General features: G+C 67.2%; 54 protein-coding genes and 1 tRNA gene (2 of these 55 cut by a window edge). 21 read left to right on the top strand and 34 right to left on the bottom strand.

The genetic code is table 11. The features are described 5' to 3' along the window. On the top strand, positions 1–666 hold the 3' portion of the coding sequence (locus ABCN56_RS10260) for a DNA polymerase IV (protein WP_343080707.1). It extends 588 nt beyond the left edge of the window; only the last 666 of its 1,254 coding nucleotides appear in the window; its start codon lies beyond the left edge, outside the window; its stop codon occupies positions 664–666. Between the two features lie 71 nt (positions 667–737). Here the strand turns inward: ABCN56_RS10260 and ABCN56_RS10255 are convergent, their stop codons facing one another. Beyond that, positions 738–1,598, bottom strand: coding sequence for an N-formylglutamate amidohydrolase (locus tag ABCN56_RS10255; protein ID WP_343080706.1), 861 nt, complete (start codon positions 1,596–1,598; stop codon positions 738–740). Positions 1,599–1,747: 149 nt separating this feature from the next. Between ABCN56_RS10255 and ABCN56_RS10250 the strand changes: the two genes are divergently transcribed. After that, positions 1,748–1,822 (top strand) — tRNA-Val (locus tag ABCN56_RS10250). Between the two features lie 79 nt (positions 1,823–1,901). Continuing rightward, a complete protein-coding gene (gene ykgO / locus ABCN56_RS10245; protein WP_343080705.1) occupies positions 1,902–2,027 on the top strand; it encodes a type B 50S ribosomal protein L36 in 126 nt (41 codons plus the stop codon). A 69-nt stretch (positions 2,028–2,096) separates the two neighbouring features. On the opposite strand, the gene ABCN56_RS10240 is transcribed toward ykgO, so the two are convergent. The 10 genes from ABCN56_RS10240 to ABCN56_RS10195 form a co-directional block, all read right to left on the bottom strand. After that, complete coding sequence (locus tag ABCN56_RS10240; RefSeq protein WP_343080704.1) at positions 2,097–3,746, bottom strand: peptidoglycan-binding domain-containing protein; 1,650 nt, start codon at positions 3,744–3,746, stop codon at positions 2,097–2,099. A gap of 28 nt (positions 3,747–3,774) precedes the next feature. Further along, positions 3,775–4,995 (bottom strand): phenylacetate--CoA ligase family protein, encoded by a 1,221-nt coding sequence (locus ABCN56_RS10235; protein WP_343081473.1) that lies wholly within the window; start codon positions 4,993–4,995, stop codon positions 3,775–3,777. Between the two features lie 13 nt (positions 4,996–5,008). Next, positions 5,009–5,833: an ABC transporter ATP-binding protein gene (locus ABCN56_RS10230; RefSeq protein WP_343080703.1), complete on the bottom strand. Its 825-nt coding sequence runs from the start codon at positions 5,831–5,833 to the stop codon at positions 5,009–5,011. A gap of 70 nt (positions 5,834–5,903) precedes the next feature. Beyond that, positions 5,904–7,187, bottom strand: coding sequence for an ABC transporter substrate-binding protein (locus tag ABCN56_RS10225; protein WP_343080702.1), 1,284 nt, complete (start codon positions 7,185–7,187; stop codon positions 5,904–5,906). Positions 7,188–7,258: 71 nt separating this feature from the next. Continuing rightward, positions 7,259–8,335 carry a branched-chain amino acid ABC transporter permease gene (locus ABCN56_RS10220; protein WP_343080701.1) on the bottom strand — a complete coding sequence of 359 codons (1,077 nt, stop codon included), beginning with the start codon at positions 8,333–8,335 and terminating at the stop codon, positions 7,259–7,261. Then, positions 8,332–8,709 carry a VOC family protein gene (locus tag ABCN56_RS10215; RefSeq protein ID WP_343080700.1) on the bottom strand — a complete coding sequence of 126 codons (378 nt, stop codon included), beginning with the start codon at positions 8,707–8,709 and terminating at the stop codon, positions 8,332–8,334. Before ABCN56_RS10215 ends, ABCN56_RS10220 begins: the two co-directional genes overlap by 4 nt. After that, positions 8,706–8,957: a hypothetical protein gene (locus ABCN56_RS10210; RefSeq protein WP_343080699.1), complete on the bottom strand. Its 252-nt coding sequence runs from the start codon at positions 8,955–8,957 to the stop codon at positions 8,706–8,708. Before ABCN56_RS10210 ends, ABCN56_RS10215 begins: the two co-directional genes overlap by 4 nt. 3 nt (positions 8,958–8,960) lie before the next feature. Next, positions 8,961–9,947: a branched-chain amino acid ABC transporter permease gene (locus ABCN56_RS10205; protein ID WP_343080698.1), complete on the bottom strand. Its 987-nt coding sequence runs from the start codon at positions 9,945–9,947 to the stop codon at positions 8,961–8,963. Between the two features lie 8 nt (positions 9,948–9,955). After that, a complete protein-coding gene (locus ABCN56_RS10200; protein WP_343080697.1) occupies positions 9,956–10,774 on the bottom strand; it encodes an ABC transporter ATP-binding protein in 819 nt (272 codons plus the stop codon). Beyond that, positions 10,771–12,738 (bottom strand): AMP-binding protein, encoded by a 1,968-nt coding sequence (locus ABCN56_RS10195; protein ID WP_343080696.1) that lies wholly within the window; start codon positions 12,736–12,738, stop codon positions 10,771–10,773. The genes ABCN56_RS10200 and ABCN56_RS10195 overlap by 4 nt, the downstream gene beginning before the upstream one ends. A gap of 165 nt (positions 12,739–12,903) precedes the next feature. On the opposite strand from ABCN56_RS10195, the gene ABCN56_RS10190 reads away from it, so the two are divergent. Further along, a complete protein-coding gene (locus ABCN56_RS10190) occupies positions 12,904–14,829 on the top strand; it encodes a hybrid sensor histidine kinase/response regulator (protein WP_343080695.1) in 1,926 nt (641 codons plus the stop codon). Next, positions 14,826–15,539: a response regulator transcription factor gene (locus ABCN56_RS10185; RefSeq protein WP_343080694.1), complete on the top strand. Its 714-nt coding sequence runs from the start codon at positions 14,826–14,828 to the stop codon at positions 15,537–15,539. Before ABCN56_RS10190 ends, ABCN56_RS10185 begins: the two co-directional genes overlap by 4 nt. 3 nt (positions 15,540–15,542) lie before the next feature. Here the strand turns inward: ABCN56_RS10185 and ABCN56_RS10180 are convergent, their stop codons facing one another. The 6 genes from ABCN56_RS10180 to ABCN56_RS10155 are packed head-to-tail and all read right to left on the bottom strand — an operon-like array spanning position 15,543 to position 20,583. After that, complete coding sequence (locus ABCN56_RS10180; RefSeq protein WP_343080693.1) at positions 15,543–15,935, bottom strand: DUF3775 domain-containing protein; 393 nt, start codon at positions 15,933–15,935, stop codon at positions 15,543–15,545. A gap of 58 nt (positions 15,936–15,993) precedes the next feature. Further along, a complete protein-coding gene (locus tag ABCN56_RS10175; protein ID WP_343080692.1) occupies positions 15,994–16,725 on the bottom strand; it encodes an SDR family NAD(P)-dependent oxidoreductase in 732 nt (243 codons plus the stop codon). Beyond that, complete coding sequence (locus tag ABCN56_RS10170; protein ID WP_343080691.1) at positions 16,722–17,282, bottom strand: DUF3833 domain-containing protein; 561 nt, start codon at positions 17,280–17,282, stop codon at positions 16,722–16,724. The genes ABCN56_RS10175 and ABCN56_RS10170 overlap by 4 nt, the downstream gene beginning before the upstream one ends. 3 nt (positions 17,283–17,285) lie before the next feature. Continuing rightward, on the bottom strand, positions 17,286–18,524 hold the full coding sequence (locus tag ABCN56_RS10165) for an MFS transporter (protein WP_343080690.1): 1,239 nt from the start codon (positions 18,522–18,524) through the stop codon (positions 17,286–17,288). Next, the gene (locus tag ABCN56_RS10160) at positions 18,521–19,279 is read right to left on the bottom strand and encodes a DUF1365 domain-containing protein (protein ID WP_343080689.1); all 759 of its coding nucleotides are present in this window, start codon (positions 19,277–19,279) and stop codon (positions 18,521–18,523) included. The genes ABCN56_RS10165 and ABCN56_RS10160 overlap by 4 nt, the downstream gene beginning before the upstream one ends. Next, a complete protein-coding gene (locus ABCN56_RS10155; RefSeq protein ID WP_343080688.1) occupies positions 19,276–20,583 on the bottom strand; it encodes an NAD(P)/FAD-dependent oxidoreductase in 1,308 nt (435 codons plus the stop codon). The genes ABCN56_RS10160 and ABCN56_RS10155 overlap by 4 nt, the downstream gene beginning before the upstream one ends. Before the next feature lie 248 nt (positions 20,584–20,831). Here ABCN56_RS10155 and ABCN56_RS10150 point away from each other — a divergent pair, with 248 nt between their 5' ends. Together ABCN56_RS10150 and ABCN56_RS10145 are read left to right on the top strand one after the other, a co-directional pair. Then, positions 20,832–21,338 (top strand): sigma-70 family RNA polymerase sigma factor, encoded by a 507-nt coding sequence (locus tag ABCN56_RS10150; RefSeq protein WP_343080687.1) that lies wholly within the window; start codon positions 20,832–20,834, stop codon positions 21,336–21,338. Then, a complete protein-coding gene (locus tag ABCN56_RS10145) occupies positions 21,338–21,994 on the top strand; it encodes a ChrR family anti-sigma-E factor (protein WP_343080686.1) in 657 nt (218 codons plus the stop codon). The genes ABCN56_RS10150 and ABCN56_RS10145 overlap by 1 nt, the downstream gene beginning before the upstream one ends. 8 nt (positions 21,995–22,002) lie before the next feature. Here ABCN56_RS10145 and ABCN56_RS10140 read toward each other — a convergent pair whose 3' ends face one another. The 9 genes from ABCN56_RS10140 to ABCN56_RS10100 form a co-directional block, all read right to left on the bottom strand. Beyond that, positions 22,003–23,178 carry a DNA recombination protein RmuC gene (locus ABCN56_RS10140; protein ID WP_343080685.1) on the bottom strand — a complete coding sequence of 392 codons (1,176 nt, stop codon included), beginning with the start codon at positions 23,176–23,178 and terminating at the stop codon, positions 22,003–22,005. Continuing rightward, the gene (mutL, locus tag ABCN56_RS10135) at positions 23,175–25,031 is read right to left on the bottom strand and encodes a DNA mismatch repair endonuclease MutL (protein ID WP_343080684.1); all 1,857 of its coding nucleotides are present in this window, start codon (positions 25,029–25,031) and stop codon (positions 23,175–23,177) included. The genes ABCN56_RS10140 and mutL overlap by 4 nt, the downstream gene beginning before the upstream one ends. 153 nt (positions 25,032–25,184) lie before the next feature. Beyond that, positions 25,185–26,492: a M16 family metallopeptidase gene (locus tag ABCN56_RS10130; RefSeq protein ID WP_343080683.1), complete on the bottom strand. Its 1,308-nt coding sequence runs from the start codon at positions 26,490–26,492 to the stop codon at positions 25,185–25,187. After that, positions 26,489–27,829, bottom strand: coding sequence for a M16 family metallopeptidase (locus ABCN56_RS10125; RefSeq protein WP_343080682.1), 1,341 nt, complete (start codon positions 27,827–27,829; stop codon positions 26,489–26,491). Before ABCN56_RS10125 ends, ABCN56_RS10130 begins: the two co-directional genes overlap by 4 nt. 82 nt (positions 27,830–27,911) lie before the next feature. After that, positions 27,912–28,454, bottom strand: a complete 543-nt coding sequence (locus tag ABCN56_RS10120) for a DUF3035 domain-containing protein (RefSeq protein WP_343080681.1) — start codon at positions 28,452–28,454, stop codon at positions 27,912–27,914. A gap of 62 nt (positions 28,455–28,516) precedes the next feature. Next, on the bottom strand, positions 28,517–28,987 hold the full coding sequence (lspA, locus tag ABCN56_RS10115; protein WP_343080680.1) for a signal peptidase II: 471 nt from the start codon (positions 28,985–28,987) through the stop codon (positions 28,517–28,519). 9 nt (positions 28,988–28,996) lie between these two features. Further along, complete coding sequence (gene purH, locus ABCN56_RS10110; RefSeq protein WP_343080679.1) at positions 28,997–30,586, bottom strand: bifunctional phosphoribosylaminoimidazolecarboxamide formyltransferase/IMP cyclohydrolase; 1,590 nt, start codon at positions 30,584–30,586, stop codon at positions 28,997–28,999. Between the two features lie 23 nt (positions 30,587–30,609). Continuing rightward, a complete protein-coding gene (locus ABCN56_RS10105) occupies positions 30,610–32,379 on the bottom strand; it encodes a heparinase II/III family protein (RefSeq protein ID WP_343080678.1) in 1,770 nt (589 codons plus the stop codon). A 64-nt stretch (positions 32,380–32,443) separates the two neighbouring features. Further along, positions 32,444–33,751 (bottom strand): RsmB/NOP family class I SAM-dependent RNA methyltransferase, encoded by a 1,308-nt coding sequence (locus ABCN56_RS10100; RefSeq protein ID WP_343080677.1) that lies wholly within the window; start codon positions 33,749–33,751, stop codon positions 32,444–32,446. A gap of 78 nt (positions 33,752–33,829) precedes the next feature. Between ABCN56_RS10100 and ABCN56_RS10095 the strand changes: the two genes are divergently transcribed. Continuing rightward, complete coding sequence (locus ABCN56_RS10095) at positions 33,830–34,009, top strand: DUF1674 domain-containing protein (RefSeq protein ID WP_343080676.1); 180 nt, start codon at positions 33,830–33,832, stop codon at positions 34,007–34,009. A 5-nt stretch (positions 34,010–34,014) separates the two neighbouring features. Here the strand turns inward: ABCN56_RS10095 and ABCN56_RS10090 are convergent, their stop codons facing one another. Together ABCN56_RS10090 and dapB are read right to left on the bottom strand one after the other, a co-directional pair. Further along, complete coding sequence (locus ABCN56_RS10090; protein ID WP_343080675.1) at positions 34,015–34,377, bottom strand: dihydrodipicolinate reductase; 363 nt, start codon at positions 34,375–34,377, stop codon at positions 34,015–34,017. A 56-nt stretch (positions 34,378–34,433) separates the two neighbouring features. After that, on the bottom strand, positions 34,434–35,246 hold the full coding sequence (gene dapB / locus ABCN56_RS10085; protein ID WP_343080674.1) for a 4-hydroxy-tetrahydrodipicolinate reductase: 813 nt from the start codon (positions 35,244–35,246) through the stop codon (positions 34,434–34,436). A 97-nt stretch (positions 35,247–35,343) separates the two neighbouring features. Here dapB and rbfA point away from each other — a divergent pair, with 97 nt between their 5' ends. The 7 genes from rbfA to pnp all read left to right on the top strand — a co-directional run bounded on the left by rbfA (position 35,344) and on the right by pnp (position 41,869). After that, positions 35,344–35,766 (top strand): 30S ribosome-binding factor RbfA, encoded by a 423-nt coding sequence (rbfA, locus tag ABCN56_RS10080; RefSeq protein WP_343080673.1) that lies wholly within the window; start codon positions 35,344–35,346, stop codon positions 35,764–35,766. Then, positions 35,747–36,490, top strand: coding sequence for a phosphodiester glycosidase family protein (locus ABCN56_RS10075; protein WP_343080672.1), 744 nt, complete (start codon positions 35,747–35,749; stop codon positions 36,488–36,490). The genes rbfA and ABCN56_RS10075 overlap by 20 nt, the downstream gene beginning before the upstream one ends. Positions 36,491–36,543: 53 nt before the next feature. Continuing rightward, a complete protein-coding gene (gene truB, locus ABCN56_RS10070) occupies positions 36,544–37,446 on the top strand; it encodes a tRNA pseudouridine(55) synthase TruB (RefSeq protein ID WP_343080671.1) in 903 nt (300 codons plus the stop codon). A gap of 48 nt (positions 37,447–37,494) precedes the next feature. Next, positions 37,495–38,004, top strand: a complete 510-nt coding sequence (locus ABCN56_RS10065) for a DUF1643 domain-containing protein (protein WP_343080670.1) — start codon at positions 37,495–37,497, stop codon at positions 38,002–38,004. A gap of 77 nt (positions 38,005–38,081) precedes the next feature. Then, positions 38,082–39,077: a calcium-binding protein gene (locus ABCN56_RS10060; RefSeq protein WP_343080669.1), complete on the top strand. Its 996-nt coding sequence runs from the start codon at positions 38,082–38,084 to the stop codon at positions 39,075–39,077. A 181-nt stretch (positions 39,078–39,258) separates the two neighbouring features. After that, positions 39,259–39,528: a 30S ribosomal protein S15 gene (gene rpsO / locus ABCN56_RS10055; RefSeq protein WP_343080668.1), complete on the top strand. Its 270-nt coding sequence runs from the start codon at positions 39,259–39,261 to the stop codon at positions 39,526–39,528. A gap of 193 nt (positions 39,529–39,721) precedes the next feature. Continuing rightward, the gene (gene pnp / locus ABCN56_RS10050; RefSeq protein ID WP_343080667.1) at positions 39,722–41,869 is read left to right on the top strand and encodes a polyribonucleotide nucleotidyltransferase; all 2,148 of its coding nucleotides are present in this window, start codon (positions 39,722–39,724) and stop codon (positions 41,867–41,869) included. A gap of 96 nt (positions 41,870–41,965) precedes the next feature. On the opposite strand, the gene ABCN56_RS10045 is transcribed toward pnp, so the two are convergent. From ABCN56_RS10045 to ABCN56_RS10030, 4 genes are all read right to left on the bottom strand, one after another. Next, the gene (locus ABCN56_RS10045) at positions 41,966–42,292 is read right to left on the bottom strand and encodes a nuclear transport factor 2 family protein (RefSeq protein ID WP_343080666.1); all 327 of its coding nucleotides are present in this window, start codon (positions 42,290–42,292) and stop codon (positions 41,966–41,968) included. Positions 42,293–42,380: 88 nt separating this feature from the next. Then, complete coding sequence (locus ABCN56_RS10040) at positions 42,381–42,974, bottom strand: hypothetical protein (RefSeq protein ID WP_343080665.1); 594 nt, start codon at positions 42,972–42,974, stop codon at positions 42,381–42,383. 109 nt (positions 42,975–43,083) lie between these two features. After that, complete coding sequence (locus tag ABCN56_RS10035; RefSeq protein ID WP_343080664.1) at positions 43,084–43,299, bottom strand: hypothetical protein; 216 nt, start codon at positions 43,297–43,299, stop codon at positions 43,084–43,086. Positions 43,300–43,545: 246 nt separating this feature from the next. Continuing rightward, positions 43,546–44,199 carry a peroxiredoxin gene (locus tag ABCN56_RS10030; RefSeq protein WP_343080663.1) on the bottom strand — a complete coding sequence of 218 codons (654 nt, stop codon included), beginning with the start codon at positions 44,197–44,199 and terminating at the stop codon, positions 43,546–43,548. A 198-nt stretch (positions 44,200–44,397) separates the two neighbouring features. Here ABCN56_RS10030 and ABCN56_RS10025 point away from each other — a divergent pair, with 198 nt between their 5' ends. The 3 genes from ABCN56_RS10025 to ABCN56_RS10015 all read left to right on the top strand — a co-directional run bounded on the left by ABCN56_RS10025 (position 44,398) and on the right by ABCN56_RS10015 (position 49,617). Beyond that, entirely contained in the window at positions 44,398–45,837 is a 1,440-nt protein-coding gene (locus ABCN56_RS10025; protein WP_343080662.1) for an aldehyde dehydrogenase family protein, read from the top strand. 168 nt (positions 45,838–46,005) lie between these two features. Further along, complete coding sequence (locus ABCN56_RS10020; protein WP_343080661.1) at positions 46,006–47,562, top strand: trimethylamine methyltransferase family protein; 1,557 nt, start codon at positions 46,006–46,008, stop codon at positions 47,560–47,562. Positions 47,563–47,640: 78 nt separating this feature from the next. Beyond that, positions 47,641–49,617: an oxidoreductase gene (locus ABCN56_RS10015; RefSeq protein ID WP_343080660.1), complete on the top strand. Its 1,977-nt coding sequence runs from the start codon at positions 47,641–47,643 to the stop codon at positions 49,615–49,617. A 19-nt stretch (positions 49,618–49,636) separates the two neighbouring features. Here ABCN56_RS10015 and ABCN56_RS10010 read toward each other — a convergent pair whose 3' ends face one another. Continuing rightward, positions 49,637–50,680 carry an NAD(P)/FAD-dependent oxidoreductase gene (locus ABCN56_RS10010; protein ID WP_343080659.1) on the bottom strand — a complete coding sequence of 348 codons (1,044 nt, stop codon included), beginning with the start codon at positions 50,678–50,680 and terminating at the stop codon, positions 49,637–49,639. Positions 50,681–50,709: 29 nt separating this feature from the next. Between ABCN56_RS10010 and mnmC2 the strand changes: the two genes are divergently transcribed. Then, positions 50,710–51,411, top strand: a complete 702-nt coding sequence (gene mnmC2 / locus ABCN56_RS10005; protein WP_343080658.1) for a tRNA (5-methylaminomethyl-2-thiouridine)(34)-methyltransferase MnmC2 — start codon at positions 50,710–50,712, stop codon at positions 51,409–51,411. Then, positions 51,408–52,319 carry a DMT family transporter gene (locus ABCN56_RS10000; protein WP_343080657.1) on the top strand — a complete coding sequence of 304 codons (912 nt, stop codon included), beginning with the start codon at positions 51,408–51,410 and terminating at the stop codon, positions 52,317–52,319. Before mnmC2 ends, ABCN56_RS10000 begins: the two co-directional genes overlap by 4 nt. A gap of 10 nt (positions 52,320–52,329) precedes the next feature. Here ABCN56_RS10000 and ABCN56_RS09995 read toward each other — a convergent pair whose 3' ends face one another. Continuing rightward, positions 52,330–54,261: a lytic transglycosylase domain-containing protein gene (locus ABCN56_RS09995; protein WP_343080656.1), complete on the bottom strand. Its 1,932-nt coding sequence runs from the start codon at positions 54,259–54,261 to the stop codon at positions 52,330–52,332. 150 nt (positions 54,262–54,411) lie between these two features. On the opposite strand from ABCN56_RS09995, the gene dapA reads away from it, so the two are divergent. Beyond that, on the top strand, positions 54,412–55,064 hold the 5' portion of the coding sequence (gene dapA / locus ABCN56_RS09990) for a 4-hydroxy-tetrahydrodipicolinate synthase (RefSeq protein ID WP_343080655.1). It continues 223 nt past the right edge of the window; 653 of the gene's 876 nt are visible here — the first part of the coding sequence; it begins with the start codon at positions 54,412–54,414; its stop codon lies off the right edge, out of view.

Here is a 55,064-nt window from a genome sequence, read left to right as displayed (position 1 = left end):
GGCCGGGCCGATACAGCCACCTTCCTCAAGGGCAAACCCGTCCGCCTGATCTGGGGCGTCGGTGCCGCCACCCAGGCCGCGCTGGAGGGCGCCGGAATCCGGACCTTCGACGACCTCCTGCGCTGGGACCGCAAGGACCTCGGCCATCGCTTCGGAGCGATGGGCGACCGGCTCTACCACCTCGCCCGCGGCGAGGATCGCCGCCGCGTCTCGGCGCACGAGCCGATCAAGTCGATATCGAACGAGACGACCTTTGACGAAGACATATCCGACCGCGACCTTCTCGACGGTCACCTCTGGCGCCTGTCGGAGAAGGTGACCGACCGCGCCAAGGCCCGTGGCCTCGCGGGGCGCACGGTCACGCTTAAACTTCGTCGGGCGAATTTCGCGATCCTCACCCGCCGGGAAACGCTGCGCGAGCCGACGCAGATGGCGGGCACGCTCTACCGGGCGGCGCGCGAGCTTCTGGATCACGTGACGGAACCGGGGCCTTTCCGCCTGATCGGCGTCGGCCTGTCGGACATCGTGCCCGAGGCGGAAGCGGACCTGACCGGCGACCTTCTCGACCCCGGCGCGGCCAAGCGCGCCCGCGCTGAACGCGCGGCGGACCGGATACGGGCGCGGTTCGGCTCGGACGCGATCGTTAAGGGGCGATCACTGAGATAGCCACGCGAGCGGCATCCGGTGTCGGAGTGATTCGGGTCTGCGGCGCCTCGCACCCGGAACGGCGGAGGCCCCTACTCCGCGGCGAGCCGCAACTCGCCCCTGCCGATCTCGACGATCTCGGCGATGACCTGAGCCATCAGGCGTCGGAAGGCCGGGAACTGGCCGTTCGGCCGGATCAGCGCCTCGTTCATGTAGAGCGACCGGTCGATCTCGATCTGAACCGCGTGGCGGCGCTGCGACGGCCTGCCATAAGTCTGGGTCACGTAGGCCCCGGCAAAGGGGGCGTTGCGCGCAACGAGCAGCCCCGCGGCGGCGAAGGCGGCCTCGATTCGGTCCACGATCGCGGAACCGGCCGAGGCGCCGAACCTGTCACCGAGCACGATCTCCGGCCGCCGCCCGTCCATCGGCGCGATCGCCTCTAGCGACTCGTGGGGCATGGAGTGAACGTCGATCAGGATCGCCTCTCCAAACATTGCCACGGATTCGCTGACGAGGTTGCACAGGCAGGCATGATAGGGCTTCCAGACGCCTTCGATCCGGGCGTCGGCCTCCGCGAGCGAGATCTTTCCGCGATAGATTGCCCGGCCGCCAGCCACGACACGGGGAATGACCCCGAGGCCGGAACTGACACGCGGATTGTGCCCGTTCGGGCGGACGCCTTCGATGACGGCGGGGTCCAGTTCCTCCGCCGCGCGATTGAGGTCGATGTAGGCGCGCGGCGCATTTGCCACGAGCAATGGCGCGCCAAGCTCCGTCGCAGGCTTCAGGAGCGTGTCGATGAAGGCATCTTCCGAAGATCGGATCGTTCGCCGGTCGAGAACGCTGCGTGCAAGAAATTCGGCCGGATAGTCCCGCCCGCTATGGGGCGAGGCGAAGATCACGCTGGTCAGGCGTTCTTCGGGCAAGCTCAGATGATAGGGCGCGTCGGCCATGAAAGCTCCGTATTCCACTGAAAATATACTCGGAATGCGTGCCGTGCCAAAAGCCCTTGAAAGGCGCTTCGACTCCTTTTATAGACCCCGGGACCGACGCGGTTCCGACCGCGTTCATGCGAGTGAACGCGACGGGATCATCGGGACGTGGGCGGTTAGCTCAGCGGTAGAGCACTACGTTGACATCGTAGTGGCCACTGGTTCGATCCCAGTACCGCCCACCATCACCGCCCCTCGCGGTAAGAACCCGAGGGGCTTCGTTGTTTTCAAGGCGCTCGGCGCGCCGCGAATGGGAGAAGACCGATGAAGGTCCGCAACTCGCTCCGCTCGCTCAAGAGCCGGCACCGGGATTGCCAGATCGTGCGCCGCAAGGGCCGCATCTACGTGATCAACAAGACGCAGAAGCGCTACAAGGCCCGTCAGGGCTGAGCTGCTGCCGAAAGGTTGCCGAACGGGCCGCGCCGGGAAACCGCCGCGGCCCTTTCCTTTTCCGCAACCTCAGTCGCCGAAGCGGATGATCCCACCGGACAGCAGCTGCACGACCGTTTCCTGGTCGAGATACCCGGTCGCATTAAGCCCGCGCGACCGCTGGAAACGGCGGATGGCGCGGCGGGTGTCGTCGTCGAACACGCCGTCCACCCTGCCGGGCTTCAGCCCCAGCTGGTCGAGCCTGAGCTCCGCCATGTTCTTCGCCACCGCCGGAAGATTCAGCGCCGCTTCGGCCGCAGCCGCCTTTTCGCGTTCGCTCGCACCGCTCTGCTCCTCGATCAGTGCCGCGATCTGCTCGCGCGCTTCATCGGCGAAGGCGCCGTCCGGGAAGGCCGCGAGGTAGTCGCGGTAGCCCGCGACCGTGTTCATTGCCACCGCCCGGTCCCAGGCCGCGCGTTCCTGCGCCGCCGCCGTCTGCCGGCGATTCTCCTCGATCACGTCGAGGCGGTCCTGCGCGAGATCGGCGAAGAGCCCGTCCGGATAGCGTTTCAGATAGGCCCTGAGGCCGGCCTCGTCGCCCGCAGCCCCGGTCTGTGACCAGTAGAGGCGATCCTGCCTCTCCTCTTCAGCCCGCCGCGCCGCCGCCTCGGCCTCGAGTTCGGCGGCCTTTTTCCCGGCCTGAGCGGACAGTTGGAGGATCTGGTCGCGGGTCAGGAAGCCCGTCGCATCGAATCCATTGGCCTTCTGCCAGTTCGTGATCGCCGTGCGCGAGCCGCGTCCGAAGATGCCGTCGATGCCTCGCGGATCGAACCCCATGAGGCTCAGGTTGCGCTGGACCTCGCGGCGCTGATCGCGGGTGAGGCGGAGCGCGTTCTCCACTTCTTCCGCGAGCCGCGCGGGCTCCGCCTTCAGCCGGGCGATCTCCGCCCGTGCCGTGGGGGCGAACAGGCCGCTCGGATAGCGTGCGAGGTAGGCCTCGTAGGAGGCGACCGTTCCCATCCCGCGCGTCACCTGCCAGAAGGCGCGTTCCGCCGACGTCGTATCGGCCTCGCCCGCCTCCGTGGCTGGCATGGGCAGGAACGAGGAAAGGGCGCCAAGGTAACCCCGCGCGTCGAGGTCCGGCCGGCCGGTGGCCAGCGCGGAGAGGCTGAACCCCGGCTTTGGCAGGTCCTCCGCCGCGAAGGCCGCGATCTCTTCGGCGTCACCGGACAGGACCGTAACGCCCTGCGGGATATCAAGACCCCCGATCCCGGGCGCGAGCCCCGTTCCCAAGGTGATTCGCGCCTGATCGGAGCCAAGAAGGACAATCGCGCCACCGGGTGCGCCCGAGGCGATTTCCAGCACGGTCGAAAGCGGCAGGCCCATGCCGTCGGCCGAAGCGAGGTCGGGCGCGCGCGCATCGGTCCCGAGGAACCAGGTGCCGCGCTCGGATTTCACGAAATGGCCTGCAAGCAGGATCACGATCCGCTCCGCCGCGTCGCGGTCGACGATCAGTTCGGCCAGCGCTTCGCGCATCCCCTCGGCTGACATGTCGGCACCCACGACGACGGAGAAACCGGCGTCCTTCAAGGGCTCGTCGGCGGCGAGCGCGTCCTCCGCCCCGTCGATGTCGGCTGCGAAGCGGTAATCCGCATTCGCGAGGATGAGTGCGCGGTTGTCGGCCATGGCCGGCCCCGCGGCGGCGACGAGCGCGATTGCGAGCGTTGCGCGGAATGTCATGGCGGCTCCTCCCTGTCTCGGGCGGAGCCTATTCGTAACTCCGCCGGTCTTCGATCACCTTGCCGTCATTGGGCAGTGATCCGGGCGGGACAAGCTCGACCCGCCCCTTGAGCTTCAGCGTATCGGTGATGGAGCCTTCGAACAACGAGGGGTTGTCGGCTTCCGTTTCCACCTGGACGGTCATCACGTCCATCTCGCCCTCGCGGTCGGCGATGACCCGCGCACGGACCACGTCGGCGTGCTTCGCCACGAAGGCCGCGACCTGCTCGGGCCGCACGAACATGCCCTTGATCTTGGTCGTCTGGTCGGCGCGGCCCATCCAGCCCTTGATCCGCATGTTGGTCCGCCCGCAGGGGCTTTCCCCCGGCATCACCGCCGAGAGGTCGCCAGTCGCGAAGCGGATCAGCGGGTAATCGGGGTTGAGCGTCGTCACCAGGACCTCGCCCACCTCGCCGGGCGGGACAGGGTCGCCCGTGCCGGGGCGGACGATCTCTACGATCACGCCCTCGTCCACGATCATGCCTTCCTGGGCTTCGCTTTCGTAGGCGATGTTGCCAAGGTCGGCGGTCGCGTAGTTCTGCAGGCAGAGGATGCCCCGGTCCGCGTATTCCTGCCGGAGCGACGGGAACAGCGCCCCGCCGCCGACGGCGGCGCGGGTGATCTTCAGCCGTTCGCCCATCTCTTCGGCCTTGTCGAGGATCACCTTGAGGTAATCCGGCGTGCCGGAATAGGCCGTCGTCCCGACGTCCACGGCCGCCTGGACCTGAAGCTCTGTCTGGCCCGTCCCGGCGGGAAGGACGGCGGCGCCCACGGCCCGCGCGCCGGACTCGAAGATCATCCCCGCGGGCGTCAGGTGATAGCCGAAGCAGTTCTGCACGATGTCGCCCTGCCCGATGCCGCAGGCATGCAGGAAACGTCCGATCCGCCACCAGTCGCCCGAGCGCATCCCCGGTTCGTAGATCGGACCAGGACTTTGAAAGATGTGTTCGAAATCCGCGGCGCCCTTCGTGGTGAAGCCGCCGAAGGGCGGGTAGTCCTTCTGCGCGCGGCCAAGTTCCGACTTGCGTATCACCGGCAGGCTGGCGAGCACGGCGGCGCTGGTGATCGCCTGCGGGTCCACGTCACGCAGTATCCCGGCGACCGCTGGCGCACGCTCGATCGCGCGGGCAATCTGTGCGGGCAACTCGCGCGCGAGGTCGGCGGCGCGTTCATCCGCGCTGCGGGTTTCCAGGGCGTCGAAATGCGTCACGGTCATTTCCTCCTCACGCCAGCCAGCGCTTGCGGCGGCGGTAGCTGCGCACGTCGCGGAAGCTCTTGCGCCCCTCGTCCGACATGCCGAGGTAGAATTCCTTCACGTCCGGGTTCTCGCGCAGTTCCGCCGCCGGGCCGTCCATGACGACACGCCCGGATTCGAGGATGTAGCCGTAGTGCGCGTAACGCAGCGCGACATTGGTGTTCTGCTCGGCCAGGAGGAAGGTCACGCCCTCCTTCTCGTTCACCGATTTGACGATCTCGAAGATCTGTTCGACGAGCTGCGGCGCAAGGCCCATCGAGGGTTCGTCCAGCAGGATCGTCTCCGGCCGCGACATCAGCGCCCGGCCGATCGCACACATCTGCTGTTCGCCGCCCGAGGTGTAGCCGGCCTGGCTCTTCCGGCGCTCCTTTAGGCGCGGGAAGTAGGTGTAGACCATCTCGAGGTCGCGGGCGATCTCGGCCGCCCCGTCGTGGCGGGTGTAAGCGCCGGTCAGCAGGTTTTCCTCGACGGTAAGGTGCTCGAAGCAGTGGCGCCCCTCCATCACCTGGATGACGCCCTTCTTCACGAGGTCCGAAGGGTTGAGGTCCTGCACCCGTTCGCCGCGATAGACGATCGAGCCCTTGGTAACCTCGCCCCGCTCCGATCTCAGGAGGTTGGAGACTGCCTTGAGCGTCGTCGTCTTGCCCGCGCCGTTGCCGCCGAGAAGCGCGGTGATCCCGCCTTTCGGCACGGAAAGGCTCACGCCCTTCAGCACGAGGATGACGTGGTTGTAGATCACCTCGATGTTGTTCACTTCGAGAAGGGTCTCTTCCGTCCGTCCAGCGTCGAGCATTTCGGTCTCCCGGGACCAGTTCGTTTCAGGTTGCCCCGGCCCGGATCGTCCGGGCCGGGGCGTCGGAGCGTCAGTTGCAGCGCTCGGCGATGTTGTTTTCCGCCGCGTAGGCCGCCGAATCCTCGGCGATCAGCGGATCGAGCACCTCGGCGTCGGCCTCGATGTAATCCGAGACGTTCATCCAGGCGCCGGCGGCGGCGTCCCACTGCTGGATCATCGCCGAACCCGGGCCGCCGTGATCTTCGCAGGTCGACTTGATCGGCTGTGCGAAGCCCGGCAGGCCAAGTTCGGTCAGACGCTCTTCGGTCAGTTCGAGCGCTTCGAGACCCTCGCGCATCTCGGCCGCGGTGATCGCCGAATTGCCGGAGATCTCCTGCGCCTTCCGCGCCGCCTCGGTCAGCACCATCGCGGCATACATCCCGCGGGAATAGAGCACGGTGCCGGCGTTCGAACCGTCGCCGGCGGCCTTGCCCGCGTCGAGGACGTATTTCTTGAGGTCTTCGTAGACGGGGTAGTCCATGCCGGAACCGTGGAACGCGATGGCCTTGTAGCCGTTCGCGCCGTCGCCGGCGGGCTTCACGTCGTTCTCAGAGCCCGACCACCAGATGCCGATGAAGTTTTCCATCGGGTAGCGGATGTTCACCGCTTCCTGGATCGCCACGGCGTTCATCACGCCCCAGCCCCACATCAGCACGTTGTCCGGACGGTCGCGGCGGATCTGCAGCCACTGGCTCTTCTGCTCCTGGCCGGGATGGTCGACCGGGAGTTCGATGAGCTCGAATCCGTGCTTCTTGGACAGTTCCTGAAGCGTGCGGATCGGCTCCTTGCCGTAGGCCGAGTTGTGGTAGACGAGCGCGATCTTCTTGCCCGACAGGTCGCCGCCGTTCTGGTCGAGCAGGTACTTGATCGCGACCGAGGCGCCGTCCCAGTAGTTGGCCGGGTAGTTGAACACCCACTCGAAGACCTTGCCGTTCGCGGCCGAGGTGCGGCCATAACCCGGCGTGTAGAGCGGGATACCGTCCTGCGAGACTTTGGGGATCAGCTGGTAGGTGATGCCGGTCGACAGCGGGTTGTAGGCGAGCGAGCCCATGCCCTTCGTCGACTCGTAGCACTCGACACCCTTCTCGGTGTTGTAGGCCGTCTCGCATTCGGGCACCTGGATCATCTCGCCGCCCACGCCGCCATCACGCTCGTTCAGCAGCGTCATGTAGTCGGCGAAGCCGTCGGCGTAGGGAATGCCGTTCGGCGCGTAGGGTCCCGTGCGGTAGGACAGCGAGGGGAACACGAGGTCCGCCGCCGCCGGGCTGGCCGCGGCGATCGCTGCCGCGACGATGGTTGCGAAAGTCTTCTTCATTCCTGGTTTCCTCCCAAGGTTTGAGATTTCGAGTATCGTTTGTTCCGGTCTTTCCATTGGCGGGCGCCCGCTCAGTGCGGGAAGGGCCAAAGCCGTAGTTTCTCCTTGGCGACGCGCCAGAGCTGCGCGAGTCCATGCGGTTCCACGATCAGGAAGAGAACGATCAGCCCGCCGACGATCATCAGTTCGATATGCGCGGCGAGGTCGGTGGCCCAGCCGAGCTGACCCACCAGAAGGTTCTTCAGAAGCACCGGAAGAAGCACGAGGAACGCCGCTCCGGCGAAGCTGCCGAATATGCTGCCGAGCCCGCCGATGATCACCATGAACAGGATCAGGAAGCTCTTCTGGATGCCGAAAGCCTCCGTCACCTCGACAGCGCCAAGATAGACCGAGAAGAACAGCGCGCCCGCGACGCCCACGAAGAAGGACGACACGGCGAAGGCGGAAAGCTTCGTCGTCAGCGGGTTCACCCCGATGATCTCGGCGGCGATGTCCATGTCGCGGATCGCCATCCACTTCCGCCCCACGGTCCCGCGCGTCAGGTTGCGGGCGAGCCAGGCGAGGCCGAAGAGGATGGTGAGGCAGAAGAGGTATTTCGCCGGTGCGGTCGTCGCAGGTCCGGTCACCGCGTGGCCAAGGACAGTCCGTTCCGGGGCGCTGATCTGGCCCGTGGCCGAGTAGTTGTAGAACCACGGAACCTTGTTGAAGAGCCAGACGAGGAAGAACTGCGCCGCGAGCGTCGCGACCGCGAGGTAGAAGCCCTTGATGCGCAGGCTCGGAAGCCCGAACAGCACGCCCACGCCGGCGGTGACGCCACCGGCGAGCAGCACGTGGATCAGGATCGAGACTTCCGGAAAGGCGGTCATCAGCTTGTAGCAGGCATAGGCCCCCACCGCCATGAAGCCGCCGGTCCCGAGAGAGACCTGACCGCAATAGCCCACGAGGATGTTCAGGCCGATGGCGGCAATCGAATAGATCAGGAAGGGCACGAAGACCGCGTTCGCCCAGTAGTCGTTGATCAGGAACGGGATGACCCCGAACGCCACGACGAGGAGCACGTAATACGCCCAGCGATCGAACCTGATCGAAAAGGTCTGGCTGTCGATGGCGTAGCTTGTCTTGAAGTCGCCTGCTTCGCGGTAGATCATCCGTTGAACTCCTTCGCCTCTCCAGGCCAGTCAGCGCCCTGCGGCCGCACGAGGCAGAACCTGTGCCCGGTCGGCGCCTCCATCACGATCCAGGTCCTGATGCGGGCAACCTCCTTGGCGCCCAGCGCCTTGAGGCGTTCGCATTCGGCTTCCAGGTCGTCCGTCTCGAAATCCAGATGCACGCGCGGCTCGTGGTCGACGGCCTGCAGGATCACCCTGGGGTAGCCCTTGTGGCCGTCGAAGATCGCGTATTTTCCGCGCTCGTCGATCGTGCCCTCCATGCCCAGCATTGCGGACCAGTACTTTGTCGCCTCGGTCAGATCCTCGGTCTGACAGTCGATGCAGAGAACGCCGACGCGCGCCTTGTGGCTCATCCCTGGCCCTCCTGCTGGCGGTGGTGTTCGCGCGGCACCTGGGGCGAGGGCGGCGCGTGGCCCGCCTTCTCTGCGTGCCGCACGAGCCAGAGATAGGCGACCATGCCCAACGCTCCGCCGGCGGCGGCCAGAAGCGCCGCGATCACCATCTGTCCCGTGTTCCTCGGCTCGGTCGTGAGCGCGAGGTAGCCGAAGGCCCAGAACCCGGACCAGGCAATCACGTTGAGGATGGCAACCAGCTTCGCCACGCGTCACACCCTCTCGATGATCCGCTCGCCGAACAGGCCCTGCGGACGGAAGACAAGGAAGACGAGTGCCAGCACGTAGGCGAACCAGTTCTCGGTCGCGCCACCGATCAGCGGGCCGATGAGAAACTCGAACAGCTTCTCGCCCACGCCGATGATCAGGCCGCCGATGATTGCACCCGGGATCGAGGTGAAGCCCCCGAGCATCAGCACCGGAAGAGCCTTCAGCGCGATGAGCGAGAGCGAGAACTGAACCCCCGACTTGGAGCCCCACATGATGCCGGCCACCAGCGCCACGATGCCGGCGATCGACCAGACGAGCACCCAGATGAAGCGAAGCGAGATACCGACGCTCAGCGCCGCCTGGTGGTCATCCGCCACCGCGCGCAGCGCCCGGCCGTACTTCGTGTACTGCGAGAACAGCGTCAGGGAGATCACCAGCATTGCCGCGATGATCGTGGCGACGATGTCGAGGTTGTCGATGAAGAAGCCGTAGCCGAAGGCGTTGTAGGTGACCTCGTCGATGGTGCCGTTCAGGCCCTGCGGAATGCCCACGTCAAGCTGCTTGATGTCGGCGCCCCACATGATGTCGCCGAAGCCTTCCATGAAGTAGGCAAGGCCAATCGTCGCCATGAACAGGATGATCGGCTCCTGGTTCACGAGGTGCTTGAGCACGAAGCGTTCCACGATGATCGCGAAGACCACCATCACGGCCGCGGCAAGAAGGATCGCGAGGACCGCCGGCATCTCCCAGCCGAAGTCATGAAGATCGGTGCCGAATACGGTGTTTATGAGATGCGCGAAGGGCACCTGGCCGTCGAGGAACCCCACGAGCGTCAGCGCCGCGAAAAGCGCCATGACGCCCTGCGCGTAGTTGAAGATTCCCGACGCCTTGAAGATCAGCACGAAGCCGAGGGCGACGAGCGAGTACATCACCCCGGCCATCAGGCCGTTGAGCGCCGCCTCGATCCCGAAAAGAAGCTGGTCAGGCATGGTTCCCCCTAGTCGTGCGACACGCCGAGATAGGCGTCGATGACGTCCTGGTTGTTCCTGACCTCGTCAGGCGTTCCGTCGCCGATCTTCTTGCCGTAGTCCATGACGACGACGCGGTCCGACAGGTCCATGACCACGCCCATGTCGTGTTCGATGAGCGCGATCGTCGTGCCGAACTCGTCGTTCACGTCGAGGATGAAGCGGCTCATGTCCTCCTTCTCCTCGACGTTCATGCCCGCCATGGGCTCGTCGAGCAGCAGGAGCTTCGGCTCCGCGGCAAGCGCGCGGGCCAGTTCCACGCGCTTCTTCAGACCGTAGGGCAGCCGCCCCACCGGCGTTTTCCGGATATTCTGGATTTCGAGAAAGTCGATGATCTTCTCGACGCGCTCTCGGTTCTCCGTTTCTTCGCGCTCGGCCTTGCCCCACCACATCGCCTGGCTCACGAGGCCGGTCTTCATGTGCGTCAGGCGGCCGGTCATGATGTTGTCCAGAACGCTCATCCCCTCGAACAGCGCGATGTTCTGGAACGTCCGCGCGATGCCGAGCCGGGCGACCTGGTAGGGTTTCATCGGCCCGCGCCTGTAACCGCGGAACCAGACCTCGCCCTCCTGCGGGTGGTAGAAGCCCGAGATCACGTTCAGCATCGAGGACTTGCCCGCCCCGTTCGGCCCGATGATCGCCCGGATTTCTCCTTCGCGGATGTCGAAGGAGATGTCCTTGATCGCAACCACGCCGCCGAAGCGCAGCGTGATGTTCTTCATCTCCATCAGCACGCCGCCGATCTTGCGGCCGTCGGCGGTGACGTATCCTTCGGTCGTGTCCTTCATTCCGCCGCCATCCTCTGCTCGGCCCCGACGACCTTCGCGTCGCGGATCGTCAGCGTCGCCTTGATCTTGCCCTTGCGGCCGTCCTCGTAGGTCACCTCGGTCTCGGTGTAGATGCTGTCCTTGCCGCCATAGAGCGCGTCGATCAGGTCGGCGAATTTCTCCGCGATGATGTTGCGGCGTACCTTCCGCGTCCGGGTGAGTTCGCCATCATCCGCGTCGAGTTCCTTGTGCAGGACAAGGAAGCGGTGGATCTGGCAGCCCGACAGCATCGGGTCCTCCGCGACCGAGCGGTTCGCTTCCTCGACGTGCTCCTGGATCATGTCGAGCACCTTCGGATGCCCGGCCAATTCCTGGTAGCTCGCATAGGCGATGTTGTTCCGTTCCGCCCAGTTGCCGACGGCGTTCAGGTCGATGTTGATGAAGGCGCAGCACATGTCGCGGCCGGCGCCGAAGACCACGGCCTCCAGGATGTTCGGGTAGAACTTGAGCTTGTTCTCCACGTATTTCGGCGCAAAGAGGCTGCCGTCGGCCATCTTGCCCACGTCCTTTGCGCGGTCGATGATCCGCAGGTGCCCGGTGCCCTCCTCGAAGAAGCCGGCGTCGCCCGTTGCCACCCAGCCTTCGGCGTCCTTCGTCGAGGCGGTGGAGTCGGGGTTCTTGTAGTATTCGACGAAGGTCCCGGGCGAGCGGTAGAAGACCTCGCCGTTCTCGCCGATCCTCACCTCGACGCCCGGCGAGGGCACGCCGACCGTGTCGGACCGCACCTCGCCATCCGGCTGCTGCGTGATGAAGACCGAGGCCTCGGTCTGGCCGTAAAGCTGCTTCAGGTTGATCCCGAGCGAGCGGTAGAAGTCGAAGATCTCCGGCCCGATCGCTTCGCCCGCCGTGTAGCCCACGCGAATGCGGGAATAACCGAGCGAGTTCTTCAGCGGACCGTATACAAGCATGTTGCCGACCGCGTAGACCAGCCGTTCGACGGAGCCCACGGGCTTGCCGTCGAGGATTGCGGGGCCAATGCGGCGCGCCACGGCCATGAAGCGGTCGAACAGCCACTTCTTGAGCCGCCCCGCGTCTTCCATCCGGATCATGACGTTGGTCAGCTGCCCCTCGAACACGCGCGGCGGGGCAAAGAAGTAGGTCGGCCCGATCTCGCGCAGGTCCGTCATCATCGTGGCCGCGGATTCCGGGCAGTTGACTGTGAACCCGGTCCAGTAGGCCTGTCCGATCGAGAAGATGAAGTCGCCCACCCATGCCATCGGCAGGTAGGCCAGCACTTCGTCCTTGTGGGTCAGGCGGTCAAACTCCGCCGAGGCTTTCGAGGTCTCGATGATGTTGCGGTTCGAAAGCACCACGCCCTTGGGCTTCCCGGTCGTGCCGGAGGTATAGAGCATCACGCAGGTGTGGTCGTAACCCAGTTCCGCGATCCGCTTGTCGAGCTCGGCCCCCAGCCGCTGCTCGGCCGCGCGGCCTTCGGCCATCACGTCGGCAAGCGCGTTCATGCGGCTGTGGTCGTATTTCCGCATCCCCCGCTTGTCGAGGTAGGCGACGTGGTGGATGTGGTGGATCCGGTCCTGCACCTCGATGACCTTGTCGACCTGCTCCTGGTCGCCGCAGATCACGAACCGTGCCCCGCAGTGATCGAGGACATAGGCCATCTCCTCGGCCACCGCGTCCTGGTAGAGCGGCACAGGCACCGCGCCGCACATCTCGGCCGCGGCCATCGCCCAGTAGAGCGCCGGGCGGTTGCGCCCGATGATCGCGACATAGTCGCCGCGTTCCATTCCCAGAACGAGGAAGCCGAGCGCCATCGCCCGCACTTCCCGGGCGGTCTCCGCCCAGGTCCAGGTCTGCCAGATGCCGAATTCTTTTTCCCGATAGGCCGGGAGCGCGCCATACCGCTCTGCATTGCGGGCGAGCAACGCAGGAATGGATTGCGGGGCGCCGGACGCCGCGTTCTCGGTCACAGATCTCTCCTCCCGGGCGCCGGTTCTCCCAGCGTCCTCCTGCCGCAATTGGTCGCGGGCAATGATTGCCCGATTTTTTCGCAATCCTTACGAATTGTAACAGCGCTTCCTACCTATTTGCCGCTGCGCCGCCCCGGTGCTAGCGATTGGACGGGAGGATCGGAGATGCGGGCCGAGGAAACCACGGCGAAACTCATACGGGCGGGGCTGAACCTCATTCCGCAGGCGTTGTCGATCTACGACCGCGACCTGAAGCTTTCCGTCTGCAACCGCCGGTTCCAGGAAATGTTCGACCTGCCGGAACACCTCGTCACGCCCGGCGCTTCCTTCGAGGACACAATCAGGTTTCTCGTGAATCGCGGCGAATACGGCCCGGTCGACGACGCCGAGGTCGCCGTGCAGGCCCGCGTCGACCAGGCCCGCGCCTTCCGGCCGCATTACATGGAACGCACCCGCGCGAACGGACGGACGATTTCGGTGGAGGGGTCGCCGCTGCCCCAGGGCGGGTGGGTCACGGTCTACACAGACATCACCGAGATCAAGCGGCAGGAATCGCTGCTCCGCGCACGGTCCGCGGAACTCTCGGGCCAGGTGCTTTCCCATGCCGAACAGCTCGCGCAGGCCAACCGCGAGCTCGCAGCGACGAACGCGGCGTTAGAAGAGGCGAAGCGCGAACTGACGGAGATGGAGGCGCGCACGCGCCTCGTGACCGAGATGATGCCCGCCCACATAGCCCACGTGGACCCGTCGTTCCGCTACACCTACTCGAACCGCCGCCTGTCGGCCGTCATGCCTGGCTCCCTGTCGAACATCGTCGGTGTTCCGGTCACCGAGGCCCTGGGGGCGGAAACCTTCGCGCGGATCGAACCCCAGCTCTCGCGCGCGCTTCAGGGCGAAGCGAGCGTCTTCGAAATCACGCACACCCCGTCCGGCCGCCGTATCCGCATCGCGCTGACACCGGACCGGACCGGCGACGGGCCGGTGAACGGCGTCTACGTCCTGTCGATGGACGTGACCGAGGAAACCCAGGCCCGCGCCGCGCTCGCGCAAAGCGCCAAGAGGGAACTCGCGGCCCAGCTGACCTCCGGCCTCGCGCATGATTTCGCCAATCTCCTGACGATCATCCTCGGCCTCCAGGGCCGCATGCAGCGCCTGCCCGGCCTTCCCCCGGACGCCGCCGACCTTTCCACCGCGACGCTGGCGGCCGCGCGGCGCGGGGGCACGCTCCTCGACCGGATCGCCGCGATGTCCGGCCCGCGCGAGCTTCGGCCGACGGCGACCGATCTGCGTGCGCTTCTCTCCGACATTCGCGCGATGGCGGGCCCGACGCTGCCCGAGGGGCTGAGCCTAGAGGTCTCCGCAAGCGGAATCGAAGGCCCCCTTCTCCTCGATGCGGGCGCGCTTCAGGATTCTCTTCTGAACCTCATCCTCAACGCCCGCGACGCGATCGGCGAGAAGGAGGGGCGCATCAGCCTGACGGCCCGTCCCTTCCGCGACACCTGGCTCGAAATCACCGTCGAGGACACGGGGCCCGGATTTTCCGAAGAGGCGCTTGAACGGGCGCTCGATCCGTTCTTCACGACCAAGGGCGGCGAAGGATCCGGCCTCGGCCTGACGATGGTCTACGACCAGGCGAAGCTTGCCGGGGGAACGGTCTGGCTTGCCAATTCTGCGGCGGGCGGCGCGCAGGTGACGCTGCGCCTGCCCCTGCGCGCGGCGAACCTCGGGGCCGAGCCGCGCATGGTGCTTCTTGTCGAGGACAGCGAGGCGATTCGCACCGAGGTGCGCGAGATGCTCCGCGCGATGGGCCACAGCGTGATCGAGGCCGAGAGCGGAGACGAGGCGCTCGAGCTTTCGCGATTGCCGGGGATCGGGCTCATTCTTTCCGACATCGTGCTGAAAGGCGGCATGACGGGCGTCGACCTCGCCGAAAGGCTCGCCGAGGAACAGCAGGCGGCGCCTGTCTGCCTGATGACCTCCCTGCCTCCCGCCGATCCGCTGCGGGCCCGAGCGTCGGCGTTTCCGGTGCTCGCCAAGCCCTTCACCGCCGCCGATCTGGCGGCCTTCCTCACACTCAGGGAGGCCGCATGACCGCGCCCTCGCGCCCCCATGTCGCGATCCTCGACGACGAACCCGATATCCGCCGAATGCTGGCCGACGCGCTGGAAGAGGCTGGCTTCCGCACCACGACCTACGCCCGCGCGACGGAGTTCGAGGCCGGGCTGAAACGCGCGGCGCCCGATGTCTGCCTCGTCGACCTCGGTCTGCCCGACCGCGACGGGCTCGCGCTCGTCCACCGGCTCGCGCTGGAATCGGGCGCGGCGATCATCATCATCTCGGGCCGGGCGCAGGTTCAGGACCGCGTGACGGGGCTCGAGCTTGGAGCCGACGACTACATCATCAAGCCCTTCGACCCCGCCGAGGTCGTGGCCCGCATCCGCGCCCGGCTGAGAAAGGGCCGGACGGAGGCCGACCGGACTGGCCAGACGGCGCATTTCAACGGCTGGACCGCGCATTTCAACCGTTACGTCCTGACGGCCGAGGACGGGACCGAGGTTCCCTTCTCGCACGCCGAGGGCGAGGTGCTGCGCCTCTTCCTCGACGCGCCGAAGCGACTCATCAGCCGCGCGCAGATGCAGGAGGCCCTCGGGGGCGCGGCGGGGGAAAGTTTCGACCGCGCGATGGATGTGCGGATATCGCGGCTGCGTACCAAGCTCGGCGAGGACCCGAAGAATCCCCGCCTCATCAAGACGATCTATGGCGCTGGCTACATCTTCCTCGGCGACGTCAGCTGGAGCTAGGCGTCAGAGGATTCCGTCTTCGGCGTCCTCGACGGAAATGCCGAGCGCGTCGAGGCCATCCTCGAGGTAGTCCGCAAGAAGCGGCACGCCCAGAAGGTAGTCCTCGGTCGGATTGGTCTTCTCGGCCCGCGCCGTCGCGATGGCCTCCTCCAGCTCGTCAGCCGCATAGGTCTCGCGACCGACCCACATCAGCGCGACGAGGCTCGCCTGCTCGTCCTCGTTCATGTCCCGGATGAATTCCCGAAGCTCCGCCTCGGTCGCGTCGCCCGAGCGCGATTCGAGGATGGAATCGGCCTCGCGGACGTCACCGGGGCTATCCCAGGACGCCACCTTCGCATCGAGCTCGCGCGCGCGGACGATGACATGGGCGACCTTTTCGGGGCTGATCTGAAGCATGTGCGTTCTCCCTCTGGGGCGTCCAAGTCTTCACCCATACGAAGGCGGGCGCAAGAGGTCAGGCGACGATGCGGTAATAGAGCCAGTCGGGCAGGAACTGGCTCAGGCGGAACATCGCCCCGAAGGCGCGGGGGAAATTCGCGGCGAAGCGGCGCGTGTTCATATGGGCGAAATAGCGCTTCGCCGCAGCGTCGGGTTCAAGGATGAACGGCATCGGGAAATCGTTCTTCTCGGTCAGCCGCGTGCGGATGAAGCCGGGGTTCACCAGCTGGACCTCGACGCCCGAACCCTTCAGGTCCGCCCGCATGGTCTCGGCCAGCGACATGACGCCGGCCTTCGACGCGCCGTAGCCGATGGCGCCCGGCAGCCCCCGGAAACCCGAAAGCGACCCGGTGAGGACGACGTGCCCGCGCCCGCGCCGGACCATTCCCGGCACGACTTCACCAAGAACGCGCGCCGCACCTGTCAGGTTCACGTCGCACATGAGCGCGGCCTTTTCCGCGTCCCACTGCTGCGCGGCCATCGGCCAGTAGACGCCCGCGAGCCAGACGAGCCCGTCGACCTCGCCCGCTTCCTCGGCCGCCGCCCGGACGGAGTCCGCGTCCGTCACGTCCATCGGCAGAACCTCCGACGGGCAGGGAAGCGTGCCCGACACCGCCTCGAGCCGCTCGCGCGTGCGCGCGGAAAGGACCATCGTGGCGCCCGCCGCGCTCATCTCGTGCGCTAGCGCCCGGCCGAGGCCCTCGCTCGCGCCGACAAGCCAGTAGCGTTTGCCCTTCCACTCTCTCACGCCTGCACCCGGCGCATCGTCGCGACGAGTTCCGCGACCTTGATGCCGAACTTCCGGAACTGGCTGCGATTGATGATCGTTCCGTTCGGGGCAAGGTACATCCAGTCGGTGACGCTCAGGACATGGCCGCCTGCGTCCTCCGGCAGCCGGATCCGATAGCGCAGCATGACCGCGCTGCCCTCCTGCCGTCCGTGGCCCGTGCCATCGAGGTCCGGAGCCTCCGCGCGGATCACGCCGTCATTGCCGAGCGTCAGGGTCCAGACCCGGTCCTGCGTCGCACCGCTGTCGTACCGGAACGCCTCCGTCATCCGGCAGGCATTGCCTTCCCAATCCGCGTCCATGTCTGCGACGAAGCGCGAGGTCACGCGGCCAAGGGGACCATAGATGACGCCCTCGCACAGGATCGGGCCGCTGAGTTCGCGGCGGATATCGAATTCCGGGCGCTGGCCGGCGTAGTGCTCGGGCTTCTGCGCGCCAAAGCCGGTGAAACGCTGGGCGACCGAAAGGGCCGACAGGGTCAGAACCGCGCCCAGCGCGATCAGAAGGAAGGTATTCATGACTCAGTCCTCCGGGATTTCGGTGACGAGGAGCAGCGCCACGGCCACAAGCTTGAGCGCCGACGGCAAGAGCGCGTAGAGCGCCGCGAGGACCATAAGCGCCCCCTCGGGGTTCGCTCCCCCGGCGGTGAAGCCCGAAGCCTCGAGCGCGGGAAGAAGCAAGACGGCCGCGAATGCCAGAGTGAACTTCGACGCGAAGGACCACAGGCCGAAGCCGCGCCCTGCGCCGCCGTCACCCCCGCCGATGCGCGCCATCGCGCGCGCGAAGAGCGCTGGCAGGATCACGAGGTCCGCACCCACCGCCGCGCCCGACAGGACGCAGATCACGGCGAAGGGCACGACGTCCCCCGGGCCCAGAAGCGCAGCCCAGCCGAAGCCGACGATCGCCAGGGCCATCGCGGAAAGGAGCGTCCGCTTCGCACCGAACTCCGCAGCCGCGCGCGCCCAGAGGGGCGCCCCGACGGCGGCCGAGACGAAGAAGAGAAGTAGGAGCGGCCCCTCCCACCCCGGCGCTGCAAGCCGGCTTTCGACGAAGAAGAGGAAAAGCGTTGCCGTGACCGCGAGGGGCGCCGCGTTCACGAGTGCGAGCAGCAGCAGGCGGCGCGCCAGGGGTTCGGACAGGACCGCGCGGAAGCCGGGGCCTTCGGTCTCCTCCGTTTGCCCCTTCCAGTCGGTCCGCATGGCGAAACCAGCCACGAGGCAAAGTGCCGCGAAGGCTACGGCGAAACCGGCATAGGGCGCGGAGATGAGCGGTGCGAGGGCCGCCGGCGCCAGCGCCGCGAGGCTCACCCCGGCAAGCGCGCCTCCCTCGCGCCAACCGGCGAGCCGCATGTGCCCGCCGGGCCCCATCGACGCAGCCCGCGCGACGCCGCGCGCGTAGAAGGCGATGGTGAGGAAGCTGTAGGCGGAGAAAAGAAGCACCAGCATCCCCGCGAACCACAGGAGCGGCGCGACCGGGGGCGCCATGGCGAAGAGCCCCACCATGGCGGCGCCAAGGATCACGACGCCGGCGGCGACGGCTTGCCCGCGCCAGCGGCCAAGCCGCGCGAAGACCCAGCCGAGCCCGGGATCCTGAACCAGGTCGAGAAGCCGCAGCCCGAAAAGCACCGCGCCCAGCGCGGCGAGGCTCACGCCCCAGTCCTCGGCATAGACCTTCGGGGCGTGGATGTAGATCGGAAGCCCGGCACTCGCCAGCATCGCGCCGAAGAGCGCGTAGGCGGGGAGAGGCGCGGCGCGGCTCATCGCGACACCTCATCGGCAGGTGGCGCCGGACGGATGCGGTAGCGCGCGCCCTTCCACCAGAGCTTCAGCGCCTGCCAGTGGATGAGCGTCAGGACGCGCCGCGAGCCAAAGGGCCGGCGCAGGCAGGCCCCAAGGATGCCAAGGTTCGTGAGCGGCACCCGCCGCCCCGTCAGCGTGGCGAGCACACCGCCCTCCCCCGCGCGGTAGTCGATCCAGATGCCCACACGCTCCTGCCCGATGTCGAAGCGGAAGCGGTATTCCCCCTCGACCGGCTGGAATGGCGAGACGTGGAAGATCTTCTCTGCCCTGAGCGTGTCTTCCCGCGCGATCGGACGCAGGTCGTCATGGTGGCAGAGGTAGGAATGCCGGTCGCCGAAGGTGTTCGTCACTTCCGCGATGACGAGGCGCAGCACACCATCCCCGTCGCGGCAGAGCCAGAAGCTCACCGGGTTGAACACGTGCCCGAGGACGCGCGGCTGCGCCAGAAGCTCGATCCGCAGCCCCGGGATGCCGATCCCCCGCTCGATGAGAATCTCGCGCACCCAGGCTGTCCCGCGCCCCTGCTTCGGCGCACCGCCATGGTCGCGGTCGAGCAGCGACAGGAGGTTCCCCCTGTTCCGCGAGAACAGCGCGGGCCCCCGCGCCTCTGCCTCCGCGTCGACCAGCACGTAGTCCACGCCGTAGCGGAAGGCATTCGACACCGCGCCCCGGCGCCCGTGGAACGTCACGCCCCGGATATGCTCGACCCTGTTCATTCCGCCGCCATTGCCGGGCTTGCGGCGGCTTCCCGGCGCTCGATCGCGCGGACAACGTCGACCGCGCTGGCAAACCCGTCCTCGTGGAAGCCGTTCCGCATCCACGCCCCGCAGAACCAGGTGCGGTTCCGTCCGTTCATCGCCCGGATCCTCTCCTGGGCGCGAAGCGCGGCAAGGTCGTAGACCGGGTGGCGGAAGGTCACCTGGTCGTAGATCAGTTCCTCCCGGATCGAGCGTGTCCGGTTCAGAGTGACGAACATCGGGTCGTCCTTCGGGATCGGCTGCAGCGAGTTCATCCAGTAGGTCAGGTCGATCCGGTCCTTCCGCTGGCCCTTGTCCTCCGTGTAGACCCAGCTGGCCCATGCCCCCTTCCGCCGCGGCATCACGGACGCGTCCGCATGCAGCACCGCCTCGTTCGGCTGGTAGCGCACCGCGGACAGCGCCGCGCGCTCCCCTTCCGTGGGGTCCGAGAGCATCGCGAGCGAATCGTCCGAATGCGTGGCCATCACGACATCGTCGAACAACTCCCACTCCCCGCCCGCGGCCCGCAGTTCCACCCCGAGGTCCGATCGCCGAACACCGGCCACAGGAGTAGCGGTGCGGATCTCGACGCCCACAGTGCGCAGGAGCGCCTCGAGCCGCCGCACATATTCGATGGAACCGCCCTTAACCGTATACCACTGGTGCTGCCCGGTCGCCGACAGGAGCGCGTGGTTCTCGAAGAACCGGACCAGCGCCTGCGCTGGGAAGTCGAGGATGCCCTGGCAGGGCGTGGACCAGATCGCGCCGGACAGAGGTGTGATGTAATAGTCGCGGAACCAAGCGCCAGTGCCGAGCCGCTCGAGCAGTTCCCGTATCGTCATGTCCGGGTCGGCGGCCGCCACCTTCGCGCCAGCGTTGAACCGGAAGATGTCCCGGATCATCCCCAGAAACGCAGGACGCACCGTGTTGCGCTTCTGAGTGAAGACCGCACCGGCGCTTCGCAGGCCGTATTCGATGCGCCCGCCGTCGATCGACGCGCCGAAGCTCATGTCGCTTTCCGTCACCGGAACGCCAAGTTCGTCGAAGAGGCGGCAGAGATTCGGATAGTTCACCCTGTTGAACACGATGAAGCCGGTATCGACGGGCTGGTCGCCCCTCTTGCCTGCGATCACCGTCCGCGCATGCCCCCCGAGCCTCGGCGCCGCTTCGAAGAGCGTCACGCGATGCGTGGGCGACAGCAGATGCGCGGCGGCCATGCCGGATATGCCGCCGCCGATGACGGCGACGCGACGCGGCTGACCGATGAGGTTTTCGAAGGGCATGAGGTTCTCCAGCAGGGCGATTTTCGAAAGGGTTACGCGGCGCGTCGGAAATTGGATCAGAAACTGATCCGGCCCCGGACATGGGGCGTAGACAAGCCATGATGACCGGAACCCAGACCCTTTCCTTTCGGGATGCATCCGCGCGGCGGCGGCTGTATTCTGGATTTTCACGTGCGAAGATCCGCGCGGACGAGGGGACGAGGACGACGGTGGCCGTCGAGACCGGGGAAGTCGATTGGGCGGAAGCCATGCAACGCGTGAGAGATCACGCGGACAGGGCCGCGTTCGCGGACCTCTTCCGCCATTTCGCGCCCAGGGTGAAGGCGTTCCTGATGAAGTCGGGCACCGATGCAGGTCTGGCCGAGGAATGCGCGCAGGACGTGATGGCGACGCTCTGGCAGAAGGCGCACCTCTACGACCCCGAACGAGCCAGCGTCGCGACGTGGATCTTCACGATTGCCCGGAACCGCCGGATCGACGCGATCCGCAAGGCGCGGCGGCCGGAGCCGGAGGACCTGCCCTGGGGGCCGGAGCACGAACCCGACCAAGCCGAGGTCGTCGCGCTCCAGCAGGAAACCGAAAGGCTGGGAGAGGCCCTCGCGCAGCTTCCCGACAAGCAGCGCGAACTGATCGAGAGGGCCTTTTTCGGCGACCGGAGCCACAGTGAGATTGCCGCCGAGACGGGACTCCCGCTCGGCACGATAAAATCCCGAATCCGCCTGGCGCTCGAACGCCTGCGCCACGAAATGAAATGATGACCATGACGACGATCACCCACCACCTTACCGACGATCTGCTGATGGCCTACGCCGCTGGCACCCTGCCAGAGGCATTCAGCCTCGTGATTGCAACGCATGTGTCGCTTTGCGACGACTGCCGCGCCCGGCTTTCGGGCTTCGAGGCGCTCGGCGGTTCGGTCCTCGAATGCGCCGGCGTGGCCGAGATGAGCGAGGCGAGCCTTCACGCGGTGCTCGCCCGCATTTCCGGCACGGCCCCGGCAAAGGCGCCTGAACCCGCGGCGCGCCCGAAAGGTGTATTCCCGGCCCCCTTGCAGGATTACGTCCGCGGCGATCTCGACGCGGTGCGCTGGCGCCCCGTCGGCATGGGCGTAAGGCAGGCGATCCTGCAGACGGAGAAGGGCGCGACGGTGCGTCTCCTCCACATCCCGGCGGGCGCGGCGGTTCCCGACCACGGCCACCGCGGTACGGAACTCACGCTCGTCCTCAAGGGCGCGTTCCGCGACGAAGAGGGCCGCTACGCACGCGGGGATATAGAGATCGCGGACGAAGCGACCGAACATACGCCCATCGCGGAACCGGGCGAGGACTGCATCTGCCTCGCCGCGACCGACGCGCCGTTGCGGTTCCGCGGCCTGATGCCGCGTCTCGCCCAGCCCTTCCTGCGTATCTGAAGCGGCGGCTAGGCCTGCGACTTCGGCAGGGGCACGACCCGCGACGCCTCCGGATCCGGAGCGAGTTCCTCGAAATCGAAATTGTCGAGCCGCTTGGCGCGCCGCCCGGCCTTGTCGGCCGAGATCTTGATTTCCTCGATGTCCTTCGCCGCCTGCCCGAAGTGCCGGTCGAGGTTTTCCACCCGCGATCCGAGTCGGTCCACGTCGGCATGAAGAAGCGACAGTTCGCGGCGAATGGCCCCGGCCTGCTCCCGCATCCGCGCGTCCTTCAGGACCGCCCGCATCGTGTTCAGCGTCGCCATGCAGGTCGTGGGCGAGACGATCCAGACCTTGGCCGCGAAACCGTCCCGCACGATCTCGGGGAAATTCGCGTGAAGCTCCGCATAGACCGCCTCTGACGGCAGGAACATCAGCGCGCCGTCCGCCGTTTCCCCTTCGAGGATATAGCGCTCCGCGATAGCCTTGATGTGGTTTCGGACCGCGATCCGCAGCATCCGCTGCGCTTCGATCAGCTGCGACTGGTTCTCGGCCCGTCTCAACGCCTCGTAGGCTTCCAGGGGAAACTTCGAGTCGATCACGATCGGCCCCGGTGGGTTCGGCAGGTGGATCAGGCAATCCGCCCGCCGGCCATTCGACAAGGTCGCCTGCATCGTGAAGGAATCCGAAGGCAGCGCCTTCCTGACGATGTCGTGCAGCTGGATTTCCCCGAAGGCCCCGCGCGTCTGCTTGTTCGACAGGATGTCCTGAAGCGAGAGGACGTCGCCCGACAGTTTCTCGATCTTGGCCTGCGCCTTGTCGATCGTCTCCAGCCGCTGCTGAAGCTCGCCTAGCGACCGCGCCGTGCGCGTCGCGGCGCCGTGCAGGCTCTCCGTCATTCCCCGGCTGACGTCGGCAAGTCGCTGTTCCATGAGTTGCAGAACCTTGGTCTGGCTCGCCGCCTGCGCCTCGCTGACGTGGTGGAGACCTCCGGCCAGCTGATGCTGCCCCTCCGACAGCGCCTGAACCCGGTTGCCCAGCGCGTCGAGGTTTCTCAGCATCGGCTCCGCCATCCGTGCCGACCGCCCGGCGGCGCGCATGGTGATCACCAGAAGCACGACGAGCAGAAGAACCACCCCCGCACCGCCAAGCGCCGCAAGGACCGCGGGATCGGTCCATTCGTAGTTCTGCCCGCCGATGGTAATCATGTCCGTCCGAAAAGCCGCTCGATATCGGAAAGCTTCAGCTCCACGTACGTGGGCCTTCCGTGGTTGCACTGGCCCGAATGGGGCGTCGCTTCCATCTCGCGAAGAAGCGCGTTCATTTCCTCGGCCCGCATCTGCCGGCCCGAGCGCACCGATCCGTGGCAGGCCATCCGGCTAAGCACCGCCTCGATCCGGGATTGCAGCGCCGCGCTGTCGCCCAGATCGGCCAGTTCGTCAAGGATGTCGCGGATCAGCGCCCCCGCGTCCACAGGGCCGAGGATCGCGGGTGTCTCCCGCACCGCGACCGCCACGCCGCCAAAGGGTTCGACCGTCAGACCGAGCCGCCCGAGGTCCGCCGCCGCGTCCAGCAACCGCGCCGCGTCGCCTTCCGAAAGCTCGACGATCTCGGGGATCAGAAGCGCCTGCGCCGCCACGCCGTTCCCGGCCATCTGCCGCTTCAGCCGTTCGTAGACCAGCCGTTCATGGGCGGCGTGTTGATCGACGATCACGATCCCGTCCGCAGTCTGGGCGATGATGTAGTTCTCGTGCACCTGCGCTCGCGCCGCGCCCAGAGGGTGCGCGGTTGCGGGCTCCTCCGGCCGCTGCGGCGCCTGTTCCGCGGAAGGGTCGACCACCCGCGCGAAGAGCGCCGAAGTCTCGGCGAATTCGGGCGCGGACGGGGCCTGCATGGCATATCCCGTGCGCAGAGCGCCCGCCGAAGGCCGATCCATCTGGTAGACCCTTGGCGCCACAGGCTCCGCCCGCGCGGCCCCGAGCATCGCCCCTGCAACAGTCGAGGACGCCCGATGCCCCGCCTCTGCCAATGCATGACGCAGGCCCGAAACGATGAGCCCGCGCGCCACGCCGGGCTCGCGGAACCGCACCTCGGCCTTCGCTGGATGCACGTTCACGTCCACCCTTTCCGGTTCGCAGGAGATGAACAGCACAGCCGCCGGATGCCGGTCCCGCGACAGGAAATCCATGTAGGCCGCCCTCAGCGCCCCGATCAGCAGCTTGTCCCGCACCGGGCGGTCGTTCACGAACAGGAACTGCTCGACCGCCGCTCCGCGCGAATAGGTCGGCAGCGCCGCGTATCCGGTCAGCCGCAGCCCTTCGCGCTCGGCGTCGATCAGGAGGGCATTGGCCGCGAAATCCTTGCCGATGACCCGCGCCAGCCGCGCGGCGAGCGCGTCGAAAAGCTCTCCCTGCTCAGCGTCAGCGCGGAACAGCACCCGCCCCTCGCCGCCGCCCGACACGTCGCGCAGCGTGAAGCCGACGTAGGGTTCCGCCATCGCAAGACGTTTCACCACGTCCGCGATCGCCTGCGCTTCCGCCCGGTCCGTGCGCAGGAACTTCAGCCGCGCCGGGGTGGCGTAGAAAAGGTCGCGCAACTCCACCACGGTGCCGGCCGACAGGGCCGCCGGCCGTACCGGTTCCATCCGCCCGCCCGCGACTGCGATCCGGGCAGCCTCCCCGCTCTCGACACGCGACGTGATCGTGAGCCGCCCGACGGCGCCGAGCGAGGGCAGAGCCTCGCCCCGGAAGCCGAAGGTCGTGATGTTCAGAAGGTCCGAACCGTCTATCTTGGACGTGGCGTGCCGTGACAGCGCAAGCGGCAGATCCTCCGCCGTCATCCCGCAACCGTCATCGGTGACCCGGATCAGCGTCTTGCCGCCATCGGCATAGGCCACCTCGACCCGTCGCGCGCCTGCGTCGAGCGCGTTCTCCACCAGTTCCTTCACGGCAGAGGCCGGACGCTCCACCACCTCGCCGGCGGCGATGCGGTTCACCGCCGCCTCGTCGAGCTGACGGATCACGGGGCGATCTGCGTGTATCTTGCGGCTTTGGGCGTTCATGCAACAATACCTAGCATGAGCCTGACCCCATGGCCACAGATTCGGACGCCGTATCCGCGGCTCATCCTGCCCATTCGCGCCCAACCGGAGCTTCCCCGCAAGGGTGGGGAGGCGACATGAAAGGAATGGCGCGGGGCTCCCCCGCGCCGCGATTCAATTCGCCGGCTTCAGCCCCTCCGGGCGCCCCACGACAACGAATTGCAGCGCCTCCGGTTTCATCACGCGCGCCGCCACCCGTTTGACGTCGTCGAGCGTCACGGCCTCAACCTGGGCATTGCGCGTATTGACGTAGTCGATTGGCAGCCCTTCCATCTGCATGCCGACGAGGATGTTCGCGATCGGCCCGTTCCCATCGAAGCGCAGGGGGTATGAACCCGTAAGGTAGGTCTTCGCCGCTTCAAGCTCCGCCTCGGTCACGCCCTCCGTGGCCATCCGCTGCCATTCGGCGCGGACCACCTCGATCGCTTCGGCCACGCGGTCGTTCGACGAGGCGAAGGCGCCCTGGTAGACCTCGGCGAGGTCCATCGGGACGAGGAAGGTCGAGATGCCGTAGGTCAGGCCGCGCTTCTCCCTCACCTCCTCCATGAGGCGCGAGGCGAAGCCGCCGCCGCCGAGGATGTGGTTCATCACGTAGGCCGCGAAGAAATCCGGATCATCGCGCTTGATGCCCTCATGGCCGAAGAGGACGACCGATTGCGGATTGTCGAAGTCCACGACCGTGACACCGGGCGACACGGCGAAATCCGCACGTTCCGGCATCGGTGCCCCGGTCTCGGGCAGTTCGCCAAGGAGCCTGTCCAGAAGCGCGCCAAGCTCCTCGGCCGTGATGTCGCCAACCGCCGAAACGAACAGCCGGTCCCGCGCAAGCACGTCGCGATGCGCCGCGACGATGTCTTCGCGGGTCAGCGCCGTCACGCTCTCGATGGTCCCGTTCCGGTCCGTGCCGTAGGGGTGTTCGCCATAGGCGAGGCGGCTGAACGTCTCGCCCGCGATGTGGTTGGGGTCCTTGGCGTCCGACTGGATGATCGACAGCACCTGAGCGCGCACCCGCTCGATCGCGTCGGCGTCAAAGCGCGGCTCGGTCAGCGCGGTCTTCAGGAGGCTCACCGCCTCGTCCCGGTTCTCCGTCAGGAACTTCGCGGAAACCACCATCGAATCGTCCCAGACGTCAAATTCGAAGCTTGCCGCCAACGCGTCGCGCGCCTTGGCGAATGCCTGCGCGTCCATGTCGCCTGCGCCCTCCTCGATCAGCGCCGTCATGAGGTTGACCGCCCCGCGCTTGCCGGGCGCGTCGAGACTCGTCCCGCCCTGGAACCGGATCTCGAGCGCGGCGAAGGGGATCGAATGCTCCTCCACCAGCCAGGCATCGATCCCGCCAGGAGAGGTGACCTCCTTGATGTCGACTGCACGCGCGGGCAGCGCCGCGATGAGGAAGGCGAATGCCGCCAGAACCCGGATCATTGAATCATCTCCGCGCTGTCGTCGCGCATCAGCCAGCCCGTGACGGATTGCCGTCGGTCGAGGACTTTCCGCGCCGCCGCCATCACATCCTCCTCCGTGACCGACTGGAGGATGTCAGGCCAGGCCTGCACGTCGGCCACGGTCAGACCGGAGGTGAGCGCCTCGCCATAGCGGCGCGCCAGTCCCTGGGTGTTGTCCTTGGCATAGATCTCGCCGGCCCGGATCTGGGTCTTGATCCGCGCGAATTGCTCCGGATCGACCCCTTCCTCAAGGAAGGATGCCACGGCGTCGTCGAGCGCCTTTTCGGCCGCCTCGAGGCTCACGCCCTCGGTGGGAACGATCACGAGCCCGAAATTCGTGTCGTCGTAGGAGGTGCCGCTGTAGAAAGCGCCCGCGTAGACCGCCGTCTGCGTCTCGAACTGGAGCTTCCGGCCGAGATAGGACGTCGCCGGATCGCCGCCGAGAAGCGCCGCGAGGAAGGTCAGCGCCGCCGCGTCCTCCTGCGCACCCGGGTCGCGTTCCGGCGCGAGGTATGTCCGCATGACATAGGGCTGGGCGACGCGCGGATCCGCGAAGGTCAGCCGGCGTTCGGAAAGCTGCCGCGGTTCCTGCGGGCGCTCACGCTCGCCGATCCCGGGCGATGGTTCGAGCGGGCCGTAATAGGTTTCCGCGAGGCGCTTGACCTCTTCGGGCTCCACGTCGCCCGCGACGACGAGGACAGCGTTGTTGGGCGCGTAGTACGTCCGGTACCACTCCAGCGCATCCTCGCGCGTCAGCGCCTCCATCTCGTTGCGCCAACCGATCACCGGTGTGCCGTAGGGATGGTTCAGGTACTGCGCTGCCATGCGCTGTTCGCCGAAGATCGCCGCCGGATCCGTGTCGACACGCTGGTTGCGCTCCTCGATGATGACGTCGCGTTCAGTGCGCCAGTCGTCCTCGGAGAGGATCAGGTCGCGCATCCGGTCGGCCTCCATCTTCATCATGAGTTCGAGCCGATCCGCCGCGACGCGCTGGAAATAGCCGGTGTAATCCCAGGATGTGAAGGCGTTGTCGGAGCCGCCGTTGGCCTCGACCACCTTCGAAAGCTCCCCCGGCGCCATGTCGTCGGTTCCCTTGAACATCAGGTGTTCGAGGAAATGCGCGACGCCGGAAACGCCGGGCTTCTCGTCCGCCGCGCCTGCACGATACCAGACCATATGCACGACGACCGGGGCGCGGTGATCCTCGATCACGACGCCTTCCAGGCCATTGTCGAGCGTGAAGGTCGTGACCTCTTCGGCATGGGCCGGGCCCGCAAGCGCGAGCACAAGCCAGAGCCCTCGCAGAACGCTGCGCATGAAGCCTCCCTAGGGATTTGTCCTGACGGCAAAGTTACGCCCCCGCGCGCGGCCCTCAAGCCCCGTTGACGGAGACGTTACCTCAGTCTTCCGCGGTGTCGGGTGGCGCGCTCACGGTACGGACGCCCGCCGCACGCCAGCGTTCAAGCTCGGCGTACTTGTCGAGCGACATCCGGCGATAGGCCTTGAAGTAGACGTTGACGTTGAACCACCGCTCCAGGAGCCGCCCGTCATTCCTGCGCCGCCACTCGAGGTCCTCGGCGGCGAGCTGGTCGCGGATACCGGCGCTGACCCCGAACCGTCCGGCATGGGCGACCAGGCCGCCGTCGGAGGCCGGCACCGCGCCGCGCCGCGCCACCGTTTCGGGATTTCCGCCAAGAGCTGCGATCGCATCGGCTTCCGGGGTCGGGTCGGTGATGTTCGTCCCGCCCGGCGTCGGTTCGGGAAGAGCCGCGAGGTCCTCGGGCAGCGTGAGCGGCTTGGTCGGGACGATGGCGAATTCGTCGGGAGTGCGGTTCTGCGAACGGATGTTCATCAGTTCGGGCTGCCTGTCGCGCGGCGCGCAGGCGGTAAGCGCCGTGAGCGCGACGAACGCGATCCCTAGGATGCCCTGACTTGCCCGCATCGGCTTCTCCCTGCCCGTCCCTGCCGGATCTTGACCCGTCTTAACCCAACTCGACGCGCGCGTCACGGGGTCTTCTCCCGGCCGGTGAACAACACCAGCCCGGCGGCGCCGACGAAGATCGCGATATCGGCGACGTTGAAGGAATAGGGGTTGTCGAAGCCCGGAAAGCCAACGTTCAGGAAATCCGCGACCGCGCCATAGATCAGGCGGTCCACCACGTTGCCAAGCGCGCCGCCGATCAGAAGCCCGGCTGAAACGTGAACGATCGGCCGGTGCGCGGCGCGGCGCACCCAGAGCCAGACCCAGGTCGAGATGCCCAGCGCGAGCGCGATCAGGATCCAGCGCCCGAACTCCGCTGAGTTGGAGAAGAGGCCGAAATTGACGCCCCGGTTCCAGGCGATGCGGAAATCCAGCCAGGGCGGCAAGACCTCGATCACCCGCTTGCGATCGAGCTCCAGCAGGTGGACGACCCAGAACTTGCTGATCTGGTCGAGGATCAGCACCACGAGCGCGGTGTAATGCGTGAACCGCATGGCAGTGACCTAGTGCCGGAAATGCCGCATGCCGGTGAAGACCATCGCGAGCCCTGCCTCGTCTGCGGCCGCGATGACCTCCTCGTCACGCATCGAGCCGCCCGGCTGGATCACCGCCGTCGCCCCGGCCTCGGCCGCCGTGAGGAGCCCGTCCGGGAAGGGGAAGAACGCGTCCGAAGCCACGACCGAGCCCTTGGTCGGTGTCTCGGAAAGTCCGAGCGCCGCGGCCATGTCCTCGGCCTTGCGCGCGGCGATGCGCGTCGAATCGACCCGGCTCATCTGGCCCGCGCCGATCCCCACCGTTGCGCCGCCCCTGGCATAGACGATGGCGTTCGACTTCACGTGCTTTGCCACGCGCCAGGCGAACAGGAGGTCCGCCATCTCCTCGGCCGAGGGCGCGCGTTTCGTCATCACCCGCAGGCCGTCCGCCGCGATCCGTCCGTTGTCGCGGTCCTGAACGAGAAAGCCGCCCGCCACCTGCCGGAACATCAGCCCCGCCGCCCGCGGGTCGGGCAAGGCGCCCGTCGTCAGAAGCCGCAGGTTCTTCTTGGCGGCGAAGACGGCCCGCGCGCCCTCGTCCGCGTCGGGCGCGATGACGACCTCGGTGAAGATCTGGCAGATCTCTTCCGCCGTCGCGGCATCCAGCGTCCGGTTCAGCGCGACGATCCCTCCGAAGGCCGAGGTCCGGTCGCAGTCGTAAGCGTGCTTGTAGGCCTCGAGCAGCGTCTCGCCACGGGCGACGCCGCAGGGATTTGCGTGCTTGATGATCGCGCAGGCCGCCGATTCCGCCGGGTCGAACTCCGCCACCAGTTCGAAGGCCGCGTCGGTGTCGTTGATGTTGTTGTAGGACAGTTCCTTGCCCTGCCACTGCTTCGCCGTGGCGACACCCGGCCTGGCCGAGCCGTCGGTGTAGAAGGCCGCCGACTGGTGTGGGTTCTCGCCGTAGCGCAGGGTCTGAGCGAGCGTGCCCGCGAAGGCGCGGCGCCGCGGTGTTGCGTCCCCGATCGCTCCGGCGAGCCAGTTCGAAACGGCCGCGTCATAGGCCGCCGTCCGCGCATAGGCGCGCTGGGCGAGCTTCTTGCGGAACTTCGGGCAGGTCGCACCCCCATGCTGGTCCATGTCGCCAAGAAGCTTCGAGTAGTCCTCGGGGTCCACGACGACCGCCACGAAGGCATGGTTCTTCGCCGCGGCGCGGATCATGGCCGGGCCGCCGATGTCGATGTTCTCGATGCAGTCGTCGTAGTCCGCGCCCTTCGCGACGGTTGCCTCGAAGGGGTAGAGGTTCACGACCAGAAGGTCGATCGGCTCGATCCCGTGCGCGGCCATCGCGGCAAGGTGCTCGTCATCGTTGCGCAGCGCAAGGAGCCCGCCGTGCACCATCGGGTGCAGCGTCTTCACGCGCCCGTCCATCATTTCGGGAAAGCCCGTGACTTCGGCCACGTCGCGCACCTCGAGCCCCGCATTCCGCAGCATCGCCGCCGTGCCGCCCGTGGAGATCAGCTCCACCCCCCGTTCGGCTAGGCCCCGGGCGAAGTCCAGGAGGCCCGTCTTGTCGGACACGGAAATCAGCGCGCGGGAGATTGGAACGAGTTTGGTCACGGCAGGGGGCTCCTTCGTCAGGGTCACTCGGCAGAGTCGTCGCGTTCGAGGTCGCGGATGGCGCGGGGGGTATCCTGTGCCTTCGCCAAGGTCCAGCCGATCTGGCAGGCATAGTCGAAAACGGCGGCGGAAAGGACGATCTGTCGCGTCGCGCGAGGCTTCAGCCGGCCCTTTTCGAGGTAGACCGAAGCTTCAAGCTCCAGCCGCGCCGTGCCATCGTGCCGGAAAACCCAGATCTCGCCGCTCTTGAGCGCCAGCGACACCGCCGTGCCCCCGAGGTCGATCGCGGCGTCCACGTCGGGATGCAGGTGGAAGCGGATGTCGAATTCGATCCCTTCCAACCCGGTCCGGTTCATGACCGCCTCGAACCGCTTGCGGTCGGTCGCCGACATCGCGCCAAGCGTATCCTCGCCGCGCAGCATCCGCCCGTCGAAGCTCAGTTCCAGCTGGCGCACATGGGTCATCCCGTGGGTCGCCGCATAGCCGTCATGGCTCGCTATCAGGAGGGCGCCCTCCTGCGTCGCGGCCTGCTGGACGCGGACGTTGCCGGGAACCTCGATGAGATAGGCCGCCGAGGTCTCCAAGCCCCGCGCCCCGCCTTCCGTGCCGAAGCGCGAGGAGGAGACCCCGACGATTCCGAGCGTCGAATGCGACGGCGTGGCGCGGCCCGCGCGGTGCCATTCGGTCCCGAACATCTCGCCCGACCCGCAATTGACGATCACCGGCCGCCGGCCCGACGTGAGCTCGAAGGCGAGCGTCGAGGCATGCGCGTTGGTCGAGGCCGCGCCCTTCGGCGGGCTCGCCGCATCCACGAGCACTGTCGTCCGGCCCGAAGCGAGCCGCGCGAAGCCCATGGCGAGCCTGTGCGTCGCGACCGCCCGGACCCCCGCGCTGGCAAGCGCCTGGTCGAGCCGCCCCTCGACCCCGCGGCCGCCGCCGTGGAACCGCGCGAGCCCCCCGTCGGCATGGCGAAGCGCGCGGAGCGTCGGCGCAATCCGTTCGATCGCGTCCGTGTGGGCCTTGTGCGGCGACTTGCCCGCATCGTTCAGTGCCGCCGCCGCCCATGTGAGCAGCGTGAAGACTTCCAGAAGCTCCTCGGGATTGCGCGTCGGGATGCCGCCCTCGCCGTCGATCTCGTTCGCGCATTCCCGGGCCAGAGCCGTAGCGGCGGGGACGACGTGACGTTCCATCCCGGTCAGCGTGAGCCCGGCATAGACGAGCCCCGTCAGCGCCTCGAACCGCGGCAGGCCCGGCCGCGCGGCCTTCCAGCGGCGGGACAGGAAGATCGTCTGCTGGCCGAGGCTTCGGTAGAAGCTTTCGGTCTCCGCCTTGTCGCGCCCGTTCAGCAGCATGATCGCGTGGTTGATCCAGCGGATCAGCCGCCGCCCTGTAAGATCGGGCGTCCAGCCCGGGCCGCGGCCTCGGCCGTAACGCTGGATCCACTCGTAAGTCCATTTCTGCGCCCGTTCCCGAGCGCGCGGGTCGGACGCGGCGGCGAGGTCGTCGAGCCAGCCGAAGCCGTGCCGTTCCTCGGCGAAGGCGGCATCGGTGACGCCCAGGTCCCAGATCGACTGGTTGGGTGCGTCGACGAGGTGGCCGGCGAAGAGGAAATTCCCGGCGACGAGCTGCCGGCCGCGGGCGTGGCTGCCGATCGTCCTTGGTTCCGGGCGGCTCACGAGGCCGGTGGCCGGCTTCGCCCTGGCCGCCATGATCGCGGCCAGACGATTCAGCGCGCGGCGGCCGCTGGCCGCCCAACCCCCGGTTCCGGAATTCCCTGCCTTGCCTCTGGTCATGTTCTTGGTCTGATCGGGTCGGGCCTGCCGCACGCGCGCACCATAGCCGCCCCCCTTGGCACTGTCATCGGGTAATGCCTCCCGTTACCGCCGACCTTTCGAAGGCGATGATGTAGAAGCCGTCCATGCCGCCCCGCTCCGCCCAGTAGTCCGGCCGGAGCCTGAGACCGCCCTCGGGACCAACCCAGCCGGGCTCCGTCCCCGGCAGGGCGACGGCGTCCCGCAGCACGCGCAGTTCCGGGTGCCGCTCCAGCGCCGCCTCGGCCAGCCGCTCGCCCTCCTCCGGCAGGAGCGAACAGGTGCAGAGCACCAGCCGCCCGCCCGGCCGCGTCAGCTCCACCGCCCGGTCCAGAAGAAGGGACTGGAGCGCGAAAAGCTCTTTCAGCGCGGCAGGATCGCGGACAAAGGGCAGGTCGGGATGCCGCCGGATCGTGCCCGTCGCCGAGCAGGGCGCATCGAGAAGCACCGCGTCATAGGGCGCCGGCGGCTGGTACTCCAGCGCGTCGGCCACGACCACCTCGGCCGTCAGCCTGCATCGCCCAAGGTTCTGCCGCAACCTCTCGAGCCGCGCGCCCGAGATGTCGACCGCCGTGACCTCCGCCCCGGCCGCCGCAAGCTGCAGGGTCTTCCCCCCCGGCGCCGCGCAGAGATCGAGCACGCGCGCTCCCGGTCCGATGGCCAAAGCCCTTGCCGCCAGAGCCGCCGCCGCGTCCTGCACCCACCAATCGCCTTCCGCGAATCCCGGCAACGCGCTCACCTGTCCCGCCGAAAGGGTCCGCACGCTCCCCGTGGGCAGCGCTTCGCCGCCGACCCGCGCGGCGAGCGCCTCCGCGTCACCGTCCCTCGGCGTCAGGTCCAGGGGGGCCTGACCGGCCTGCACGGCCTCCATCGCCTGAACGGCTGCCTTGCCATAGGCGGACATCAGCCGCCCGCGCAGCCAGCCGGGCAGTTCCTGCGGGGGCAGCGACGCCCAGCGCGCCGGGCCGTCCTCCGCCACCCGCCTCAGCACCGCGTTGACGAGGCCCGCGAAGCTTTCCGCCTTCCGACCGCCCTTCCGGGTCATCGCCACGGCGGCATTGACGACACCATGCGCCGCCGCGCCTTCGCCCAGCATCTCGATCGCCGCGAGCCTCAGGATCGCCTGCACCCGGGCAGGCGGCCGTTTCCTCAGATGCGGTTTCAGCACCGCGTCCGCCTTCGACACCTGCCGCAGGACCGTCACCGCGAGCCGCTGCGCCCGCGCACGGTCTGCCGGGTCCAGCGCATCGATCGCCCCGCCCGCGACCTGGTCGGCCAGCGACGCCCGCTCCTCGATCACCCCGAGGATCAGCTCCAATGCCGCCGCCCGCGCCGTGATGCCCGTTCCGGCCATTCCCGCCTCGCTTGTGCCTGACTGCGCTCCGGGCCTATATCAAGGGCTGGTGCGAGACAAGGAAACAGGGGATTGCCCATGTCCGAGGATCCGGGGAAAGACCTGCCGCCCGCCGCGCAGCGCGCGCTAGCGGAGGCCGAGGAGCGACGGAAGAAGCAGAAGCCCCTCGACCTGCCGGCGGAACTGGGCGGGCGCGACGGGCCGGAGCCGGTCCGCTTCGGCGATTGGGAGAAGAAGGGTATCGCGATCGATTTCTGAGGCGCTCAGCGCAGCCTCAAATCGGCATGGTCCCCCGCGCCCCGGTCCGCGATGAACCGGATCGTGGCCCCCTTCACCTCAACCACCTGGCAGTTCGGGCCGAGGTCCTCGCTTCCGAAGAAGAGGTCGCGGCAGAAGTAGCCGTCGGCCCAGCGCCAGGCGCCCGTCACCTGCCGGCCGAAAGCGCGGCCCTCGATCCGCCCGGCGGGGGTCACGTTCAGCGAGATGCCGAGACGGGTAAGCTCCCGTCCGGAGACGAGACTGACGAAGTGGTCCTTGTCCTCGACCTTGCGGAATTCCTCGGCCAAGCCGGGTCCGGCCAGAAGGCTCGCCGCGACGGCTGCGGCCGAGACGTGGGAAAGATGCATCGCCTGCCCCCCTGTTGTCCTTGGCGTTATACGCCGGGACCGGGAGACCGGATCACTCAGAGCCCGAGGACGTCCAGCATGTCGTATTCGCCGGGCTTCTGGTCCTGACCCCAGAGCGCGGCCTTGAGCGCGCCCCGCGCGAAGATGGCGCGGTCCGTCGCCACGTGGCGCAGGATCACGCGTTCGCCCGCGCCGGCGAAGATCACGTCGTGTTCGCCCACGATGTCGCCGCCGCGAATCGCGGAAAAGCCGATATGCCCCCGCTCCCGCGCGCCGGTGATGCCTTCGCGCGCCGCGTCGCGCACCTCGGCCAGCGGGACACCGCGGCCCTCGGCGGCGGCCTCGCCCAGCATCAGCGCCGTGCCCGAAGGCGCGTCGACCTTCATCCGGTGATGTGCCTCCACGATCTCGATGTCCCAATCCGCGTCCAGAGCCGCCGCCACCTTCCGCGTCATCTGGACGAGGAGGTTGACCCCGAGGCTCATGTTCCCGGCCCGGACGACGACTGCGTGCCGCGCGGCCGCCGCGATCCTTTCCAGGTGCTCGGGTTCGAGCCCCGTCGTTCCGATCACGTGCACGGCCCGCGCCTGCGCGGCCAGCGCCGCGAATTCCACCGTCGCCGCGGGCGCCGTGAAGTCGATCACCGCCTGCGCCTTGGCGAAGGCTTCCAGCGGATCGTCCGTGACGACGATCCCTTTCGGGCTGCCGCCCATCGCCTCGCCCAGGTCCTTGCCGACCCAGTCGTGCCCCTTCCGCTCCACCGCGCCGACGAGCCGCGCCTTGTCCGAGGCCCCGACGGTCTCGACCAGCATCCGGCCCATCCGGCCCGAGACTCCGGTGATGACGATGCCCGGCAATTCGGTGGTCATGGCACTCTCCCTCTGGGTTTCGGCACCCTTTAGCCCGCGATCGGCCGCTTGGCAAAGCCCCGTTGCGGGCGCGCCGGCTTTGCCCTACATCCCGCACATGTCATCTTCGCGTTTCTCCAGGGGCTCCGGGCCCTCCCAGCGCCAGCTCCGCGTCGGCGAGCTGATCCGCCGCACGCTCTCGGACATCCTGTCGCGGGGCGACGTGCACGATCCCGAACTGAACCGCATGTCGATCACCGTGGGCGAGGTGACGACGTCGCCCGACCTCAAGGTGGCGACCGCCTATGTCATGCCGCTCGGCGGCCAGGGCGCGGACGAGGCCCTCGTCGCGCTTCGCCGCCACAAGGGCGAGCTGCGCCACCTCGTCGCCAAGGAACTCACCCTGAAATACGCGCCCGAGTTGCGGTTCGTCCTCGACGAGACCTTCGACCGCATGGATGCGACGCGGCGCATGTTCGCGGACGAGACCGTCCAGCGCGACATCGCGCGGCACGACGAAGATGAAGACGGCGACGATTGAGGCCGCATTCCTCGCCCTTTGGCTCGCGGCGCCGGCCGCCGCGGCCGAACCCTGCCGGGATGTCTCCTTCGAAGAAACGCCCTACACGATCTGCACGGTCAGTGCGGACGAAGACCTGCGACTATGGCTGACGGGGCCGGACGGGCGCCCGATGGGCAGCTTCGATCGCCTTCGCGAAACGGTCGAGGGTGAAGGAAAGGCGCTCGTCTTCGCCATGAACGCCGGCATGTATCACCCCGATCGCCGCCCCGTCGGCCTTTACGTCGAGGACGGCGGCGAGGTCGCGCCCCTCGTCACCTCCGCCGGGCCCGGCAATTTCGGCATGCTCCCGAACGGCGTCTTCTGCATCTCCGGCACGGGCTTTGCCGTGATCGAGAGCCGCACCTTCGCGAGCGGCGGAACGCAGTGCCGCCACGCGACCCAATCCGGCCCCATGCTGGTGATCGGTGGCGAGCTTCACCCGCGCTTCCTGCCCGATTCCGATTCCCGCTACATTCGAAACGGCGTCGGCGTGTCGCCCGACGGGCAAACGGCCTATTTCGCGATCGCCGACCGCCCCGTCACCTTCCACGAATTCGGCCGCCTCTTCCGCGACGAGTTCGACGCACCGAACGCGCTGTATTTCGACGGCAAGATCTCCCGCCTGTACGCCCCCGGCCTCGACCGCCACGACACCGGCTTTCCGATGGGCCCGATAGTGGGCCTGGTCGCAGCATCGCGTTGACGCACGGCCCCGGCTTCGCTAGCAGGCGGGGCCTCAGTCGAAAGGAAGGGCCAATGGCTAAGGGCAAGGGCCGAGACATCTCGGGGTGGATCGTCATCGATAAGCCTGCGGGCATCACCTCCACCTCGGTGGTGAACAAGGTCCGCTGGGCCTTCGGGGCGAAGAAGGCGGGCCACGCCGGCACGCTCGATCCCGCCGCGACGGGCGTCCTCGCCGTGGCGCTCGGCGAGGCGACGAAGACCATTCCCTACATCACGGATGCGCTGAAGTGCTACAGCTTCACCATCCGCCTCGGCCAGGCGACCACGACCGACGACGCCGAGGGCGAGGTCATCGCGACCTCGGACCTGCGTCCGACCGACGATGACATCCGCGCGGCGCTTCCCGCCTTCACCGGCGACATCATGCAGGTTCCGCCACAGTTTTCGGCCGTGAAGGTCGCCGGCGAACGCGCCTACGACCTCGCGCGGGAAGGCGAGGAACTGGACCTCGCCCCGCGCCCGCTATGGGTCGAAAGCCTTGCGCTGACCGCCCGGCCCGATGCCGACCATGCCGAACTGGAGATGGTCTGTGGCAAGGGCGGCTATGTCCGCTCCATCGCCCGTGACCTGGGTCGCGCGCTTGGCTGCGAGGCGCATGTGCTCACGCTCCGCCGGATCTGGTCCGGCCCGTTCGAAGTCGTCGAAGGCGTCAGCCTCGAGCAGATCGAGGAACTCGCCAAGACGCCGGAGATCGACGAGCTTCTCCTGCCGCTCGAAACCGGTCTCGCTGACCTGCCCGAGGTCAGGGCCACCCCCGAGGGCGCGGCGCGGCTCCGGAACGGCAACCCGGGTCTCGTGATCGGCCATGACGTCGAATACGGCGACGAGGCGTGGGCCTCGTTCGAGGGCAAGGCGATCGCCGTCGGTTCCTACCGCTCGGGCGAACTCCACCCCTCCCGCGTGTTCAACCGATAGCCGCCGCGCGCCTTGCCATTGCCTGCGGGCGCGGACGATAAGGCTGTCATGATCACCCGAACCCACCAGAAGGGCGACGCGGCGTCAGAGGCGGTCTATTCGCCCTGCGAACGCTACCGCTATACGCTGACGCGCACCTGGGACCCTTCCGGGCCCAAGGCGCTCTTCGTGATGCTGAATCCATCGACCGCGACCGAGGTGCAGAACGACCCAACCGTCGAACGCTGCGAGCGCCGGGCGCGCGCGCTCGGCTTCGGCGCCTTCCGGGTGACGAATATCTTCGCCTTCCGCGCCACCGACCCGAAGGTGATGCGCGCCGAGCCCGATCCCGTCGGCCCGGCGAACGACGCGGCGATCCGCGACGGGGCGTTCTGGGCCGACCGCATCGTCTGCGCCTGGGGCACTCATGGCGCGCATCTCGACCGCGGCCCGGCGGTCGAGGCTCTCCTGCGCGGCACGGGGCGCAAACTCTACCACCTCGGCCTGTCGCAGGCGGGCCACCCCAAGCATCCGCTCTACATCGGCTACGACCGGCAGCCTGAACTCTGGACCGCCTGAGCTTTCGCCCGAGGCAAGTTCGGTTAACCACTTAACCCTTAAGCTTCTGCGATTCTTGCGAAATTCTGATAATCCGGATGCCGGGTGAAGTCCCGGTGCATCCGGGCAAGACGCGGGGTGGCGCTATGCTTCTGTTCGCCGGGCTGCTTGGCGTGCTGATGATCGGCTCGCTGATCGAATTCTCTGGCTCCGAAGAGGATGAACTGGAGCCTCAGACCAGCGACGAGGAGGCGCAACAGGTGATCCAGGGAACCGTCGGAACCGACATCCTCTCGGGCGGCGACGACCAGGACGCCATCCTCGGCGGGGACGGAGACGACCAGATCGGCGGATACGGCGGCGACGACTGGATCATCGGCGGCGCGGGGAATGACGACCTCTGGGGCGGCGCGGGCGACGACCATCTGGACGGCGGTGGGGGCGACGACATGCTGCACGGCCAGGCGGGGAACGACACTCTTCTCGGCGGGGAGGGCGGCGACCGGCTGGAAGGCTGGGAGGGCGACGATCTTCTCGACGGTGGCGCGGGCTCTGACCTGCTCATCGGGGGCGAAGGCAACGACACGCTTCTGGGCGGTGACGGCGACGACATGCTCCAGGGCGGCTACGGCGACGATGCCCTCGACGGCGGTCTCGGGGCCGACACGCTTTACGGTGGTGACGGCAACGACACGCTGTCGGGCATCGTCAGGGAACCCGCGACGGGCCAGGCCGTCAGCGACGGGCGGGATTTCCTGAACGGCGGGCGGGGCGACGACAGGCTTTTCATCGGCGCAGGCGACTGGGCCTCGGGCGGTGACGGGGCCGACGAGTTCCTTCTGGACAGCGACGCGATGGAAGACGGCTTCGCCACGATCGAGGATTTCGACAGCAGCGAGGACGGGATCGCCGTTCTCTACGACCCCGCGAGCGCGACCCCGCCCGCCGTCACGGTCGAACACCCTGTCGCCGATGCGGGCACGGCCTACATCCTCGCGGACGGCATCCGCATCGCCGTCGTTCATGGCCCTGGCGCCGCAGGTCTCGTGGCGTCGGATATCGTGCTTGTCGCCAAAGGTGACGCGGCGTCCTGACCGCCGTGACGCCGGACGGTTCCGAACCGCGGCCCGGGCGGCCCGCCCTTCGAATTCGCGCTTTCCTTTCGGGCCGTTTTCCCCTATACGCGCGCATCCGTCGATTTCGGCGGATTTCTCCAAGGGCCTTGCTGGACGACATCCCGGCCTGTGCCATGACCCTCTTTGAAAGGAGACCCCGATGTCGATCACTGTTGAAGAAAAAGCCCGCCTGATGAAGGAATTCGCGACCAAGGAGGGCGACACCGGTTCGCCCGAGGTTCAGGTCGCCATCCTTTCCTCGCGGATCGCCACGCTGACCGAACACTTCAAGACCCACGCGAAGGACAACCACTCGCGCCGGGGCCTGCTGAAGCTCGTCGCTCAGCGCCGCAAGCTCCTGGACTACCTGAAGGACCGGGACCAGTCGCGCTACGCCTCGCTCATCGAGCGTCTCGGCCTGCGCCGCTAAGAACACCGGACGCGCCCCACGGGGCGCGTTCGTCTTTCATATCGGGGCCAATCCAGGCCCGATGTCGGCCTCCCCACCGGGCTCCATGGGGCGGGCAGCCGGGAAAGGAAAGGAGCCACGGGCATACGGCCCGTACGCAACGCCGAAAGGCTTATGGGCGCGGGGAGGGTCCCCGCGCGAGATAGGAAACCAGATGTTCAATGTAACGAAGAAATCGATCCAGTGGGGCCAGGAAACGCTCACGCTGGAAACCGGCAAGGTCGCCCGTCAGGCCGACGGTTCGGTGATCGCCACGCTCGGCGAAACCTCCGTCATGGCCGCCGTGACCTTCGCCAAGGAGGCCAAGCCGGGGCAGGACTTCTTCCCGCTTACCGTCCACTACCAGGAAAAATACTACGCTGCCGGCAAGATCCCCGGCGGCTTCTTCAAGCGCGAAGGCCGCCCGACCGAAAAGGAAGTGCTGACCTCGCGGCTCATCGACCGCCCGATCCGGCCGCTTTTCGTGCCGGGCTTCAAGCACGAAGTGCTGGTGATCTGCACCGTTCTCTCGCATGACCTGGTCAACGACCCCGACATCGTGGCGATGATCGCGGCCTCGGCGGCGCTCACCGTCTCGGGCGTTCCGTTCATGGGCCCGATCGGCGCCGCGCGCGTCGGCTTCGCCAACGGCGAATACATCCTGAACCCGGAAGTGGCGGACATGGACCAGCTCCGGAGCAATCCCGAGCAGCGCCTCGACCTCGTCGTCGCGGGCACCAAGGACGCCGTGATGATGGTGGAATCGGAAGCTTACGAGCTTTCCGAGGACGAGATGCTCGGCGCCGTAGAGTTCGGCCACGAGGCGATGCAGCCGGTGATCGACCTGATCATCTCGCTCGCCGAGGACGCCGCCAAGGAGCCCTTCGACTTCCAGCCGGCCGACTACTCCGAGCTTTATGCGAAGGTGAAGTCGCTCGGCGAAGTGCAGATGCGCACCGCCTTCTCGGTCCGCGACAAGCAGCTGCGCCATGGCGCGATCGAAGCCGCGCGCCAGACCATCCGCGCCGGCCTGACCGAGGCAGAGCTTGCCGACGAGAACCTCGGCAACGCGTTCAAGAAGCTCGAATCGTCGATCCTGCGCGGTGACATCATCCGTGGCGGCGCCCGCATCGACGGCCGCGACACCACGACCGTCCGCCCGATCGTCTCGGAAGTGGGCGTGCTGCCGCGCACCCATGGCTCGTCGCTCTTCACCCGCGGCGAGACGCAGGCGCTGGTCGTGACCACGCTCGGCACCGGCGAGGATGAGCAGATCATCGACGCGCTGCACGGGAACTTCCGCTCGAACTTCCTGCTGCACTACAACTTCCCGCCCTACTCGGTCGGCGAGGTTGGCCGCTTCGGTCCTCCGGGCCGCCGCGAAACCGGCCACGGCAAGCTCGCCTGGCGCGCGCTTCAGGCGGTTCTTCCGGCGCCGACGGAGTTCCCCTACACGATCCGCGTCGTGTCGGAGATCACCGAATCGAACGGTTCCTCCTCGATGGCTTCGGTCTGCGGTGGTTCGCTGTCGATGATGGACGCGGGCGTGCCGCTCAAGGCTCCGGTCGCGGGCGTCGCCATGGGCCTCATCCTCGAGGATGAAGGCAAATGGGCCGTGCTCACCGACATCCTCGGCGACGAGGATCACCTCGGCGACATGGACTTCAAGGTGGCCGGCACCGAGCAGGGCATCACCTCGCTCCAGATGGACATCAAGGTCGCGGGCATCACCCCGGCGATCATGAAGCAGGCCCTCGCCCAGGCGAAGGACGGCCGGATGCACATCCTCGGCGAGATGGCGAAGGCCCTTTCCGAAGGCCGCGCCGAGTTCTCGGCCCACGCGCCGCGGATCGAGACGATGACGATCCCGACCGACAAGATCCGCGAAGTGATCGGCTCGGGCGGCAAGGTCATCCGCGAGATCGTCGAGGTCTCGGGCGCCAAGGTCGACATCAACGACGACGGCGTCATCAAGATCGCCTCGGCCAACGCCGAGTCGATCAAGAAGGCCTACGACATGATCTACTCGATCGTGGCCGAGCCCGAGGAAGGCAAGATCTATAAGGGCAAGGTCGTGAAGCTCGTCGACTTCGGCGCCTTCGTGAACTTCTTCGGCAAGCGCGACGGCCTCGTGCACGTTTCGCAGATCTCGCCGAAGCGCCTGAACCACCCGTCCGACGCCCTCCAGGAGGGCCAGGAGGTCTGGGTGAAGCTTCTCGGCTTCGACGATCGCGGCAAGGTCCGGCTCGGCATGAAGATGGTCGATCAGGAAACCGGCCAGGAGATCGCCGAGAAGAAGAAGGAAGAGGCCGACGCGGAATAATTCCGCAACGGTGCAAAACGAAGGCCCCGGCAGCGATGCCGGGGCCTTTTCTCTTGGCGGTTCCGAGCGGGTTTCGCGGGCTGGCCCGATCCCGCCCTAAAGCGGCGTGGCACCCGTCTCCAGCCGGACGATCTTGCCGTCCTTGAGGGTATATGCACCCAACACGGCTTCCTTGGTGCCATCGGGATATTCGTTGATCGAGTGGACGACCATGATATCGCCGTTTTCGTAAATGCAACGCCTCTGCCCCATCTTCGCGCCGCCCGCAGCCATCATCTTGCGCATCAACTCGGCTATCTGAGGTTTCTTCATCGTCGTCCCGGTCTGATGACGCACGAACTCGCAGTTGTCGGCCATCAGGTCGATGTATGCTTCGGCATCACGATTGGCAGTCGCGGCCTCCAGTTTTGCAAAGACTGACATTAGTGTCCTCCCCTTTTGTTTCACCCTGAGGTGGGGCTCGCGCACGGAAACGCATTCGCGAGCCCCGGATCGACAGGAGCGCGGCGTATCATGAATGATTATGGTGCTCGCAGGTGACGTTCGGATTGAACGGTTCGAGGACCCCCGCCGGATTGTCCCTGAACAGCCAGACGTGCTGATCGAAGTGCGGCATGAACCCGTGCGCCTCGTCGCCATCGGTATTCGGGTCGTCGGCCATGTGGTCCCAATTTCGCCCGTTGAGCATGGGCGGACCCTCGTGCCCCGCTGCGCGCCAGGCTGCCTCGAAAACAAGGTTCTCGATCCCGACCAGTTCCAGGGAGCCGTCCTCCTGCGGTTCATAGAGCAAGATCGCCGGCGCCATGAAATCGGTGTGCGTGCTCATGCCATCCACGCGCGGCTCGCCTGCCGTGATCTTCAGAGCCGCCGGGTTAAGATAGTGGATGCCCATCCCGCCAAGCTCGGGTGGCAGCCCCTCTTCGGCCGCCGAAACGCAGTGGCCGGAGGGGTCGGGAATGTAGCCCTCGGCAAGAGCGACATTCACATCCTTGTATTTCTCCGCCGCCGCGCGGAGAGCGTCCAGATCGTAGTCGTCGGCGAACGCCAGGGATGTGCCGGCAAGGCTGATGACAATTGCAGATGTAGTAACTAAAGCGCGCTTCATGATTGGTTCCCCCATTGAGCGGGCCAATCAGCGCGTATTGGGCACCGATGGCCCAGGCGAGTCTTGTAACACAAGGACGCCCAAAAAGCACCGGACGTTCATGGCGGGATCAGACCTCGAGACGATCTGCGGCCTGCTCGGCGAGAAGGCGGATGTCGGAGGGGTCCAATCCGAGCTCAACGAGTTCGCTGGCGGAATACTGCGACAACTCGTCGTGGATCCGCCGGTACTCCCGGCGGCGCGCCCGGGCGGCGCTGAACGCCTTGACGATATCCTGGACGAAGCCCCGGCCGGTTGCGGCAGGGAGGCGGGTTTCTGCGATCATCTCGGATCTCCATGCTTGGATCATGTCGTCCGGGATTTCGCCTCGCCCGGTTTCAGTCCGACTTCGCGGGACGGCCTTGCGGGTTTCGATTGTTCCAGCATCACTCCCTGCAATCCCGCAGTCGCCCGACCATGAAAAGAGGCCCCGGCTTTGATGCCAGGGCCTCTCCTTGCGGGATACTCGTGACGCCGGAGGCTCAGTGAAGTCCCAAGGACTTCCGCCTCCCAACTCATGACGACCCGTATCTCACGCCACGTGCTTGACGAAGCGCAGGTAGGGAAGCTTCACCTCCACGTCCCCGAACTTCGCCTTCGCGTCGTCGGTGGACATCGAGAGCGCCACGATGACGTCCTGACCCGGCACCCAGTTCGCAGGCGTCGCGAAGGGCACGCCGTCGGTGGCCTGGACCGCATCGAGCGCCCGCAGGATCTCGGCAAAGTTCCGGCCGACCGACATCGGGTAGGTCATCGTCAGGCGGATCTTCTTGTCCGGCCCGATGATGTAGACGGTCCGCACCGTCGCGGAATCCGCCGGGGTGCGCCCGTCGGGCAGATAGGCCTCTGCCGGCAGCATGTCATAGAGCTTGGAGACGTTGAGCGAGGTGTCGTCGATGATCGGGAAGTTCGCGGGCGCGCCGGCCACGGCCTCGATGTCCTTCTTCCACTTGAGATGCTCCTCGACGCTGTCCACCGAGATGCCCATCACCTTCGTGTTGCGCTTCTCGAACTCCTTGGCGAGCTGCGCGACGGCGCCGAACTCGGTGGTGCAGACCGGCGTGAAATCCTTCGGGTGCGAGAACAGGACGACATAGCTGTCGCCGATCCATTCGTGGAGGTGGATCCTGCCTTCCGTCGAATCGGCGGTGAAATCGGGGGCGATGTCATTGATGCGCAGGCCCATGCGTTCGTCCTTTCACTTGATCTCGTGGGTCGACGGTTCAAATAGCCAGCGCGGCCGGTGCTTTCATCCCCGAAGTGCCGCGACATCCTGTCTCGCCGCCCGACGGCCTGACCCCAAGGCATCCGGAATGAAGCACGAAGCCACCTTGCGGAAGGCGCGCGCCGCTGACAGATTTCGCGCCGAAGAATGGAGTAGCCCATGATCGAAAAACGCGAATTCTACATCGGCGGCAGATGGGTCTCGCCCGCGACGCCGAACGATTTGCCGGTAATCGACCCCTCGACCGAAGAACCCTGCGCGGTAATCTCGCTCGGCTCGGAGGCCGATACCAACGCGGCGGTCGCCGCGGCCAAGGAAGCCTTCCCAAGCTGGGCCTTCACCGCCCCCGCGAAGCGGCGCGAGTATGTCGAGAAGATCCTCGCGAACTACGAGGCGCGCCAGGAAGAACTCGCGCGCGCGATCAGCCTCGAGATGGGCGCGCCGATCGATTTCGCGCGGAACAGCCAGGCGCCCTGCCTGCCATGGCACCTGAAGAACTTCCTCACGGCCTTCGACAGCTTCGAGTTCCTCCGCCCCCTCGGCCAGCACGCTCCGAACGACCGGATCGCGCTGGAGCCCGTCGGCGTCGTGGGGCTCATCACGCCCTGGAACTGGCCGATGAACCAGGTGACGCTGAAGGTGATCCCGGCGCTTCTGGCGGGCTGCACGATGGTGCTGAAGCCCTCGGAACTCGCGCCGCTGTCCTCGCTCCTCTTCGCGGAGTTCGTCCATGACGCGGGCGTGCCGCCCGGAGTGTTCAACCTCGTGAACGGCGACGGGCCGGGCGTGGGCTCCCAGCTTTCGGGCCACAAGGACGTCGACATGATCTCGTTCACGGGGTCGACGCGTGCGGGCGCGGCGATCACGAAGAACGCCGCCGACACGTTCAAGCGCGTCTGCCTGGAACTGGGCGGCAAGGGCGCGAACCTCGTCTTCGCCGATGCCGACGAAAAGGCGGTGAAGCGCGGAGTGATGCACTGCTTCAACAACTCCGGCCAGTCCTGCAACGCGCCGACGCGGATGCTCGTCGAGCGCCCGATCTACGACCAGGCGGTCGAGATCGCGCGGGAAGTCGCCGAGAACCGCAAGGTCGCCTCGGCGCACGAACCCGGCAACCACATCGGCCCAGTCGTGTCGGAGGCGCAATACAACAAGATCCAGGGTCTGATCGAAAAGGGCATCGCGGAAGGCGCGCGGCTTGTCGCGGGCGGTCTCGGCCGGCCAGAGGGGCTGAACCGGGGCTACTTCGTCCGTCCGACGGTCTTCGCAGACGTCACGAACGAGATGACCATCGCGCGCGAGGAGGTCTTCGGCCCCGTCCTCTCGATCATTCCCTTCGACACGGAGGAAGAGGCCGTGGCGATCGCGAACGACACGATCTACGGGCTGACGAACTACGTCCAGTCGCAGGACGGCGAACGGCGGAACCGGCTCGCGCGCCGGCTTCGGTCCGGGATGGTGGAGATGAACGGCCAGTCGCGCGCGGCGGGCAGCCCCTTCGGCGGCGTCAAGGCCTCGGGCCGCGCCCGCGAGGGCGGCCATTGGGGGATCGAGGAATTCCTCGACGTCAAGGCGATTTCCGGCTGGGCGGCCGAATAATCCCGAACGAGGCCGGCGCGGGCGGGGCATCGAACCCCGCCCGCGCCCGTCCTGCGGACGCTCCCCCACCGAAAGCGACGATTCCCGACGTCTCCGCGTCGCCATGAAGCCACCCGCCCGGGTGGCTTTCCTCCTAGCATGACACACATTGTGCTTGGGAGGACACGAATGGACTCGACGGAATCTGGGGGCGCTTCCTCGCGCGCTGCACGCGGCGGGCGCGAGGCAAGGCGCAAGGAACGGGCGCACAAGGGCGGCGGCGTTCATCGGCCCTACATCACCCGGAACATCCCCACCTACGACATCCTCTCCGAGGATAACCTTGTCCGGATCGAAGCCGCGGCCGACCGCATCCTCGCCGAGACGGGGATCGAGTTCCGCGACGACCCGGTCGCCCTGGACCACTGGCGGCGAGCGGGCGCGAAGGTCGACGGCGTTCTCGTGAAGTTCGAACCGGGGATGCTGCGCGAGATCCTGAAGACGGCCCCGCCCGAATTCACCCAGCACGCACGGAACCCCGCGAACTCGGTGCGTATCGGCGGAAGGAACGTCGTCTTCGCGCCGTCCTACGGCTCGCCCTTCGTGATGGACCTCGACAAGGGGCGCCGCTTCGGCACGATCGAGGACTTCCAGAACTTCATCAAGCTCGCGCAGTCCTCGCCCTGGTTCCACCATTCGGGCGGCACGATCTGCGAACCGACCGACATCGCGGTGAACAAGCGCCACCTCGACATGGTCTATTCGCACATCACGCTTTCCGACCGGCCCTTCCTGGGTTCGGTCACCGCCGAGGAGCGCAGCGAGGATTCGATCGAGATGTCGCGCATCCTCTTCGGCGCGGACTTCGTGGACCAGAACTGCGTCATCATGGGCAACGTCAACGTGAACTCGCCCCTCGTCTGGGACGGCACGATGACGAAGTCCTTGCGCACCTACGCCCGCGGCAACCAGGCCTCCGTAATCGTGCCCTTCATCCTCGGCGGCGCGATGGGTCCGGTGACGTCCGCCGGCGCGATCGCCCAGTCACTGGCGGAAACCATGGCCGGCTGCGCGCTGACACAGCTTGAACGGAAGGGCGCCCCGGTCATCTTCGGCAACTTCCTGTCGTCCATGTCGCTCCGTTCGGGTTCGCCCACGTTCGGCACGCCGGAACCCGCGGTCGGCTCCATGGTGATCGGCCAGCTCTGCCGCCGCCTGAACCTGCCGCTCCGCTGCTCGGGGAACTTCACGACCTCGAAGCTTCCCGACGCGCAGGCGATGACCGAAGGCACGATGTCGATGCTCGCCGCGATCCACTGCGGGGCGAACTTCATCCTGCACTCGGCGGGCTTCCTCGATGGGCTCCTGTCGATGTCCTACGAGAAGTTCATGCTCGACGCCGACCTCTGCGGCGCGCTCCACACCTACCTCGACGGGGTCAAGATCGACGACAACCAGCTTGCCGTGGACGCCTTCGCGGAAGTGGGCCCCGGCAACCACTTCTTCGGCTGCTCGCACACGATGGCGAACTACGAAACCGCCTTCTGGGACAGCGAGACGGCGGACAACGAACCCTTCGAGAAATGGGAAGCGGCGGGTTCCGTCGATACGGCCACCCGCGCCAACAAGCTCTGGAAGGAGCGGCTCGCGAACTACGAGAAGCCCCCACTGGACGAGGGGATCGACGAGGCGCTTCGGGACTACATGGACCGCAAGAAGGCCGAGGCCCCGGATATGTGGTACTGACATATCACGCAACGCGGGGCGCAGGTCATCGTCGCCCCGCATCCGATTTCAGCTACAGACCGATCGAAGGACCATCACATGACCAGCCATCCCCGGCTCATGTCCCCCGTTGCCCTGCGCGGCCACACGCTCAGGAACCGCATCGTCTTCGGCGCGCACACCGCGAACATGAGCGTCGAGGGCCTGCCCGGCGAGCGTTTCGGGGCCTACCTGCTTGAACGCGCGCTCGGCGGCGCGGCGATGATCGTGGCCGAGCCCGTGCCCGTGCACCGGACGGGGGTCCTGACGCGCGGGAACTTCCGCCATTCGGACGACTCGGTGATCCCTGCCTTCCGCAAGATCGTGGAGCCAGTGAAGGAGGCCGGCGCCGTCATCATACAGCAGCTCTACCACATCGGCGCCCACGGCGATTCCGACCTCAGCTTCTCTCCGCACTGGAGCCCCTCGGGCGCGCCCTCCTACCACGATTCCGACGGCTCCCACCGCATGACGAAAGCCGAGATCGAGGAGATGATCGAGGCGCATGTCGCCGCCGCAATCCGATCCCAGAAAGCGGGCTTCCAGGGCGTGGAAGTCTGGGCCGCCTACCATTCGCTGCTCGACCAGTTCTGGACGCCCTGGTCGAACACCCGCGACGACGAATGGGGCGGCAGCCTGGAGAACCGCACGCGCTTTTCCCGCACGATCATCGAGCGTATCCGCCGCGCCTGCGGCGAGGATTTCGTCATCGGCCTAGCGGTCTCCACCAGCGATTCGCACGACGTCCTTCTCCAGACCGACTCTCTCTCGGAGATCGTCGCGCTGCACGATGCGACGGGGCATATCGACTACGTCACCTGCGGGCACGGCGGCTATCTGGACTTCGAGCGGCTGATGCCGACCTTCCTCTTCGCCGAAAAGCTCACGGCGCCGGTGACGGAGGTTCTGAAGGGCGTCGTGAAACACGCCCTCGTCACCTCGGAGGCGCATGTCCGCACGCCGGAAAACGCCGAGGCCGTGATTGCCTCGGGCCAGGCCGACCTGGTCTCCATCGTCCGGGGGCAGATCGCCGACCCGCATCTGGCGCGCAAGACCGCCGAGGGACGGGCCGAGGACGTGCGCGGCTGCATCTCCTGCAACCAGATGTGCTGGGGCCGGCGGTCGCGGGACTACTGGATTTCCTGCCTCATCAACCCCTCCGCCGGGCGGGAATGGGAATGGGGCGGCGACCGGTTCACCCCGGCCGCAAAGCCGCGCAGCGTCCTGGTCGTGGGCGCGGGTCCCGCAGGGCTCGAAGCGGCCCGCGTCGCCGCAGAACGCGGCCACCGGGTGGAGATCGCGGAGGCGGCCCCCCAGATCGGCGGGCAGTTCCGGCTGGCCGGGCTGCAACCCCGGCGCGCGCAGATCATCGACCTCATGAACTGGTATGAACGCCAGTTCGAGAAGCTTCAGGTGCGCCTGCGGCTCAACACCTATCTCGACGCCGAGGAGATCCGGGCAGCGGCGCCCGACGCCGTGGTCATCGCCACCGGATCGCTGCCGGACCCCGAGGGGTTCCAACGCTGGCTTCCCGGCCTGTCCCGCCTGCCGGGAATGGAGCGTGGCAACGTCTGGTCGCCCGAGGAGATCATGCGGCGCGAGGCGAAGATCGGCGACAGCGTCATCGTGCTGGACGAGGGCGGCAACTGGCGCGGCCTCGGCACGGCATGGCACCTTGCAGAACAGGGCAAGCAGGTCACGATTGTCACGCCGGAACCCTACATCGGCAAGGAATTGTCGCGCACCTCCGCCGACATCCCCCTGCGCGGGCGCCTCGCCCGGATGGGCGTGCGCGCGATGACCGAAAGCGCGATCCCCGAATGGCACGGCGACGGGGCAACCGTGCGGAACTTCCTGACCGGCGAAGAGGAACGGGTCCCGGCCACCGCGCTCGTGATTTCCACCACGAACCGCGCCTTCGATCCCTTGTCGGAGGAACTCCAGGGCCTCGAAACCCACCTCATCGGGGATGCCGCCGCACCGCGTCTGGCGCCCTATGCCTTCCACGAGGGGCGGAAGATCGGCCTGAAGCTCTGACTTCCGCCCGTCGGGAAGCTCAGAGGCTGTCCTCCACCCGGAAACCGTCCGGGATCGCGTCCCGCCCGTCGAGAACGAGGTCCGCCATCACCTCGGCGACCTTCGGCGCGATCCCGAAACCGATCTTGAACCCGCCGTTGGCGATGAAGTGGCCCGGCCGCCCGGGCCATGCCCCGAGCATCGGCGCCCGGCTTTTTGCGCGGGGGCGCAGGCCCGCCCAGCGCTCGACGACGGGCGCCTCGGCAAGCGCGGGGCAGACCGTCCGTGCCCGGTCGATCAGCGCCTCCAGCGCGGCATCCGTCGTATCCGCTTCGGCGAACTCTCGTTCCGAAGTCGACCCTATCGCCACCGTCCCGTCACCGTGTGGCACGATGAACAGCCCCTCGGCAAAAATCTGCGGCGCCTCCCGCGCATCGTGCCGAAGAAGCGCCGCCTGCCCCTTCTCCGCGCCTCCAAGGTTCCGCCCAAACGCAGCCGAGAGATCCTGAAGCCCCGCCGCTCCCGTCGCCCAGATCACCGCGCCCGAGGGTTCCGCTTCGCCCGTCATAATCTCTCCGGCCTTGGCACGGATCGCCGCCGAGAGCGTTGCGAGCCCCGCGCGGGGGCAAAGCCGCGCGCTCAGCGTGTCGTGCACGACAAGTCCGGTTGGCGTATCCGGCCCCCATCCGGCGAACTCGGCCGCCCCGGTCACGCGCCAGAGCGCGCGGCCCTGCCACAGGACAGCGGCCTCTTCCTCCCGCACCCGCGCCCGCGCGACGGCGTCGGAGTCGGCGAGGGGCTGCACCCGCCCTGACCGCGCGTAGAGGGGGTCCTGGCCCGACACCTCCCGCACATCCTCCCAGAACGCTTCCGACATCAGGAGGCTCTCCAGCTGGAACTGCTTCTTCGGGTTCCATTGCTCCGGCACATGCGGCGCGAGCGCGCCCACGAGCCCGCCCGACGACCCCGCCCCGATCCGGTCCCGCTCGACTACCCGCACGCTGGCGCCCCGCCGGGCGCAGGCCCAGGCGCAGGCGAGACCGAAGATTCCGCCCCCCATCACCGTCACATCAGCCGTTGCCATCGCCTTCTCCCTTCGCCATGGTCGCGCGCATGCCGGGGATAGGACAGATCGGTGAGGACGACCAGAGCGGGCTCAGCTGGCGCGACGGGATCGTGCCGGTGTCGAACCGCTTCGACGACCCCTATTTCAGCCTGTCTGACGGGCTGGCCGAGACGCGCCACGTCTTCCTTTCCGGCAACGATCTGCCCGCCCGCTTCCGGGATGGCTTCCGCATCGCGGAGCTGGGGTTCGGCACCGGGCTCAACATGCTCGCGACCCTGATCGAGTGGACCCGCGCGGGCGTCCCCGGCCGCCTCCTCTACACGAGCTTCGAGGCCTTTCCCCTGTCCGCCGCCGAGATCGCGCGCGCACTCGATGCCTTCCCCGAGACCCGCGCCGCCGCGGACCCGTTCCTCGCGGCCTGGGAAACCGGCGCGCGGGAATTCGACCTCGGCCCCCTCAGCGTCCGGGTGATCGTGGGCGACGCGCGGGCGTCCCTGCCCGGCTGGGAGGACAAGGCGGATGCCTGGTTCCTGGACGGTTTCTCGCCCGCAAAGAACCCGGAACTCTGGTCCGAGGAGCTCATGGCCGACGTCGGGCGCCACACCGAAGCCGGAGGCACCTTTGCCACCTATACGGCTGCGGGCCATGTCCGGAGGGCCTTGCAGGCGGCCGGGTTTCAGGTAGAGCGTGCAGCGGGCCACGGGCGCAAGCGCCACATGACCCGAGGAACGCTCGGACCCCGACCATGAACAACCAGAATACCCGCCTCGGCATCATGCTGATGATCGCGACGAGTTTCGTCTTCGCGATGCAGGACGGTATCTCTCGCCATCTCGCGGGGGAATACAACGTCTACATGGTCGTAATGATCCGCTACTGGTTCTTCGCGGCATTCGTGATGACCGTGGCCTCGCGCAAGGCCGGCGGGCTCGCCCGTGCGGCTGCGACGACGCAGCCGGTGATCCAGATCTTCCGCGGACTTCTCCTTGCCGCGGAGGTCGTGGTGATGGTGCAGGCCTTCGTGATCCTTGGCCTCATCGAAAGCCATGCCGTCTTCACCTGCTACCCCCTCCTCGTCGCTGCGCTCTCGGGTCCGATCCTCGGGGAGAAGGTCGGCTGGCGACGCTGGACGGCGATTGGCGCGGGCTTCGTCGGCGTCCTCATCATCCTCGAGCCGGGCTACCGCGTCTTTTCCCCGGCCGCGCTGATCCCGCTCATATCGGCCTTCATGTTCGCGCTCTACGGGCTCCTGACCCGCTACGTCGCGCGCAAGGACCCGGCGGCGGTGAGCTTCTTCTGGACCGGCGTCGCAGGCTCCGTGCTCATGACCGCGATCGGGGTCTGGTTTTGGGAACCCATGACGGCGAAGGACTGGGGCTGGATGGGCGTGCTCTGCATGACGGCGGCGACCGGCCACTTCCTGCTGATCAAGGCCCTGGAGGTCGCAGAGGCGAGCGCGATCCAGCCCTTCGCCTATCTCCAACTGGTCTTCGCTGCGGGGATCGCGATGGTGGTCTTCGGCGAGAAGCTGGAGGCCAACGTGGCCGTCGGTGCAGCGGTCGTCGTGGCGGCGGGGCTCTTCACGCTGTGGCGCGCGAGGGTCAAGGCCGCGGAAACCGCCGACACCCCGCTCTCCGACAAAAAGCCCGCAGCCTGACCCGGTGCCGTCAGCGGCCCTTGAGTTCTTCGCTGAGCCGCACCGGCCCCACCTTCCCCGTCAGCCGCGCCCGGTAGATCGGCAGGCTTTCGGCCACCCGCATCACGTAGGTCTGGGTTTCGCGGAAGGGGATCTGCTCGATCCAGTCCACGGCGTCGACGTTCGGATCGCGCGGATCGCCAAGCTCCTCGATCCAGCGCCGGGGGCGCCCCGGCCCGGCGTTGTAACCTGAGGCCACGAGCAAGGGCGAGGTTCCGAATTCGGCGACCAGTTCCGCGAGATAGGCCGAGCCGAGCCGCACGTTGTAGCCCGGATCGGTCGTCAGCCGCGCTTCCGAGAAGCCCTCGCCGATCTTCGGCGCCATCATCTTCGCCGTCCCGGGCATGAGCTGCATCAGGCCCTTCGCCCCGGCCCCCGACACGACCTTGTGGTCGAACTCGCTCTCGCGCCGCGCGATGGACAGCGCAAGCTCGCGCGTGACCGGCAGGTCGAGCTTTTCAAGCCCGTTCACGGGGAAATAGGCGCGCGGCCAGATTGCGCCCTTCTCGGCCGCGGCCTTGGCCAGCAGAAGCGCCATGTTCGCCTCGTGCCATTCGAGAGCGAGCCCGGCGAGCGCGCCGATCTCCTGGCCCGACAGGCTTTCCGATAGGTGCAGGAAGAATCGTTCCGACAGATCGATCTCGCCCGCCGCCTTCAAGAGCACCGCAGCCTGGAAAACCGACGACCCGGTGAACGAGGCCGTGCGCCAGTCCGGGTAGCTCTCGTTGCCCGCGAGCGCGGGATCGAGCGGGATGCCCGCTCTTTCCGCGGCGAGAAGCCCATAGAAGGCGGTCTGGTACCTCGCCGCCTCCGCATAGGCGGCGCGCGCCTCCTCCGGCCGCTTCAGCGCCTCGAGCGCCCGGCCCTCCCAGTAGCCGGCGCGCGAGAGGCTGATGGGGCCCGACACCGCCGCCTTGAAACGGCGGAAATGGGTGAGAGCCGTTTCCGCATCCGAGAGCTTCCTCAGCGCTATGAAGCCGGAGAGCCACTCAAGGTCGGCATAGTCGAACCCCTGCGTCAGCCCGTGGCGAGAGGCCATGCGGTAGGCTTTGCGGGGGTCGCCCACCCGCATCTCGCGCCTGGCCAGCGCCCGGCGCCAGTCGGCCCATGTCATCGGATCGCCAAGGCTTTCCAGGTTTTCGGAACGCTCCAGCAGAAGATCGGACGCCTCGTCATAGCGGTCCTTCCGGATACGCCAGCGGAAACGGTCATAGGCGAGCCCCGCCGACCCCATCATCCGTTCCGGCACCGCCGCGATCAGCGCGTCGACGCCGTTGGCCTGTTCCTGCAGCCCGATCCGCGCCGCCGCGACCGCGCGCGTGCCTTCCGTGACAAGCGGCAGCATGCGCTTGGCATCCAGAAGAAGGCCCGCTTCCAGCATCGCGGCGATCCTGCCGCCGTGATGATCCTTGAGAAGCTCGGGCGAGGAGGCGAGGAAAGCCGCCTCTTCCTCCGGCGTAAGGCTGAGTTCGCGCCATGCCCTGACCAGCGCCGCCTCCGCCTTCGCGGTTTCGCCCTGCGCGCGGTAGGCCGCAGCCAGTGCCAGCGCGCCCTCGCCGGTCTGGGGCGCCATGGGGGCGAAGTAGGCGATCACGCGGTCCGAGGAAATCTGCCCGGTCAGGGAGGTCTCGCCCTTTTTCCTCAAGAGCGGAAGCCCCGGCCAGTCGGGACGCCGCGCCAGGAAGGCGTCATACTCGGCGAAAGTGCCCTCACCCGCCCGCAACCGGTGCCATTCGACGATATCGGCCGCGATCGCACCCGAGGCGCGTCCCTGCGCCACGGCGGCGGGCCAGTCCTTCGACGCGACGGCTTTCATCGCGCGCGCCAGCGCCTCAGGATCCTCTGCCCGCGCCATGAAGGGCATGAAGGCCACGGAAATGGCCAGCACCAGTCGCCGAAACATCGCTTTTCCTGCTCTTCTTCTTCGATTTTCGTGGGACTCTAGCGAGAGTGCCGCAACCCGCAACACACAAACTTGGCAACGCCCCACGATGCGTTTAGGTTCCGCGCGATTTCAACAGGGCGAGTCTGCCCGAACCTCAAGGAGCGTGTCATGTTCAAAGGGTCCATTCCTGCCCTGGTCACGCCGTTCAAGAACGGCGCAGTGGACTTTGATGCGCTCAAGAAACTCGTGGACTGGCACGTGGATCAGGGCAGCCACGGGCTCGTCCCGGTCGGCACCACGGGCGAAAGCCCGACGCTCAGCCACGAGGAGCACGGGCAGGTCATCGAAGCCGTGGTCGAGGCCGCGGCAGGCCGGATCCCGGTGATCGCGGGCGCAGGTTCGAACAACACCGCCGAGGCCATCGAGCTGATCCAGCACGCGGAAGCCGCCGGCGCCGACGCGGCGCTGATCGTGACGCCCTACTACAACAAGCCGACCCAGCGCGGCCTCATCGCGCATTTCACGGCACTGCACGATTGCTGCACGCTGCCGATCATCATCTACAACATCCCCGGCCGCTCGGTCGTGGACATGCTGCCCGAGACGATGGGCGAGCTTGCGAAGCTGCCGCGGATCATCGGCGTCAAGGACGCCACCGGCAAGATCGAGCGGGTGAGCCAGCAGCGCGCGTCCTGCGGCAAGGGCTTCATCCAGCTGTCGGGCGAGGACGCGACCGCGCTCGGCTTCAACGCGCATGGCGGTGTTGGCTGCATCTCGGTCACGGCGAACGTTGCGCCGAAGCTCTGCGCCGAGTTCCAGGA

This window comes from Ostreiculturibacter nitratireducens (assembly GCF_032670585.1).
GTDB lineage: Bacteria > Pseudomonadota > Alphaproteobacteria > Rhodobacterales > Rhodobacteraceae > Ostreiculturibacter > Ostreiculturibacter nitratireducens.
Note: the sequence above shows the minus strand (reverse complement) of the source record. Positions and strands in the feature narration are given on the sequence as shown.

Coding starts and splice junctions, on each gene's coding strand:
- ABCN56_RS10255 (WP_343080706.1), bottom strand. CDS start 1,598: ATGGCCGACGCGCCCTATCATCTGAGCTTGCCCGAAGAACGCCTGACC.
- ykgO (WP_343080705.1), top strand. CDS start 1,902: ATGAAGGTCCGCAACTCGCTCCGCTCGCTCAAGAGCCGGCACCGGGAT.
- ABCN56_RS10240 (WP_343080704.1), bottom strand. CDS start 3,746: ATGACATTCCGCGCAACGCTCGCAATCGCGCTCGTCGCCGCCGCGGGG.
- ABCN56_RS10230 (WP_343080703.1), bottom strand. CDS start 5,833: ATGCTCGACGCTGGACGGACGGAAGAGACCCTTCTCGAAGTGAACAAC.
- ABCN56_RS10225 (WP_343080702.1), bottom strand. CDS start 7,187: ATGAAGAAGACTTTCGCAACCATCGTCGCGGCAGCGATCGCCGCGGCC.
- ABCN56_RS10220 (WP_343080701.1), bottom strand. CDS start 8,335: ATGATCTACCGCGAAGCAGGCGACTTCAAGACAAGCTACGCCATCGAC.
- ABCN56_RS10215 (WP_343080700.1), bottom strand. CDS start 8,709: ATGAGCCACAAGGCGCGCGTCGGCGTTCTCTGCATCGACTGTCAGACC.
- ABCN56_RS10205 (WP_343080698.1), bottom strand. CDS start 9,947: ATGCCTGACCAGCTTCTTTTCGGGATCGAGGCGGCGCTCAACGGCCTG.
- ABCN56_RS10200 (WP_343080697.1), bottom strand. CDS start 10,774: ATGAAGGACACGACCGAAGGATACGTCACCGCCGACGGCCGCAAGATC.
- ABCN56_RS10190 (WP_343080695.1), top strand. CDS start 12,904: ATGCGGGCCGAGGAAACCACGGCGAAACTCATACGGGCGGGGCTGAAC.
- ABCN56_RS10185 (WP_343080694.1), top strand. CDS start 14,826: ATGACCGCGCCCTCGCGCCCCCATGTCGCGATCCTCGACGACGAACCC.
- ABCN56_RS10180 (WP_343080693.1), bottom strand. CDS start 15,935: ATGCTTCAGATCAGCCCCGAAAAGGTCGCCCATGTCATCGTCCGCGCG.
- ABCN56_RS10170 (WP_343080691.1), bottom strand. CDS start 17,282: ATGAATACCTTCCTTCTGATCGCGCTGGGCGCGGTTCTGACCCTGTCG.
- ABCN56_RS10165 (WP_343080690.1), bottom strand. CDS start 18,524: ATGAGCCGCGCCGCGCCTCTCCCCGCCTACGCGCTCTTCGGCGCGATG.
- ABCN56_RS10160 (WP_343080689.1), bottom strand. CDS start 19,279: ATGAACAGGGTCGAGCATATCCGGGGCGTGACGTTCCACGGGCGCCGG.
- ABCN56_RS10155 (WP_343080688.1), bottom strand. CDS start 20,583: ATGCCCTTCGAAAACCTCATCGGTCAGCCGCGTCGCGTCGCCGTCATC.
- ABCN56_RS10150 (WP_343080687.1), top strand. CDS start 20,832: ATGCAACGCGTGAGAGATCACGCGGACAGGGCCGCGTTCGCGGACCTC.
- ABCN56_RS10145 (WP_343080686.1), top strand. CDS start 21,338: ATGACCATGACGACGATCACCCACCACCTTACCGACGATCTGCTGATG.
- ABCN56_RS10140 (WP_343080685.1), bottom strand. CDS start 23,178: ATGATTACCATCGGCGGGCAGAACTACGAATGGACCGATCCCGCGGTC.
- mutL (WP_343080684.1), bottom strand. CDS start 25,031: ATGAACGCCCAAAGCCGCAAGATACACGCAGATCGCCCCGTGATCCGT.
- ABCN56_RS10130 (WP_343080683.1), bottom strand. CDS start 26,492: ATGATCCGGGTTCTGGCGGCATTCGCCTTCCTCATCGCGGCGCTGCCC.
- ABCN56_RS10125 (WP_343080682.1), bottom strand. CDS start 27,829: ATGCGCAGCGTTCTGCGAGGGCTCTGGCTTGTGCTCGCGCTTGCGGGC.
- ABCN56_RS10120 (WP_343080681.1), bottom strand. CDS start 28,454: ATGCGGGCAAGTCAGGGCATCCTAGGGATCGCGTTCGTCGCGCTCACG.
- lspA (WP_343080680.1), bottom strand. CDS start 28,987: ATGCGGTTCACGCATTACACCGCGCTCGTGGTGCTGATCCTCGACCAG.
- ABCN56_RS10105 (WP_343080678.1), bottom strand. CDS start 32,379: ATGACCAGAGGCAAGGCAGGGAATTCCGGAACCGGGGGTTGGGCGGCC.
- ABCN56_RS10100 (WP_343080677.1), bottom strand. CDS start 33,751: ATGGCCGGAACGGGCATCACGGCGCGGGCGGCGGCATTGGAGCTGATC.
- ABCN56_RS10095 (WP_343080676.1), top strand. CDS start 33,830: ATGTCCGAGGATCCGGGGAAAGACCTGCCGCCCGCCGCGCAGCGCGCG.
- ABCN56_RS10090 (WP_343080675.1), bottom strand. CDS start 34,377: ATGCATCTTTCCCACGTCTCGGCCGCAGCCGTCGCGGCGAGCCTTCTG.
- dapB (WP_343080674.1), bottom strand. CDS start 35,246: ATGACCACCGAATTGCCGGGCATCGTCATCACCGGAGTCTCGGGCCGG.
- rbfA (WP_343080673.1), top strand. CDS start 35,344: ATGTCATCTTCGCGTTTCTCCAGGGGCTCCGGGCCCTCCCAGCGCCAG.
- ABCN56_RS10075 (WP_343080672.1), top strand. CDS start 35,747: ATGAAGACGGCGACGATTGAGGCCGCATTCCTCGCCCTTTGGCTCGCG.
- truB (WP_343080671.1), top strand. CDS start 36,544: ATGGCTAAGGGCAAGGGCCGAGACATCTCGGGGTGGATCGTCATCGAT.
- ABCN56_RS10065 (WP_343080670.1), top strand. CDS start 37,495: ATGATCACCCGAACCCACCAGAAGGGCGACGCGGCGTCAGAGGCGGTC.
- ABCN56_RS10060 (WP_343080669.1), top strand. CDS start 38,082: ATGCCGGGTGAAGTCCCGGTGCATCCGGGCAAGACGCGGGGTGGCGCT.
- rpsO (WP_343080668.1), top strand. CDS start 39,259: ATGTCGATCACTGTTGAAGAAAAAGCCCGCCTGATGAAGGAATTCGCG.
- pnp (WP_343080667.1), top strand. CDS start 39,722: ATGTTCAATGTAACGAAGAAATCGATCCAGTGGGGCCAGGAAACGCTC.
- ABCN56_RS10045 (WP_343080666.1), bottom strand. CDS start 42,292: ATGTCAGTCTTTGCAAAACTGGAGGCCGCGACTGCCAATCGTGATGCC.
- ABCN56_RS10040 (WP_343080665.1), bottom strand. CDS start 42,974: ATGAAGCGCGCTTTAGTTACTACATCTGCAATTGTCATCAGCCTTGCC.
- ABCN56_RS10035 (WP_343080664.1), bottom strand. CDS start 43,299: ATGATCGCAGAAACCCGCCTCCCTGCCGCAACCGGCCGGGGCTTCGTC.
- ABCN56_RS10030 (WP_343080663.1), bottom strand. CDS start 44,199: ATGGGCCTGCGCATCAATGACATCGCCCCCGATTTCACCGCCGATTCG.
- ABCN56_RS10025 (WP_343080662.1), top strand. CDS start 44,398: ATGATCGAAAAACGCGAATTCTACATCGGCGGCAGATGGGTCTCGCCC.
- ABCN56_RS10020 (WP_343080661.1), top strand. CDS start 46,006: ATGGACTCGACGGAATCTGGGGGCGCTTCCTCGCGCGCTGCACGCGGC.
- ABCN56_RS10015 (WP_343080660.1), top strand. CDS start 47,641: ATGACCAGCCATCCCCGGCTCATGTCCCCCGTTGCCCTGCGCGGCCAC.
- ABCN56_RS10010 (WP_343080659.1), bottom strand. CDS start 50,680: ATGGCAACGGCTGATGTGACGGTGATGGGGGGCGGAATCTTCGGTCTC.
- mnmC2 (WP_343080658.1), top strand. CDS start 50,710: ATGCCGGGGATAGGACAGATCGGTGAGGACGACCAGAGCGGGCTCAGC.
- ABCN56_RS10000 (WP_343080657.1), top strand. CDS start 51,408: ATGAACAACCAGAATACCCGCCTCGGCATCATGCTGATGATCGCGACG.
- ABCN56_RS09995 (WP_343080656.1), bottom strand. CDS start 54,261: ATGTTTCGGCGACTGGTGCTGGCCATTTCCGTGGCCTTCATGCCCTTC.